We start from the raw sequence: 57,671 nt of genomic DNA, 5'->3' as shown, positions 1-57,671 counted from the left end.
GCGCAAAACCACTCTCGCCAATCCACCGCAGGACGGGATGAATTGCACTTATCGGCTGATTGAAATACTAAGCGATACACAACCGGACACACCTGTCACGCCCGAAGAATGGCCCGAAGAAGCAAAATTCAAGCTTAAAATGGTGCAACTGACTCCGTTTATGTATTTAGATACACCGCTGGCGGCACCCTTCGACTTGTTGACATTCAGAATACTCGACCATCGGGATGAATACACTCCCTTTGGCAATCCGGAGTTCCTGCAATACTATGATTCGATTGTGATGTCGTCTCCGGTCATGCCTGACACCTATCCTATTCTTCAACGGAAAAAAGGTGATAGTGGAACGTCTGAAAGCTACACATCGCAATGGAGCTCGTATTTTTTCGAGAAAAGCGATTTCCTGATATCGCTTAAAGGATACAAGGATGGCGAGGTGAAGTATGAATATACAATTGAACAGATTATGCGTGAAAGGGATTTTCTCGGTATAGATTGGGAAAGAGGAAGTATTGCGGTTGCCAACCCACAGACTCACACCATTTATTGTGTACTTGATACCCGTTATGAGTTTCTGTTGACCAACACCCAACAGCGCAACAATACCCCTTTCGTGGAAATCAGGGTAGCGGCCGCATCCCATCTTACTGATGCCGAAAATCTTCAAAGGCAGGAAGACGGGCTGCGTTGGCTGCTGACAAAATATTTGGAAAAAACATCCGAGACAACCGCCAGTTTCAAGACATTGCCCGAAGATGCCAGCATCGTGGAAACTTACGACAATGATACTACACGTGTAGCGCTTCTTCATTTCGAGGGTGATGACTTTCATGAAGAATGTTATTATCTGATCGCCGAACCGAAATAACATCTAAAGCCCTTATGTTTTTGATGGTGATATTGCAAGAGATTGTAAGATAGGAATTACAAAATAATTTTGTATATTCGGCACGTAAAACAACTTTAGATATTTCTGCCATGATACGATTGAAAGACGGATTTGACGGTGAAAGTGCGTTGGTGCTTCCGCAGCTCATTACCCAGTTTATGGAAAAAGACCCGTTGCTCGCCGCCCTCCATATTACTGATATCGGTTATTACCCGAAGGCAAGTCATCACTTTAGGGAACGGACAACTCCTATCAATCAGTTTGTGTTCATTTATTGTATAGATGGAGCGGGTTGGTACCGTGTTAACGGATATACTTACGAGGTGCACGAAAACCAGTATTTTATACTTCCGGCAGGAATGCCACATGCCTATGGGGCAGACGAGGGTAATCCATGGACGATTTATTGGATTCATTTCAAGGGAACTTTGGCTTCTTGTTATGCTAAAAATGCTGCGCAGCCTATGGAAATTTTGCCCGAGAAACATTCGCGCATCAATAATCGCATCAACTTGTTTGAGGAGATTTTTCTTAGAAACTGTTTTGAATTTATCGTGCGATGATTTGGGATGAGTTTTTGAGGCATTTCCGCTTGTGTGATGAGGAAGATAGCGGGCTATCTGACGAAGAACAGGAGCGAAAAGGACCAAAAAATCGCCCAAAGCACACACGAAAACGGATACATCAAGACGAGAAAAACTTTTTGAAGAAATTCAAAACAGTTTCTTACACTGAAGTCGGGCTATAGCAACGAGAATCTGTATTATGCATCTTCGCTTTTTCATCATTATTTAGGCTCGTTGCGTTATGTCCAACAATACCGTGCGGCTTATGGTGGGCGGACAGATGATGAAGGACTTGTTGATGTGACTATACATTATATGAAAGAGAATCTGGAAAAACGGCTTACACTTCAGGAGCTGACGGCGCAAAGTGGTTATTCGGCTTCACATTTCTCGATGTTGTTCAAACGGAAGACGGGACACAGTGTGTTGGAGTATTTCAACTTGATGAAGATACAGGAGGCCTGTTTCTTGCTTGACTCGACTGACATGAAGGTCAATCAGATCTGTTACAAGGTAGGCATAGATGATGCCTATTACTTTTCGCGTCTGTTCAACAAGATTATGGGCATGTCGCCTTATGCTTACCGGAAAGCCAAGAAGGGATAAGGCAGGAATCCAGCTGTGTTAAATTGAATTGTTAAATTGAATTAAAAATGAAATAATTATTCTTATATTTTGTAGTGCGTCAGATTATTTGTATCTTTGCAGGCGAGATGAAAAAGAAGGTGGAGGGGCGGTAAGGCTCCTTTTTTTATTCACTATTAATATTGCATGATAGACAAACAAGCAGTGACCCGTATAGTTGAAGAATGGCTGGACGGGAAAGATTATTTTCTGGTAGATGTCTCTGTAAGCCCAGATGACAAAATCGTAGTAGAAATAGACCATGCCGAAGGGGTGTGGATTGACGATTGTGTAGAGTTGAGCCGGTTTATCGAGTCGCGGCTGAACCGGGAAGAAGAGGATTATGAACTGGAGGTCGGTTCGGCAGGTATCGGACAGCCTTTTAAAGTGTTGAAACAATACTTGATGCATATCGGTAAAGAGGTAGAAGTGATGGATGCTGCCGGCAAGAAATGGACCGGTATCCTGAAAGCAGCCGACGAAGCTGGTTTTACGATTGCGATAAAAGTGAAGGTGAAGCCGGAAGGGGCGAAACGTCCGCGGCTGGAGGAACAGGACAAGGCTTTTGCATACGATGAGATAAAATACACCAAATACTTAATTAGCTTTAAATAGATGTTATGGCGAAGAAAGAACCTGCAGTCAGTTTGATTGACACGTTTTCGGAATTTAAGGAGTTGAAAAACATAGACCGCACCACGATGGTAAGCGTGCTGGAAGAGTCGTTCCGCAGCGTGATAGCCAAGATGTTCGGTTCGGATGAGAATTACGATGTAATTGTGAATCCCGATAAAGGGGATTTCGAGATATGGCGCAACCGTGAGGTGGTGGCAGATGAAGACTTGACCGACCCTAACCGACAGATAGCACTGAGTGAAGCACGGCAGATAGATGCTTCGTATGAAGTGGGTGAGGAAGTGACCGATGAGGTAATCTTCGAGAAGTTTGGGCGGCGTGCCATCCTGAACCTGCGGCAAACGCTCGCTTCGAAGATATTGGAGCTGGAGAAAGATAGCTTGTATAACAAGTATATCGACCGTGTAGGTACGGTGATGGCTGCCGAGGTATACCAGATATGGAAGAAGGAAATCTTGCTGTTGGACGATGAAGGGAACGAATTGTTGCTGCCGCGTACCGAACAGATACCGGGTGACTTTTACCGTAAAGGTGAAACGGTACGTGCCGTAGTAGCACGGGTGGACAACAAGAACAATAACCCGAAAATCATTTTGAGCCGTACCTCGCCGATGTTCCTGCAGCGGTTGTTCGAACAGGAAGTGCCTGAAATAGCAGACGGGTTGATTACTATCCGGCGTATAGCGCGTATTCCCGGCGAACGGGCAAAGATTGCAGTAGAGTCATACGATGATCGTATCGATCCGGTAGGTGCGTGTGTGGGGGTAAAAGGTTCGCGTATTCACGGCATAGTGCGTGAGTTGCAGGGCGAGAACATTGATGTTATCAATTACACGGCCAACTTGCAGCTGTTTATCCAGCGTGCACTGAGCCCAGCCAAGGTGTCGAGCATCGTGATGCACGAAGAAGAGAAGAAGGCAGAAGTGTACCTGAAACCGGAAGAAGTGTCACTGGCTATCGGTAAGGGAGGTATGAACATCAAGCTGGCAAGTATGCTGACCGAATACACGATAGACGTATACCGCGAGGTGGAAGAAGGTACAGTAGATGAGGATATCTATCTTGACGAATTCAAGGATGAGATAGACGAATGGGTGATAAATGCTATTAAAGGCATTGGCATCGATACAGCCAAGGGTGTGCTGAACGCTCCGCGTGAGATGTTGATTGAGAAAGCCGACTTGGAAGAGAATACGGTAGACGATGTCTTGAGAATACTGAAGGCGGAGTTTGAAGGCAACCAGTAACGTTTGCCATTTACCATTTACAATTTACAATTTGTCTTTATTACAGTGCGCAGAATTGTACATCTGTAAATGGTCCCGAAATGGTAGACTGCAAACGGTGAATGCCCGAATGGTAAATTGTAAATGGTAAATTGTAAAGGGAATGATGATAAGACTGAATAAAGTAACAAGAGATTTGAATGTGGGGATAGCTACAGCGGTCGACTTCTTGCAACGGAAGGGATATGCTGTGGAAGCGAATCCGAATGCGAAAATAACCGATGAACAATATGCTGCACTCGTAAAAGAATTCAGCAAAGACAAGGATTTGAAGATAGAGTCGGAAAAAATATTTCAGGAACGCCAGAATAAAGAGCGTAGTAAGGCTTCTGTTTCGATAGAAGACCTGCACGGGGGAAAGGCACAGCCTGAAATGATAGAAATAGAAGTGCCAGAGGAAAGCCGTCCACGCTTCAAGCCCGTAGGAAAGATTGATTTGGACAGTCTGCGTACTGGAAAGAAGTCTGCAGGCGGACAGGCAAGCGCAAAAGAAAAGGATGCAAAGGTTTCTTCTGCTTCAGGAAAAGAACAGCAGGCAGATACGGAAGTGAAACCTGTACAACCGCAGGCGGAGCCTGAAGTAACGGAAACGGGGACGGCTCCCCGACCGGCAGCACAGCCGGATGAAAAGCCGGAACAACCAGAACAAGAAAAAGCTGAGGAACAGAAACCGGAGCCGATGGAAGAAAAGAAAGAAACAATAGAGGCACAGAATGTGCAGGGTAAGACAGAAGACGGGATATTCAAGATACGTCCTACCGAGTTCAAGTCGAAAATCAATGTAGTGGGACAGATTGATCTTGCTACGCTGAATCAGTCGACTCGCCCGAAGAAAAAAACAAAAGAAGAAAAACGTAAGGAACGGGAGGAAAAAGACCGCCAGCGGCAAGAGCAACGCCGGCAGATGAAAGATGCCATTATTAAGGAAATACGGAAAACCGATGAAAAAACTGAAAAAGCAGGAGATGGTGATAACACGGCAAACAGTAAGAAGAAACGTAACCGTATAGGAAAAGAACGTGTGGACATCAATACAGCTGCAAGTCAGGTTTCGCGGGGTGGAGAAAGTAGTGGAAAATCGGGAAAGAATGCCCAAGGGGGCGGCAAGCATGCCAAAGACCGTTTTAAGAAAGCCGTAGCAAAACCTGAAGTGAGTGACGAGGATGTAGCAAAACAGGTGAAAGAAACCTTGGCACGCCTGACCAGCAAGGGAAAGAATAAGGCTGCCAAGTACCGGAAAGAAAAACGTGAAATCATACAGAACCGCCAGCTGGAGCAGGAAGAACAGCAGGAAGAGGAAAGCAAAGTGTTGAAGCTGACCGAGTTTGTGACAGCTAATGAACTGGCGAACATGATGAACGTGCCGGTAACACAAGTCATTTCTACGTGTATGAGCGTGGGTATCATGGTATCTATCAACCAGCGTCTGGATGCAGAAACCATAAATCTGGTAGCGGAAGAATTTGGCTTTAAGACAGAATATGTAAGTGCAGAAGTGGCACAGGCGGTTGAGGAAGAAGCTGATGCAGAAGAAGACCTACAGCCTCGGGCACCGATTGTAACGGTAATGGGTCACGTAGACCACGGAAAAACTTCGTTGCTCGACTATATCCGTAAAGCGAATGTGATAGCTGGTGAGGCTGGAGGTATCACACAGCACATTGGTGCTTATAACGTGAAGCTGGAGGACGGGCGCCACATTACTTTTCTGGATACTCCGGGACACGAAGCATTTACGGCTATGCGTGCCCGCGGTGCAAAAGTAACAGATGTGGTGATTGTCATTGTTGCAGCAGATGATAACGTGATGCCGCAGACCAAGGAAGCCATCAATCATGCGATGGCGGCAGGCGTGCCCATTGTGTTTGCCATCAACAAGATAGACAAGCCCAATGCCAACCCTGATAAGATAAAGGAAGAGCTGGCACAGATGAACTTCCTGATAGAAGAATGGGGAGGCAAGTACCAGTCGCAGGATATTTCGGCCAAGAAAGGTACGGGTGTGAAAGAACTTTTGGAAAAGGTATTGCTGGAAGCCGAGATGCTTGACTTGAAAGCGAACCCGAACCGTAAAGCTACAGGCTCTATCATTGAATCTTCGCTGGATAAAGGACGTGGTTATGTAGCTACGGTACTGGTATCGAACGGTACGCTTCACGTAGGTGATATCGTGCTGGCTGGAAAATATTATGGCAAGGTGAAGGCTATGTTCAACGAGCGTGGCCAACGCATGAAAGAGGCCGGTCCGTCGGAGCCTGTATTGATTTTAGGATTGAATGGTGCTCCGGCAGCGGGTGATACATTCCATGTATTTGATAGTGAACAGGAAGCACGTGAGATTGCCAATAAGCGTGAACAGTTGCAACGCGAACAGGGATTGCGTACCCAGAAGATGCTGACACTGGATGAGGTAGGGCGCCGTCTGGCATTAGGTGATTTCCATGAACTGAACATCATTGTGAAAGGTGACGTGGACGGTTCGGTAGAGGCATTGAGCGATTCACTTATCAAACTTTCTACTCCACAGATACAGGTAAATGTCATTCATAAGGGCGTAGGACAGATTTCGGAGTCGGATGTATCGCTTGCTGCAGCTTCGAACGCCATTATCGTGGGATTCCAGGTGCGTCCTTCGGGCAGTGCGGCAAAGCTTGCCGAGCAGGAAGGTGTAGATATCCGTAAATATTCCATCATCTACGATGCTATCGAAGAGGTGAAGGCTGCAATGGAAGGTATGCTTGCTCCTACGGTGAAAGAACAGGTTACTGCCACTATCGAAGTGCGTGAGGTATTCAATATCAGCAAAGTGGGTATGGTAGCCGGTGCAATGGTAAAGACCGGCAAAGTGAAACGTACCGACAAGGCACGTCTGATCCGTGACGGTATCGTGATTTATACAGGAAACATCAATGCCTTGAAACGCTTTAAGGATGATGTGAAGGAGGTGGGTACCAACTTCGAGTGTGGTATCAGTCTTACGAACTGCAACGATATCAAGGTGGGTGATGTGATAGAAACCTACGAAGAAGTGGAAGTAAAACAAACGTTGTAATCAATGAATAACTAACAGTGGACTATGAATAACGGAACTATGTTTGTCTCACCGTTATTCATAGTTCACTGTTAGTTATTCATTGTTAAGTATTAATTAATTATTAATTAGGAAGTGTCTTCGCTGGATTGGTTAATAACGGCAATAGTGGCAATGGGGGCGGCGGTAGGTTTTTGGAAAGGTGCCATCCGTCAATTGGCTTCCATCGTAGGGCTTTTGGCTGGCTTGTTGCTGGCGCGTGCTCTGTTTGTGGCCGTAGGTGACCGGCTAGGCGAAGCGTTAGGTACCTCGGTGGCACTGGCACGTGGCTTGGCTTTCGTGCTTATCGGTGTAGGGGTGCCTTTGTGTTTTCTGATACTTGGCTCGTTGCTCACCCGGCTTGCCGAAGGGCTTCGGTTGGGATTCGTAAACCGGTGTCTGGGAGCAGGGTTGGGAGGCTTGAAATTTGTATTGCTGCTAAGTATTGTGCTTCGTATCCTTGCATTTGCCGATGGTGAAGATTATTTAATCGGCCGAACCACAAAGGAACAATCGTTGTTCTATATTCCGGTGAAGGATGTGTCGGGCTATTTCTACCCGGCAATGAAAGATATGACTAATCATTTAACCGACTGAACTATGCAGTTAGAACCCAATAAATATGTAAAAGAACTGACCCGTGAGAAGTATAAATATGGCTTCACTACGGACATTCATACCGATATTATCGATCGTGGGCTGGACGAAAATGTGGTAAGGCTTATCTCGGCAAAAAAGGACGAGCCTGAATGGTTGCTCAATTTCCGCCTGAAAGCTTACCGCCACTGGCTGACAATGGATATGCCCACCTGGGCACATCTTACGATTCCTGATATCGACTACCAGGCTATATCGTATTATGCCGACCCTACACGTAAGAAAGAGGGTCCGAAGAGTCTTGATGATGTAGACCCCGAACTGTTGAAAACATTCAATAAGCTGGGGATTCCGTTGGAAGAACAGCTTGCATTAAGTGGTATGGCGGTAGATGCGGTGATGGATTCGGTGTCGGTAAAGACTACCTTTAAGGAAACATTGATGGAGAAAGGCATTATCTTTTGCTCTATCAGTGAAGCGGTACGCGAACATCCTGACTTGGTAAAGAAATACTTAGGTTCGGTAGTAGGGTATCGTGACAATTTCTTTGCAGCTCTCAATTCGGCAGTGTTTAGTGACGGTTCGTTTGTTTATATTCCTAAAGGTGTCCGGTGTCCGATGGAACTTTCTACTTATTTCCGTATTAATGCTGCTGGTACCGGACAGTTCGAACGGACACTTATTGTGGCAGATGATGACAGTTATGTGTCGTATTTGGAAGGATGTACGGCTCCGATGCGTGACGAGAATCAGCTTCATGCAGCTATTGTGGAAATTGTGGTGCTTGACCGTGCTGAAGTGAAATACTCTACAGTGCAGAACTGGTATCCCGGCGATGCCGAGGGTAAGGGAGGGGTATATAACTTTGTTACCAAGCGAGGCATTTGTAAAGGTGAAGGCAGCAAGTTATCGTGGACACAGGTAGAAACCGGTTCTGCCATTACTTGGAAATATCCCAGCTGTATTCTGAGCGGTGACAACTCGACTGCCGAATTTTATTCAGTGGCGGTTACGAACAATTACCAGCAGGCAGATACGGGAACGAAAATGATTCACCTGGGACGTAACACTCGTTCTACCATCGTCAGCAAGGGCATCAGTGCCGGACGAAGTCAGAACTCTTATCGTGGACTGGTGCGTGTGGCTGAACGGGCGGATGGTGCGCGCAACTATAGCCAGTGCGATTCACTCTTGTTGGGTAGCGAGTGTGGTGCACATACATTTCCCTACATGGATATCCATAACGAGACGGCAGTGGTAGAACACGAAGCTACTACTTCGAAAATATCAGAAGATCAGCTTTTTTATTGTAACCAACGTGGTATTTCTACCGAAGACGCAGTCGGTTTGATTGTGAACGGATATGCTAAAGAAGTGTTGAACAAGCTCCCGATGGAGTTTGCCGTGGAAGCGCAAAAGCTGCTTTCGGTTTCGTTGGAGGGAAGCGTAGGATAATGAAGAATTAAGAATGAAGAATGATGAATTAAATATGCAATGAGGGATGGGGGATGAGGAATCTGTTGATTCTTCATTCTTCATTCTTCATTCTTAATTTATAAAAGTTTATGTTAGAAATAAAAGATTTACATGCCTCGATTAACGGCAAAGAGATATTAAAAGGAATCAACCTGAGTGTGAAGACTGGCGAAGTGCATGCCATTATGGGACCGAACGGTTCGGGAAAGAGTACGCTGAGTAATGTATTAGTAGGACATCCGGCATACGAGGTGACTCGCGGTTCGGTCACTTTCGACGGGAAAGACCTTTTGGCTATGAGTCCGGAAGACCGGAGCCATGAAGGATTGTTCTTATCGTTCCAGTATCCGGTAGAGATTCCGGGAGTGAGCATGGTGAACTTTATGCGCACGGCAGTAAACGAGCAACGGAAGTATAAGGGGCTTCCTGCACTGACGGCAAGCGAATTCCTGAAACTGATGCGCCAGAAGCGCGAGGTAGTGGAATTGGACAGCAAGTTGGCAAACCGTTCGGTGAACGAAGGCTTTTCGGGTGGTGAGAAGAAGCGGAACGAAATCTTCCAGATGGCTATGTTGGAACCGAAGCTGAGCATTTTGGATGAAACAGATTCGGGGCTGGATATCGATGCATTGCGCATTGTGGCAGAAGGTGTGAACAAGTTGAAGACACCGGAAACCAGTTGCATTGTCATTACCCATTACCAACGTTTGCTGGATTATATCAAGCCAGATATAGTACATGTGCTTTATAAAGGACGCATAGTGAAAACGGCTGGACCTGAATTGGCACTGGAACTGGAAGAAAAAGGATACGACTGGATCAAGAAAGAATTGGGAGAGTAAGTATATGAAAGCGGAACAACAGTATATCGACCTTTTTACGCAGTATGAGGCACTTCTCTGCCGTAACAGTGCTGAGGCGATGAATGCCCCGCGTGCCAAGGCTTTTGCCGATTTCGAACGCTTGGGCTTTCCTACGCGTAAAGAGGAGGATTATAAATATACGGAGGTGGGGAAGTATTTTGCTCCCGACTTCGGGTTGAATCTGAACAGGTTGGAATTTCCTGTCAACCCGTATGAAGTGTTCAAGTGTGATGTGCCGAATATGAGTACTTCGCTTTATTTCGTAGTCAATGACACGTTTGATAAGCATGTGCATCCTTCGGCTCAATTGCCCGAAGGAGTATTGTTCGGTAGCTTGAAGGATATGGCCAGACTCTATCCGGACCTGATAAAGTCGTATTATGGAAAGCTTGCCGATACATCGCAAGACGGGCTGACCGCGTTCAACACGATGTTTGCACAAGACGGTGTGCTGATGTATGTCCCGAGTGGCGTGGTGATGGAACGGCCTGTCCAGTTGGTAAATATCCTGCGTGCCGATGTTGATTTTATGGTGAACCGCCGTTTATTGGTTATCGTAGAAAAAGATGCGCAGGCGAAGCTGCTGGTATGCGACCATGCAATGGATAATGTGAACTTCCTTTCCACGCAAGTGACGGAAGTTTTTGTGGGGGAGAATGCTGCATTCGACCTTTATGAGTTGGAAGAAACTCACAACAGTACGGTGCGTTTCAATCAGTTGTTTGTCGATCAGCAGGCAGGAAGCAATGTCTTGCTGAATGGCATTACGTTGCATAATGGAACTACCCGGAATACTACCCGTGTGACACTATCGGGAGAGAGAGCCGAGGTGAACCTTTGTGGTATGGCAATAGCCGACAAGAACGAACAGGTAGATAACAATACTTTTATCGACCATAAAGTGCCTGGTTGTACAAGCAACGAGCTTTTTAAGTATGTGCTCGACGACCAGGCGACAGGTGCTTTTGCCGGAAAAGTATTGGTTCGTCCAGGTGCTCAGCATACGTCTTCGCAACAGACCAACCGAAATTTATGTGCTACCCGTGAAGCACGGATGTACACGCAGCCTCAGCTGGAAATTTATGCCGATGATGTGAAGTGCTCGCACGGTGCTACGGTAGGTCAGCTTGACGAGAATGCATTGTTTTACATGCAACAGCGTGGCATCCCCCTGAAGGAAGCCCGTCTATTGCTGATGTTTGCCTTTGTGGGTGAAGTTATCGACTGTATCCGGATGGAGGCATTGAAAGACCGTCTGCACCGTCTGGTAGAAAAGCGTTTCCGTGGCGAACTGAACAAGTGCCAGGGATGTGCGATATGTAAATGAGTTTTTGAGTTTTTAGGTTTATAGGTTCTTAAGTTGATGTGGTTAAAAGATTTGAGAATTAAAGAACTTAAAAACTCATTCCCAATCAGCACACGCGAACGAACGCATCAAGGCTAGAAAACTTTTTGGAGAAATTCAAAACAGTTTCTTGCTTTATTGGAACATTTAAAACAGGCTCTTAAAAACTCAAAATCTGAATATGTACGACATAACAAAAATCAGAGAAGACTTTCCGATACTTTCACGAACGGTGTACGGCAAACCGCTGGTCTATCTGGACAATGGGGCTACTACGCAAAAGCCTCGGTGTGTAGTGGAGTCGATAACCGATGAATACTATTCGGTGAATGCCAATGTACACCGTGGAGTGCATTTCCTTTCGCAGCAGGCAACTAACCTGCACGAGGCTTCACGCGAAACGGTACGTAAGTTTATCAATGCGCGCAGTATTTCTGAAATTGTTTTTACACGGGGGACGACAGAGAGCATCAATTTAGTGGCTTCCACCTTTGCCGATAGCCAGATGAAAGAAGGTGACGAAGTGATAGTCTCGGTAATGGAACATCACAGCAATATCGTATCGTGGCAATTACAGGCAGCACGTAAGGGAATCGTCTTGAAAGTGATTCCGATGAATGAACGTGGCGAACTGTCGCTGGCTGAATATGAGAAACTTTTCACGCCGCGTACCCGTATTGTGTCGGTTGCTCATGTGTCGAATGTACTGGGTACTATTAACCCGGTCAGTGAATTAGTTCGGATAGCTCATGCTCACAATGTTCCTGTGTTGATAGACGGAGCCCAAAGTATTCCCCATATCCCGGTAGATGTACAGGCACTGGATGCCGATTTTTATGTGTTCAGTGGGCATAAGGTATACGGTCCTACGGGTATTGGCGTGCTTTATGGAAAAGAGGCTTGGCTGGATAAGTTGCCGCCCTATCAGGGAGGAGGCGAAATGATTAAGAACGTAAGTTTCGAAAAAACCACATTCAATGAGCTTCCTTTTAAGTTCGAGGCGGGTACTCCCGATTATATTGGCAGTACGGCATTGGCAAAAGCTCTTGACTATGTATCAGCAATTGGGATGGAACAGATAGAGGCTTACGAACACGGACTGACGCAGTATGCCATGCAGCGCCTGAAAGAGGTGCGGGGGATGCGTATCTTTGGCGAAGCTGCACAGAAAAGTTCGGTTATATCCTTTTTGGTTGGCAATATCCATCATTTTGATATGGGCACCTTGCTCGATCGTTTGGGTATTGCTGTTCGTACGGGACATCATTGTGCCGAACCTTTGATGCATCGTTTGGGTATTGAAGGTACTGTACGTGCATCTTTCGCGCTATATAATACAAAGGAGGAAATCGATGTGCTGGTCGCAGGCATAGAGCGGGTAGCGAAGATGTTTTAAATCGAACAGAAAAAAGTCACCAGAAACGGTACGCTGAAATCTGTTATAAAACCATGGAAGATGGATACTACGGCAAACTGCTGTCCTGCACATTGAGTAATGACAGGCAGGGTGGTGTCTGCCGTGGTGGCTCCTCCGGCTGATATGGGTGCCAGATTGCCAAACCAGCGAACCAGTAGTGGTGCGCACAGCAGTGTGAGAATTTCGCGCAAAATGTTCGATAAGAGGGCGATGGTGCCCAGTTCCGGACCTTTATATTCGGTAATGAAGATACTCGACAGCGAGTAATAACCGAATCCGGCACCTACTGCCATGCAGTCGGCTGCACTGCGGTGTGGAAGCAGCAAGCTTACCAGTGCCGTGGCAGAAAGAGTGCCAAAGATGGTCATTATGGGAAGAAATGCCAGACGAGGATTCAGACTACGGAAATTATTCAGCGTCTGTGGATCATTGCCGATGCTTAGTCCTACACTGAACATCAGGGCACACAACGTGTAAAAACTAATGTCAGTCTTAGCCAAAGAAACAGGGATGATACGGAATAATCCACATAAACATCCCAATGCGAAAAAGCCCACAATAATCAAACTTCCTTTCATGCCGCTCTTCTTTTTCGTTTGTATACAGATTTCCACAACGCCCAGGCTGCCAGGCAGCTTCCGATAACGGCAGTTATGGTGATAGCTAATGCTTCCAGGCCTAATGTGGCAAGCCCCTCGATAATTTGCCGGTTTTCCCCGACTTCGATGCCCAATAAAAACAACAAGATCCAGATAAGTACCGTGATAATCTGGTGTATTCCAGTAAGTTGCCGCCTGCGTAGCAAAAAGCCGATACACATTCCTCCCAACATAAGTCCGATTACTGTAAACATATCTTTCGATTTTTATCGGCAAAGGTAAAGAAAACTTTGTCAATGACAATGGATAATGGACGATTGACAGGGTAAATGCATCTAATTTGTGCAGATTATCCGATATTGAAAAACATTTGTGGGAATACGGATTACCATTCTGACCGCTATCGGGATTACATTAGGCGTGCCCATTAGGCGTGCCCTTGTGTTTCTAAACGATTTTTCATTTAAAAAAGTATGTTATAAGGAAGAGATTTTGTAATTTTGCGTGTTGTAAAACAGGATATATCAACTTTTAAACAAAATAAGATTATGGCTAAGAAAGCTCTTTTAATGATTTTGGACGGTTGGGGTTGTGGAGACCACAAGAAAGACGATGTGATTTTCAATACCCCTACTCCGTATTGGGACAGCCTGTTGGCTACGTATCCACACTCCCAGCTTCAGGCAAGTGGTGAAAACGTGGGTTTACCAGATGGGCAGATGGGCAACTCGGAAGTAGGTCATCTGAATATCGGTGCGGGTCGTATTGTGTATCAGGACCTGGTGAAAATCAACCGCGCATGTGCTGACGGTAGCATTCTGAAGAATCCGGAAATCGTGTCTGCATTCTCTTATGCTAAAGAGCAGGGCAAGAATATCCATTTTATGGGATTGACTTCGAACGGCGGGGTACATTCTTCGCTGGAGCATCTCTTTAAATTGTGTGATATCGCCAAAGAATATGGTTTGGAAAATACGTTCATCCATTGCTTCATGGATGGCCGTGATACCGACCCCAAGAGCGGTAAAGGATTTATCGAACAACTGACTGCACATTGTGCCCAGTCGGCTGGTAAAATTGCTTCTATCGTAGGACGTTTTTATGCTATGGACCGTGATAAACGCTGGAACCGTGTGAAGGAAGCCTACGATTTGCTGGTAGAAGGCAAAGGTAAGCAGGCTACGGATATGGTGCAGGCAATGCAGGAATCGTATGACGAAGGTGTGACTGACGAATTCATCAAACCGATTAACAATGCCAATTTCGATGGTACCATCAAAGAGGGGGATGTGGTGATATTCTTCAATTACCGTAACGACCGCGCGAAAGAGTTGACCGTAGTACTGACCCAGCAGGATATGCCGGAAGAAGGCATGAAAACTATTCCAGGTTTGCAGTATTACTGCATGACGCCGTATGATGCTTCGTTCAAAGGGGTTCATATCATCTTCCCGAAAGAAAACGTGGCAGATACGCTGGGTGAATATCTGTCGAAGAATGGTAAAAAGCAGCTCCACATAGCTGAGACTGAAAAATATGCGCATGTTACTTTCTTCTTTAATGGTGGACGCGAGGCTCCGTTTGATGGGGAAGACCGTATCTTGGTTCCGTCACCGAAGGTGGCTACTTACGACCTGAAACCGGAAATGAGCGCTTACGAGGTGAAAGACAAGCTGGTGGAAGCAATTAATACACAGCAATACGATTTTATCGTAGTGAACTATGCCAACGGTGATATGGTAGGACATACGGGAGTTTACGAAGCTATCGAGAAGGCTGTAGTGGCTATTGATAACTGTGTACGCGATACAGTGGAAGCTGCTAAGGCAAATGATTACGAGGTTATCATCATTGCTGACCATGGTAATGCCGACCATGCCTTGAACGAAGACGGTACGCCGAACACAGCCCATTCGCTGAATCCGGTTCCGTTTGTATATGTGACGGCAAACAAGGATGCTCAGGTGGCAAACGGTGTACTGGCAGATGTGGCTCCGTCTATTTTACATATCATGGGGATGCCACAACCTGCAGACATGACAGGAAAAGATTTGATTAAATAATCTGAGAAAGACAATTGACAAGGGTATCAGTTGATAAGATGGCAAAGCTTTTGAGGAGTTAGAATTCTTGAAGCCTTGTTGTCGTATCAATTGATACCTTCTTATTTAAAAAGGAACTTTGTTTATAAATCACCAAAAGATATGATGATTGAAGTTGGAGATGTCGTGGTTTCATCTGACATCTTTACCGGGAAGTTTTTTTGTGACTTAGATGCCTGCAAAGGTGTATGCTGTATTGAGGGCGATGCTGGAGCTCCGGTAGAATTGGAGGAAGTGGAGAAACTGGAAGAAGTGTTGCCGGCGGTATGGGAAGATTTGTCACCCGAGGCGCGGGAGATAATCGACAGGCAAGGAGTGGTATATACTGATCAGGAAGGTGACTTGGTGACTTCTATCGTGAACGGGAAAGATTGTGTATTCACTTGTCACGATGAGAAGGGATATTGCTATTGTGCTATAGAAAAAGCTTTTCGTGAAGGACGTTGCGCTTTTTACAAACCGATATCGTGTCACCTCTATCCGGTCCGTCTTGGCAAGTGCGGACCTTACACGGCATTAAATTATCATCGTTGGGATATTTGCAAGGCTGCTGTAGTGTTGGGCGAAAAGAAAGACGTGGCGGTTTATCAGTTCTTGAAAGAACCTCTTATCCGCCGGTTTGGTGAAGACTGGTATGCTGAACTGGAACTGGTGGCAGAAGAATTGCGGAAATATGCCAGTAAATGAGTAGACAAGATATCAGTTGCCTGCTGTTTAAAAACATTTCAACTGATATCTTGTCTTGTTATTTTGACTTGTTACCTGACTGTCAGGTGTACAGTTTTTACGGGACGGAGGTAATAGGTACGTTTGGAGCCGACTTTTGATATGCTTGAACTCCAGAAAGCAAAACTTGACTGGCAATCATTACATAGGTATCGGTCTTCATCATCTTCATTGCCATAGAAGGGCGCCAGCCCGTTATCTTGCAGCAATTGGTTTAAATCGAGGTCTCTATATTGAGCGATAAAGCTTTTGGCTTCTTCCTTAGTGAATACCCGCCAGCCATCGATACCGCTTATTTCGTAATCCGCCAGGATTTCTTCTCCTTTGTCTGCCTGTGTTTCCCATTGTTCAGGGGCAATAAGAAAGGCTTCGCATTCAGTGTCGGAAATTTCGGTTATTTTCCATACAAAGAAATTTTCCCAAATACTTTCTTCTTCTTCGGGTAATGTTGATACATAATAAGTATCTGCATTTCCTGTAATTGTGCCAGGATTTTCTTCTGTATCATCGGGATTATCGGGGATGGTTTCGCTTATGCCGAACTCTACGCCTACCAATGGGTGCCAGCCTTCGGCTTGAAATTCTCCGTTCAGCGTGATTCCGTCTTTATAATTGCCGGTAAACTGGTATGGATATCCGGCTAGCAGTGCTGATTGGTAAGTGTAGCCGTAGGTTTTATTTCCTTCAGGTTGGTCTATCTGTACAGACAGGTGGGTAGACGAGCTTTCATGAGGAAGGATATAAACGGTTTCGCTCATCCATTGGTTACCTTCTTTTGCGCAAGGTATGGTACATGATTGCTGGTCGTTTTTGTATGCATTATTGAAGGCGATGCCTGAACTGACTGGAGATATGTCTATACTGACGTTGGTGGCTTCTTCGGGTACGTCATTGATAACAAAACTGACAGAAGCTACAGCGTATGACAGGGTCATTTGTACTGTTGTTGATTTTGTCAGGTTTATTTGGGCTTGTGCTATCTGGATGGGAGCTTTGGCAAAATTAGATTCCTTGATGCTGATGTAACTTTCGGGAGTGATGTCGAGTGGCATGAAGTATTCGTCTTCCGTGATGCCGGATAGCAGAATAATGGTGTATTTCCCTTCTGCAATGCTTTTGCTATATGATGCGGATTCATCGGCGATGATGTCTTGCTGGATGCATTTACCTTCTTCATTAAACAGGTAAACAGTGAGGGGGTAATGAATAGGGGCGTTGTTGTCGCTTCGGGTGACCACTTGTACGGTGTGGGGGACGTTTTCGATGGTTTCACCCGTCTCTTCTTCAAGCTGATACTCTCCACAGGCGCAAGTTAGCCACGTCAGGAGAAGAGGTAGATAGAAATGTTTAGTGTAACTCATATTAATTAAGGTATATGTTTTTCTATCTATAACGCAAGTTTCTCGGTTTGTGTATGTTTGATCTGCAAAGAAAATTTCCGTAAATCTGTATAAGGAATATAGCTATTTGAAATTAAATGAGTTAGAAGAATTACCTTGTTTTGGGGTAACGATTTGGCAACCGTCCCAATTGCTGTGGTCTGCGTTATATTACTTTTCAAGTAACTCTTTTCCTTTTGCAAATTTAGAAAAAAATAGAGATATGAGAAACTTATTTTAGCGCATTATTTCAGTTTGCTTATATAGTAAAAGACCATGAAAGGCAATTTAAAGCTCCTCCCCCTCTTTTAACTATAGATTGCATCTGCACCTGATAAATTCTACCATCATACTCTGGAAACAGTTTTTTTATATGTTTCAAAGCTTCTTCATCTGTAGAACGTCCTACACCTGGGACAATTATTACATTTTGAGTATGAATCATATTTATATAAGCCCAACTCATATTATGATAATCACTTAGCTCTAAATCGATGACTTTAAAGTATGATTCTAATCGACTTCTCATCTTAGCGGCAATATCATCAGGGTAAACTTTCAGATTCACCAGTACTTTATTACTGCCAACAGCATGTAAAATTCCATCTGTATGACCACAAACGTCACTTCTATCCCAAGGCAAAAATAAGAACTTATGATTTGGAAATAACTTTTCCATTAGAGAAACAAGATATTTTCTATCCATATCAGGGTTCTCAATAAATATTTTCTCCGTCATTATAACAACAGCGGTGTATCCTCTACCTTTTTTTATGCTTCCAAAGGTAAAGTTACCACCGTCTGCTACAATGGGAGAAACACATATTGAAGAACTTGGTAATATCGTTTTAGCCAGCTTAATGGAAGTTTCTGTTGATGTTTCATAATCGCGAAGTCCTTCCAGATAGTCAGGATGATATTTAAACTGAACAAAAGAATTACCATCTACTTGTACTGGCATATAATCTCTACACCAATAATCGGCTGTTCCTTTCAATACGCCGTAATGCACATCATGCTTTGACAATATTTCAGTCAATTCATTGTACACTTTCGGATAATATCTTTTCAGATTCTCCGAAAAAAACACATAGTCCATAGTTGATTTTAAGATTTTCATTGCTGATCTGCGTCAAGATTAGTAAAACGCCACATACGGTCAGTTGCTTCCCCTTTTATTTTTTTTACATTTATTCTGGCGGAAGACATAATACGAACTTTATTAAAATCTTCATTATCCATCCAGACAATAGACAACCCTTTCTCGAAAATTGAGGCATTACCAAACAAATCTTCCCATAAATATTGTGGCTTGAATTTATCTATTTCTCCTTCTTTCAATTTTTGAGAAGCCTTATTTGTAAAAGTCTTTTCATCATTATTAACCAAGGATTTATAAGTATACCCTCGAATAAGAAATGATGCACGATATTTTCCTTCACGCTCAAAAGTCATGTCAACACCAGACCTATTGGGACAAATCGCTCCTACCGGGAAATAGGGAACATCTCCTACATGGTACATTTGAGGTTCAATTATACTTTTATTCTCTTCATCATGAAAATAGAACTCAATATCAATTGGATATATCTCGTATTCTCCATTTACGACATAACGTCCATTAAATACAATTTGGGCAATGTCCTCAAATTGCTTTGTCAGTCCACTAACAGTATTAGCTGGAGCAAACCGTTCAAGAGCATTTTGTAATCTTTTTAAGTGATTCATTTAATTATTCCTTAAGTGTTCAACAATAATCCTATAATTTTCAATGCCGATGTTCTTCTCCGTAAGGGATTGATTAGCATAATTTTTACTAACCAGCAGTCTATTGTTATCATATAAATAATTCCATAGACCTTCTCCCATTAATGTTTTCCATTGGGCTTCGTGCCTCATCACAAGAAACTTTACTTCTTTTGCAGAGGTAGCCAAATAGAGCAACACCATTTTTGTAAATTTCTGAGATGGAAATAAATTCTTAATAGCTGGAGATACCAGCGAAGTGTAAGCAAAATACTGACATAAGGAAACATGATTAAAAATATTTTCCTTTTCCTGTTCTCCATATACGGCTGTTCCTAAAGGAAGTATTTTCTTTCTCCAATAATAGTCACCCAATATTCTTGTTGGCTCGTAATAGTCAAATTTAGTTCCTTCCATTGACAAAACCTTTCTTTTGTCCTCCATGATTTCTTCAGCCATCTGAGGTTTGAACATATTTGCAAGATTCTTATTCAGGTGCTCTACATATCCAGGATTCAAAGAAAGGATTACAAGTTTGGAATTAAGGATATTTCCACTCCATGGCTCAGGAGGAACACATAAAACCAACTGTCTAGTGGGGTTATCTTTTTGTTTTTCATTATACGCATACACGTATTCTTCATCACCAGGAAACACCAAATCATCCGCAAAATAAAGGTCATACCCAGATAACTTGGGCAATAATTCTTTCCAACGATTTAGATATAGAACATAGTCCTTGTTCATAACAGCCTTGCTTATTGATTCTTGGGCTGTCAATAAATAATTATGACATGATTGTTTTTCTTCTGAGGACTTTATATTAAAACGATTTATTATTGCGGTATAATCTAATGGAATACTTCTAAAGATTATAGTATATTCGTTAGAATTTACATCCGGATATTCGTTATAACGAAGTAAAATTTCTTCAACCAATAAATCTACAAGCTGCATTAAATCAATATCTTTCTGCTCTAAAAGGGTTTCCGTTAAAAGAGTTTCCGTTTCTCTCAAATAATCTATATAAGAAAACAACGAGCTCTTTATATTATCTTCATAACTTCGATATTGAACGTCTTTTGCATGTTCACTTATATCCTTCTTAATTTCTGTATATAAATTTATACCTCTTGTTACAGCAAAACCTAAATCACATAATTTATTTTCTATAGTCAAGTGACTGAACTCATCAGAACTTGAATCTATATATGCTCGTATACGATGAGGAAGAGTAATTATACCATCACCGTAAGGATAGAAAGCACTTTCATATATTTTTTGTTTCCCAATAAGATAGTTCATGTTATTTCTTTTATGTTTAAAGTAGACAAAATATAAATATCTCTAAGTAAAATCAATCTTTCAGATACAAAAGTAATATAAAGTCATAATAATCTGCCTAATAAATATGATTATTAAGGCTTTTCCTGAATTATAGTTTTTTACTCTGTTGTTCCTGTTTCGGTAATCCCAATGCTTTCATAAACTCGTATTTCTTGCGTCTGAACCAAATTACATGTGAAACGCCATCTATTTTGAGGTCAAATTTTCCATCTGAGGTTTCTATAAGTGAACAAACTGAGCCATCAGTCTTAAAGTGCTGTCGGAACTCTGTAGAATAGAGTTCGCCTTTAATGGTGACATCCTTGAACATGCACAGCTTTTTGATTAGCCCATCGCCAAAATTCAGAGTATCACGCAAAAACTTGATAGTAGGCATCAGCTTTTCCACATAAGGGAAGTAGCGTTTGACAAAATCCGTAAATTCCGACAATTTGCGGTATTGTCGTTCGTAAGCATTCTTCATTTCCTGTATCTGCTTGCTATGTTGTTCCTCTCGTTGTATGGCTTCTTCTTCAAGTTCCTGTATGCGTTTTTGCAAATCTTCATTTCTATGTTCAAACTCTTTCAACTTACCACCACCGAAAAGAGAACCGACCTTTGCCACGAATGCGGCTTTCGCTTCTGTCTTGGCTACTTCCAGTTTCTCCGACTTGACTTCCTGCCTTACCTCGTCAAGCTGTTGCTCTGCCTGTTGTTGCTCGGTCTGTAACTGCAGCATGTTGGCTTCAAGTTCACCCGTCTTCCGTTTCAAATCACGGTAGTATTGGGCGGTTGTCGTATGGCGTGCTTCCGAGCCACGCACACCACGTTGCAAGCCATATTTCTCCATTGCTTTTGCATAACTGTCGTGATATGTTACCAGCTTCTCACGTGTCAGCACATCATCGGCACACAGACGCACGGCATTGGCTTTCTTGCGGTAGGTGTGTTTGCCCTCCGCCTGCTTCTTCCTCGCTTTCCTGCGCTCGCCCGTCACTATCGGCACGACCGTTGCATGGATGTGCGGCGTATGCTCGTCCATGTGCAGCACTGCCGATACGGTGTTCTCCTTTCCGAACGTGCGGTGCAGCCATTGCAGGTTGTCGTCGCACCACTCGTCCAGTCTGCCCTCGTCCTGTATTTTCATCATATCCTCGTGCGTACCCGAAAGCACGATTCTAATTGCCCGCACTTGGTCGGGGCTTATCTTACGTTTGATGCCTGCCGTACGGATACGGTGGCTTATCGCTTCGGTACGGTCGGACACTCCATCAGGGAACTCCACTAGTTCACGGTTGAGATGTGTACGTGTAGGGTCTGCGTTCTTGGGTATGGTCTTACGTTCTATGTGGTCGGATGCGCCCGTGTCAGCCGAGCCTTTCGCTTTGTTGATTTGAATGCTTATATATCCCATGCTTGTTTTTCGTTTTCAGGTTTGACAATTTGGTTTGTTGGTTTCCGTCTGCTGCGGTCATGCCGCATGGCAAACGGGGGTGTCCAGAGGGGTGTAACCCCGTTGGCTCATTGGGGCATTTTTAGCGGTGCCTGCACTGCGTAAAGAAAATGCCCTAATGAGCTATGGCTTTTCTGTTCTCAAAAGCCTGTGAGAGTACCAGCGGATAGGCAGACCTTTTCTTTTCATTGATATGATACACCTTTCCTTGTCGGCTGGTCGGACAGCAGGCAGGTCGGATGTCCGACCGACCTGTCTGCAGATAGTGGCATTTCCTTCCATCCGTTTGTCCCGCAGACTTGTTGGCGGATGAAAATCCGATGAATTGATGAGTTGACAGGATAATAAACTGATAACCAAAATGATATATGTTCATCATCGTTTCATCAAACCACTCGCCCCAAAAAAGTGATGTAGAGTGCGGTGTGTCCTTTCTTTTTTCATCAGCCCGATTCTCTTGTTGAAAGGTTGATGAAGACGTAAGTTGCTGTTTCTCTTTATGTTTATATATACTTTCATCATCTCATCAAAATATCAGAATTTTTCCAGCTGTATTTTGTTTACCGTGTAGTAACGTCCTATTCCTCTCAATCGGCGAATAATGACAATCCCGATTCACAATCTTGTAGAGAATTGTACCTACGCAAATGATTTCTTTTTTTCTTCATGTTTTTGATACAGGTTTTAGTGCTGCCTACATTCTGTCGGCAACGGATTAAACATGGTTGCAAATCTACGGAAGTGTCGGTAAAATCTTGATACGCAAATCTATGCAGAACGGCGCAAAATAGGTCATGCCAAAAGAAAAAGCAGTATAAACGGGTGGCTCTTTCAGATAAAAGGAGATAAAAAAGCCCGAAGTCGTGGAATATGCACTTCTTCGGGGACTGGTTGTTGCAGATAATTACAGATTGACTGATGTACCGATTTACGGATTCAATGACTTCTTGTCGTCACTACGTCAGATTAAACCGTTAATCATCAAATGACTGAACATAAAAAGTTCATTCTAACATTTATTCGGCATTCTGTTATTCACTGACACCAGCAGGACTTGTTTTTCTTTTCGTCGGCACAATCTTTCCAGCAGTGCATTGCGAACCGTTGCGGCACCTGACGTGTCAATGCGAAAAGCGAGTGCCACCACCATCGGCAAGGCATACATGTCCGCATAATAGCCGTTGGGCAGCTTGATACGTTTTTCAGCTTCAAGAGGATTCAAAACTCCACACTTGTACACGGCACGAATGGCGGCACGGAGCGTCGGGGCGATTACCCCAAACAGCTCTACCAGCTCCATTTCATTCATCCATATATTACCTGTATCAGATGGTATGGTAATTCTACCATAGCTGTCCGTTGTGATTATTTCCCGTTTCATATCCCTGCCATTTTCACGTTCCCGAATGATTTGCTCAGCTTGTCGCCCAGCATCGTGAGATCATTATCCAATTTCTGTACGGTTATCTTCGCATAGATTTGCGTGGTCTCAATGTTCGTATGCCCCAAAATACGGCTGACGCTCTCGATTGGCATCCCTTTGCTGAGAGCCAGGGTCGCAAACCCGTGCCTGGAGCAGTGAAAGCTGATTTTCTTGGTAATACCGCATTCCTTTATCATCTTTCCCATACGCTTGCATATTGACCAATAGTTGAGATTGGGAAATACAAGATTGTTTTCCTGAAAAGCCTTGTAACGCTCGATTATCTGCAAGGGAATATCCAGCAGCTTCACCTGAAACGGTACACCCGTCTTGTGTCGTTTGGAAATAATCCATTTCTCACCGTTCACTTCCACAATTTGGTCGTTGCTTAATTCCTTTATATCCACGAATGAGAGGGCGGTAAAACTGGCGAAAACAAAAATATCACGGAGATAGGAGTTCTTGGGGTCTTTGAACTGAAATTCCATCAATGTTTTCAACTCATTCTCCGTCAGATATTCACGCTCTTTTGTGTTCGGGCTTATATGGAACTGGGCAAACGGATTTCTCGGTATATGTCCGTTGAAATGCGCCCGCATCACCACACCTTTCAGCCACATGCAGTTTTCCCATATCGAACCGTTGTGCAGTCCGGCTTCGTTGGAAAGGAACACGGCGAACTCCTTGATGAAGTCGGGCGTAAGTTCAGGCATGGAGATGTCGTTCCGCTTGTAATGTGACCTGATGAATGCCGCCACATGGTTTCTTGCCCGTACCCTTGCCATATAGGTAGCCCTGACCCTGTCTTTTCCGACACGCTTCTTGAACACTTCATTTTCCTTGTCGAAAGCACCGAGCAACGTTTCATACTCACCGCCCAATCCCTGATAGGCATTGCGTACCATTTCTGCCGTTACATACGCTTCACGGTCGGATATACGCTGGTAATGCTTGATGATTTGAGCCTTGATGTTGTCAAGCGCAAGATTGGTTTCCCTCGCTTCCATACTCTTACCCTTTGCCTTGTTCCCTTTGGCATCCCAAAGCTCTTTCGGGATAGCTCGCTTGCAGCTAAACTGTGCTACCGTTCCGTTGATTGTAACTCGTCCCATGATGGGGACAATTCCGTTCTTTTCCTTACTGCCGTTCACGTAGAACAGCACCTTGAATGTGCTTCTTGCCATACTCGTTTCTTTTTGGTTGCAAAACTATAAATCAACGAGTTACCTATTGATAAGCAAAGCTGCGCAGAACGCCGCAAAATGAAATAGGGACTGTTAAATCTGCACTTTCATCGGGTAATGATTAGGAAACCGTTCTTTTGCTTTAATCTGCTTTAAGACGGTTTTCAACTGTCTGCCCAACTTCTGCGTTTTTCCTCTAACTCCCTAATTATCAAATCCTGTTGCGTTAATCTGCTGCAATTCGGCGGATATTCCAGAGATTTCCGATAAATTTGTTTAGCGGATATGAATCAATGTATGATTGAAAGGTTCAGTATCTGTTTCAAGCTGTCTTCCTTTTACGTTCTCCATATCAAAACCGTACGGTTTCCATATCGAGAACGTACGGTTTTCAATTGGAGAACGTACGGTTTTGATATGGAAACCATAAAAGGATGATGGCTGGATTGATAATATAATCCAATCAGATATTTCAATTATATGGCTTTGGGAATTTGATTATAAATGCCCATAACATTTTTCTTTGATTAATTTAAGAAGCTGTTTTGAATTTATCGTGCGATGATTTGGGATGAGTTTTTGAGGCATTTTCGCTTCTGTGATGAGGAAGATAGCGGGCTATCTGACGAAGAACAGGAGCGAAAAAGACCAAAAAATCGCCCAAAGCACACACGAAAACGGATACATCAAGCCAAGAAAAACTTTTTGGAGAAATTCAAAACAGCTTCTTAAAACAGAACGATGTAAATCATATCAGTATAAGACACTAAATTTTTTGTGCTTGTTGCATTACCCGCAGGAAATTGCCTCCCCAAATCAGTTGGATGTCTTCTTCGCTGTATCGTTCATATAACAATTTGCGGGTAAAGTTTATCAACTCAGACGAGTCGTTGCAACCGATGATACCCCCATCTCCATCAAAATCGGTACCGATGCCTACATGGTCTACTCCTATGAGGTTGACGATGTGATGTAAATGTTCGATTGCATCATCAAGGGTAGCCGGACGGTCTGTACGGAGAAAACCACCATATAGGCAGAGTTGTACCACGCCGTCTTTGCGGGCAATGGCTTTCAGTTGCTCATCGGTCAGATTACGTGGATGGTCACATAGAGCCCGGCTGGAAGAGTGTGAGCAGACTACGGGTTGGCAGCTGATATCCAGTGCATCGTAGAAACTCTGTTCGCCTGCGTGCGATAAGTCGACCAACATACCTACACGGTTCATTTCGTGGATGACCTGTTCGCCGAAATCGCTTACGCCCAGGTTTCCTTCGTTGTATCGTGCTGAACCGCAGATGTCGTTGTTCCCATTGTGACACAAGGTCATGTATACTACTCCTCGTTTGCGGAAACGTTCAATGTTGCTTAGGTCTTTTCCGATAGCATATCCGTTTTCGATACCCAGCATAATGGCTTTCTTGCCGGCTTGTTTCAGCCGGTACAGGTCTTTGGGGGTATAGGCAATGTCGATGGCGGTACAATTCATGGCTACCATGTGTTCTATCTCGTTCAATAACTGGTCGGCTTTAGCGGTAGCTGCCAGTAAGGCTTCATCGGTACGTTCTTTCTGCGGGAGGTAGGCTACCATGATGGTGGCATCTTGCCGTCCTTCCGTCATTTTGTGTAAGTCAACCTTTATCTTCGGGTCTCGTGTGGCAAAGTTGATGCCTTGTTCGAAGAACATTGGAGTGTCGCAATGAGAGTCTAGTGTCAATATTCGTTGATGCAGTGCTTTGGCTTGCCGGAAAGAGTCTGCTTCTTGTAAGAGCCAGTTGAAGAGGGGCATCATGCATTCGTCGCCATTCAGGATGAAACATTCTGGGTGCCATTGCACGCCGAGCATTGATTTGCCTTCAGTACTTTCAATGGCTTCGATAATGCCATCGGCGGACGTTGCAGATATGCGGAAGCCAGGAGCTGGTTCTTTTACTGCCTGATGATGGAATGAATTGACAGGCAAAGTGTTCTGCCCCATAATTTTAGCAAGCTGGCTGTCAGTTGCTATCCGGACGGTATGTGAGGCATATGCACGGTCCAGGTCCTGGTTGTGTTTGATGAGTTCGCTTCCGGTCTGTGAATAAATATCTTGGTATAGGCTTCCTCCCAATGCGGCGTTCATTATCTGTATGCCCCTGCAAATACCTAGCATGGGTATTTGGCGATTGGCTGCCAGACGGGCTATCAGTAATTCCTGCTGGTCACGATAAGGATTTATATTGTGTAATTCTTTTACTGGTTCTTCTTTCAGGAATAAAGGATTGATATCTCCTCCTCCACTTAATAAGAGTCCGTCTATATAGTCAAGGAGGTTTATCAAAATGTTATCGTTTTCGAATGGTGGTATAATAAGCGGAACACCTCCGGCTTTCAGAATGGAAGCATAATATCCTGGTGCAAGGCTTAGATTTCCTTCGCTGAAGTTTCCGGTGATGCCAATAACGGGGGCACTATTATGATTGGGGAACCGGCTGTGAAGTGCACGGTATGTGGATTCGATGTCAAATGTTTGAAACGTTTTCATAAGTTAAATCTTTGGTGGAATCAAGGCAAAGATAGGGATAAATTCAGATTTATTTCTCATCTTTGCCAAAAATCTGATGGTATGGAACTGCTTCGAACCCTCTCACAAGTGGTAAACCGTCTGCGTTCGTCGTGCATCCGGCGGCGAGTGGCGGTGGTTTGTCCGAATGACCCTCATACGGAATACGTCATTATTCGTAGCTTGCGCGAAGAAATCGCCGAGTTTCTGTTGGTAATCGATTCGGCCCATAAGGATATGGCTTACCAGCTGCGTGGGGCATCTCCCGATTTTGTCAGGATATACGAAGCTTCCACGCCTGATGAAGCTGCGGCTTTGGCAGTGGAATTGGTACGTACAGGCGAGGCTGATATCTTGATGAAAGGTTTGATAAATACTGATAATCTGTTGCGGGCTGTGCTGAAGAAAGAGGTGGGACTGCTTCCTCCGGGCGGTGTGCTGAGCCATGTGGCGGTGGCACAAGTGCCTTTGTATCACAAGTTGCTGTTGTTCTCGGATGCGGCGGTTATCCCTCGTCCCACGCTCGAACAGTTTCGTGCAATGATATCATGTGACGTGGCATTGTGTCGTGAACTGGGTAATGAGCAGCCGCGTATCGCCTTGATTCATTGTTCGGAGAAGGTGAATGAGAAGTTTCCTCATACGCTGAGTTATGTTCACTTGAAGGAAGAGGCTCTGCAAGGTCGTTTCGGAAAAGTGTTCATTGACGGTCCGATGGATGCCAAGACGGCTTGTGACAGGCATAGCGGCGAAATCAAGGGATTGTCTTCGCCCGTAGTAGGTAATGCCGATGTGCTGATATTTCCCAATATTGAGGCAGGCAATACTTTTTATAAAACCCTTTCCTTGTTCGGCGATGCCAATATGGCAGGGATGCTTACCGGCACCATAGCTCCGGTAGTAGTGCCTTCGCGCAGCGATTCGGGCAACTCCAAGTTTTATAGCTTGGTGTTGGCATGTCTGGCAGGAAACTTAAATCAAGATACGTTATGAAAATACTGGTTATCAACCCTGGTTCTACTTCTACCAAGCTGGCGGTTTACGAGGATTTGGAACAGGTCTGGCGCGAAAGTGTCTTTCATTCTGCTAAAGAATTGGCAAGGTTTCATCATATCAACGAGCAATATGAGTACCGGCGCATGCATGTGCTTGATGCTCTGCAACGGGCAGGTATACCGATGGCGTTTGATGCCATTATCGGGCGGGGAGGCTTATTGCGTCCTACGCCGGGAGGGGTGTATCAAATTAATGAGCAAATCAAGTACGATTTGTGGCATGCTTCGGTAGAACATGCTTCCAATCTTGCTGCACCGATGGCAGACGAATTTGCCAGTCAGATAGGTTGCCCTTCGTTCATTGCCGATCCGGTAGTGACCGACGAGTTGCGCGATGTGGCACGTTTTTCGGGTATTCCTGAAATTCCCCGCCAGTCTGTTTTTCATGCTTTAAACAGTCGTGCCGTATCTCGCCGGTATGCAGCTTCTATTCAGAAGCATTATGAGGAACTCGATTTGGTGGTAGCTCATTTGGGAGGGGGCATTTCGGTCAGTGCGCATCGTCACGGCAAGGTAGTCGATGTTAACAATGCTTTGGATGGTGAAGGTCCGTTCAGTCCCGAGCGTGCCGGAACTATTCCCGCGCGTCAGTTGGTCGATTTGTGCTTCAGTGGCAAGTACACGCAGAAAGAAATCCATAAGATGCTGAATGGCAGGGGAGGGCTGCTCGCCTATTTAGGTACAACCGATGTACAGACTATTGTGCGTTGGGTGCATGCCGGTAATGTCCGTCATAAGCAGGTACTCGAAGCGATGGTTTATACCGTTGCCAAACAGATCGGGGCAATGCACGTGGCACTTCATGGACATACCGATGCCATTATTTTGACAGGAGGAATAGCCCATAATGCGTATGTGGTTTCTTTGTTGCGCGAATGGATAGAAGGGTTGGCGCGTATCGTAGTAATTCCTGGTGAGGATGAAATGGGAGCTTTGGCGATGAATGCTTTGGGAGTTTTGAAAGGCGAATTGCCTTTACAAAAATATGAAGCGATAGATAACGGCTGATTATAAGTCGCAGTTTACAATTTACGATGTCTGCATTCCATCAATAATATATCTGCATTGGCAAAGTAAGTATCTTTAATCTGGCATATAATTATTGAGGCTAATTGCAGACATTCATATTTGTAAATTGTAAGTTCTAAATGGCAAATACTTATCGGTATTCTTGTTCCCGTTTAGGATTCATTGGAAACCAGCCTTTTAATACACGCTCGCGCTGTTCGAATATCTCTTTAATGCTCCAGAATGAGGAAAAAGCAAATACTCCCAACAGGCTTGCTATCAAGAGGTCGTTTACCAGCACAGAGCCAATGATTCCTGCAATTCCCAACACAAGGAACCACCACCAGCACCTTGTGCCGAAGTAGTATTCGGCTTTGATGACTATAGGATGAAACATCCCAATAATCAGAAACGTACAGATGCCGATGGCGATTCCTCCGATATGATTGGTTATAAGCCAGTCCATCATTTCGAGCCTTTACGGATGGGGATTTCTTTTTTGATGCTTTGCTCCAGCGAAATCAGTGTTTCCGTAGCTGTAACTCCGGGGATTTCCTGAATTTTCGAATTCAATAATTCCATGAGGTGCTCGTTGTCGGTAGAATAAAGTTTGGTCAGCATCGTATAAGGCCCCGTGGTGAAGTGGCATTCTACAATTTCGGGAATCTTCTCCAGTTCAGCGACAACACTTTTATACATCGAGCCTTTTTCCAGCTTGATACCTACGTAAGTGCAGGTGCTGTAGCCCAAGCTTTTAGGATTTACGTGGTAACCCGAACCGATGATTACGCCGAGGTCAATAAGTCGTTGTACACGTTGGTGGATAGCGGCGCGTGATACGCCACATTCTGCTGCTACATCTTTAAACGGGATGCGTGCGTTCTGTGAAATGATTTCCAGAATCTGTTTGTCGAGATTATCAATCTTTTCCATAAGAATTAATCAGTCTTGTTTTATCATATTGTAAGCAAATATAGAAAAACTTTTTTAGGAGATTGGTATTTTAAGAGGAAAAAACATATTTTTTTGCTGAAAAAGAATATTTTTAGACTTTCATGGGTTAAGTAAAGCCTTTATATCCTCCATCTTTCGTCTTCTGTCGAATGAAAAAGTGTCGCTATGTGTATCTAAAAAGGTAAGCAGGTCAAGCACTTTTTCCCACAGCATTCTTTGTTGTTCTTTTGACGTTTTGATAGTTGAATCAAAGTAGAGCAGTTCAGCCAACAGTTCGATTCGTTGCATATATTCTTTTTCTGAAAACCGTGCTTGCATATACCCGATGATGATATCGGAACCGGCTTTATAGAAGAAAGCTTCGGGCTGGTGGAAATAGGAGATGTACATATTGTTTGTTTCCACTTGAATGCTTGTTCCGTCATTTGTGTCTCGTTTTTCTTTCAGCTTTTCGAGTGCTTCGAAAAACTGGCGTATCAGTCGCATGATATAGTCTCTTTCCAACATCTTGATAGGTAATTAAGTCTAAAAAACGGTTTTTGGGCGCAAAGATATAAGGTTTTCTTTAATTCTTGTCAGATTTTGTAGAAGAATGTTGCAAGAAATAGCTGGAAAGTACCTCTGCCGGGGAGACCACTGCTCGTTTTTTATGAACTCAATGATGCGCCATTGCAGCACATCATCCAGCCCCCTGTTGCCGGGCGTATGACACCGGCGGGATTCTGCCATGTCATGCGCCTTGTTCCATACATACTTGCCGCTCGGCGTGGAGTTACGCTTTATCTCACGGCTTACCGTCGATTTGTGGACTCCTATGGAACGAGCAATCATTTCCAGAGTCTCACCCTTTTGTCGTCCCAGGTAAATTGCGTACCTTTGCTCACGGGTTAAGTGCTTATACTTCATAGACAATACAAAAGTAATTAATCCGTGGGAGACAGAGGTCTCCCTTTTTTATTTTGTATTGCCGGATGACCCTGATTCCGGGCTTCCACCGCCTTCCTCCGCCCTTTCCGCTACGCTCCAAGGACGGAGGAAGGCGGTGGAGGAGTTGCACTTCTAACTTGACGGTGGGCATGCTTTGTCATACTCAGTCTTCTATTAAGGAATTTGTCAATGAGCTGAAATTTCCTAATCTTTCTTTTTTCGGGAAATATTTCAAGGCGCACAAAGGCATGTCTCCCAAATATTACCGGACGGCATATCTCAACACTCAACTTTCGAGTTTATGAATATTATCACAGCCCCTCCCCATGAGGAAAAGTCGGGAGGGGCTGTGAAAAACTCATCCTAAACCAGCATACGATAAATTCAAAACAGGTTCTAGATCTCAACCTTTTTTAATCTTATTCTAGATAAGTAAGTGTGCAAAATTAAATGATATCACCAGAAACGCAGATTTTCTGCGTTTCTGAGCCGACACATTAATAAACTAATTCTCAACATCTACTTATATCGTCTGAAAACGTGTGCAGCCAACAGGCAGATTCGCTTTTTACTTTTTCTCACCGATGTGTGCCAATATGCTGCCCGCCAAGGTGAGGAAGTTGATGACACTTTCTTTATCAGGAACTGGAATGCGTAAAGTGGTCTTCCCGGTTTCCTTGTTTTCTTCTATCAGGCTTTCGGCGAGCCGGCGTGTGGCTTCGGGGGACTTGAGCGTTTGTACCAGTCCGTTGAAGAACGATACGCCTTGGCTGATCAGACGGTCGGCTTCTGGTGTTTCTGATGCACGTGTATATTCCGTTTGAGATAAAGATTCTTCATCAAACGTGTCTGCCTGTATGTTTTCTGCCGGTTTCTCGTCTTTTTCGGGTAGTGAAGCTGGCTTTTCCCGATCTTCTGGGTCAATGATGTCTCCGCTTTCCTTTTTCTCTTCGTTAGGCGATTCGGTTACAACAGACGCGATGTTTTCCATGATCTTATCCAGCTTGCTATCATCCAGGAAGATGCTGTCTTCGCCATTGTCCAGTATGCCTTCAAAGAGTGAAGTCTTAAAATTGAGGGTAGAAAGCATGCGTTCTTCGATGGAAGAGGGAGCTACCAAGTTGATGACCTGTATGTTTCGTTGCTGCCCGATACGGTAAATGCGGGCGATACGTTGCTCCAATACGGCAGGATTCCACGGTAAGTCGAGGTTGATGAGGATAGATGCGGCTTGGAGGTTCAGTCCTGTGCTTCCGGCATCGGTAGAGATGAACACACGGCTTTCGGGCAACGAGGTAAAGTTTTCCATCAGGTCTTTCCGTTTTTCCGAAGGTACACCTCCATGGAGGTATTCGTACCGGATGTTTATCTTGTCCAGTTCGGCAGCTACGAGCCGTGTCATGCGTTCCCATTGACTGAATATCACAACTTTTTCGTCACCGCTTTCGAACACGTTGTTGAGAATGTTCATTACTTCGTCTATCTTTGTGTCGTAGCGGCTCTTTTGGTCTAAGATATAGGTGCTGTCGCATACCATGCGCATTTGGCTCATCAGCAAAAGCAGGCGTTTACGGTCTTTTTCGCTCAGGAAACGTTGGCGGTTCCATTTGTAGACCAGTTGGGCAACTATGCTTTGGAACTCATCATGCATGTTCTGTTGCTCCTGGGTCATGGGTACGAACAACACTTTGTCCATACGTTGGGGCAACTGCAAGGCTACGTCTTTCTTTCTACGGCGTATCAAGATGTCGTGTAGTTTTTCACCTACAGTATTCAGCCCTTTATATCCCTTTACTTTTCCGGAATCCGATTTGATGACGGTTTCGTTGATAAACTTATAGTATGGTCCCAGACAATATTGGTCGACGAATTGCACTACCGAGTAGAGTTCTTCCAGTTTGTTTTCCAGTGGAGTCCCCGAAAGTACTACGGCATATTCAGCTTCGATGTGTCGGGCTGCTTTGGAAATTTTTGTGTTCCAGTTTTTAAGGCGTTGCACTTCGTCCATAATCAAGAAATCGGTTTGTAGCCCGTGCAAGATTTCGATGTCGTTGGATACACTGTTGTAAGATACTATCTTATAGAAAGGAGCTGCTTTATAGAGTGTTTTCCGTTTCAAATGGTTCCCTTCCACTACGATGGCTTGCGCATCGGTGAACCTTTCGATTTCTTTTTTCCATTGATACTTTAACGAAGTAGGGCAGAGCACTAGTGCCGAGGATATGATGCCTTGTTTGCGCATCAGTTCGGCGGTGCCGATAGCCTGGATGGTTTTGCCCAGTCCCATTTCATCGGCTATGATGGATTTCCCGGCACGGTAGGCAAAGCGGATTCCCTCTTTCTGGTAAGGGAACAGGCGGACTTTGAGCAGGGAGTCTATTAAGGTGTCTGCCTGGGGTTCGGAAAGGAACTTTTCCCGTTTGCGCTTGTCACGTTGTTCTAAAATAAAGTCCATCGCGTCATCATACCATCGGAACGTATTATTGAGTTGCAGGGCTTTACTGAAAAAATCATTGATTGTATCGATGGCTTCGGGGCGCATGATACCTTCAGGTGTGAAATAAGGTTCGGCAAGCTTTTGGAACTCTTCGGAATTGTCTGTCCCTATGCGCAGGCGTACTTTCCGTCCCTTCCGGTAGGATAGGTAGACCGAAGTATAGGCTGGTGTATCGGTGCATGTCCGTTTGTGGGATTTTTCCAGCCAAAGCTTGACCGCTTCTATGTGTTTGCATGTGCCTAACTGGCTGGTTTTGAAATCCATGCACGAACAGTAGTTCCATGCGCTGAATGCTCCGCGATAAATCACTTTGTACGTATTGTGTGAAACCGGATTGTTTACGATATAATAGCCGGGATATTCTTGGGCGTTCAATTCTTGAATGCCGAAGTTTTCTTTTTCGGCGGCTTGCCTGCGCAGGGCGATTTGCCATTGTTCCAATGTCATATTGTCCGGCTTGTAGTGGTAGGATACCTTCTTGCTTTTGTCGGTTTTCTTTTTTGCCATTTTCTGATGGTTTTATAATTTTTCTATTTCTTCCTTAGAAGCTGTTTTGAATTTATCGCGTTGGTACAAAAATACACATTTCTAGAAACAAAATGCATAAATGCTTCAATTTCTGATAGATTGGTTGTGAAAAAATATTCAGGCGATACGTTTGGTCGTTTTCTGGATTGCTTTTGTATAACGACATTATAGGGAAGAATCTTATGGCTATACATTAGCGGCATCAATATGTGCATTCAAGGCGCAGCCGGTTGTGTAAGCCCACGGATATAGGTGCATCGGCAAACGCATATAAGTCCATCTGGTGTAAGATTATTAATCTTCAGGCTGCAAGATTATTAATCTTACAAGCGGAAGATTAATAATCTTACACCAGACGAAGTTATCTGCGTTGAGAGAAGAAGAAAATAACAACGACCTTTTAAATCATCTGAATATGGTAAAATACAGTTTATACTATAGTATGTTTTTTTAAGCGCTTTTTTTGATATTTGACTCTTCCAGCCCGTAATGTTTATGGCTGTCTTCACTTTTCAGCATCCACGAGATGATGATGGCACACAAGCCAAAAAGTGCGAAGATGACCATGGGAATGGTATAATTGTAGCCGATAATGGCACCTGCTGCATTGTATTGGGTGGCAAAACGGTCGATGACATAGCCGATGAGCGTAGGAACCATGGCCAGACCGATGTTCTGTATGTAGAAGATGATAGCATATGCAGAACCCAACTGCTTCATTGGAATGATTTTAGGAACGGAAGGCCACATTGCACTTGGTACCAGTGAAAAGGAAATACCTAATATAATCATTACAACTACGGCAAACCACCAGTAGTTCATTACAGGAAGGGCGAAAAGTACGTGTACGGCAGTTAGCATCACCGAACCGATAATCATTAAAGTGGCGCCTCGTCCGATACGGTCGTATAATGTACCGAAGACAGGAGTCAGCAGGATGGTACCGAAAGGCAACAGTGCCGGAATAAGGCCGGCAAATGATTCGGGCACTTCGTATTTATAAATCATCAGTTTGGTGGCAAATTTCAGGAAAGGGAATACGCCGGCATAGAACATCAGGCAAAGCAGCGTGATGAGCCAGAAACCTTTGTTACAGAAGATAAGTTTCAGATCGGACAATTTGAAGCCTTCTTCAGGATTTTCTCCTGATTCGGCACGGGCGGCGGATACCGAAGCATCTTCCTTGCGGTCCATCACGCAATAGACCAGATAAGATGCGAAACCTACGCAGAGGGCAATGGCTCCGATAAGGACAGAGCCGGATATGTCGCCCATCATACGTGCAATGGGCAGGCTGGCTGCCAGAGCGATGGCGGTTCCGATGCGTGCCATGGCTACTTGAAGTCCCATGGCAAGTGCCAGTTCTTTGCCGGCAAACCATTTCACGATGACTTTTGATACGGTGATTCCTGTAATTTCTGCTCCCATGCCGAAAATGGAGAAGCCTAACGCTGCAATTACTACTTGCAGGTTCATGCCCCATAACATGGCATCGCCGAAATCGTTCTTCAGGGCATACCATTTAATCAGGGCGCCTGCAAACATCAGTCCCGACGACATCATGCCGGTGAAACGGACTCCCATCTTGTCTAAAATGATTCCTCCGAAAAACAGCATCAGCAAGAACACATTGATGTATCCGTAGGCCCCTGAGAAGAAACCGTATTCCGTGCTGCTCCATCCTTTACCTGTCGATACCGTGCTGATGGTCTTGCTGATGGTTTCCTGATTTCCGTTTATGTTTTCGATGTATTGGTATTTGGCTCCTTCTTCCAGTTTCTGTACCGTCAGGTCGGGAGCCGATAATGCATTGGCTTCGGCAAAGAGTTCCACTTTTGCCACCAGGCTGTCGGCAGGCATGGAAGTGTTGTCGGTGAAATAAACAACTTTGCCTTTCGTGGTGAGTAAGTTTTCAAGAGGAGCCATGACATCGGTAAGGAAATAGCCGCACATCATGGTAAACGACACGATGAACAGTGCCGTCCAGCGAGCGGCTTTCGAGTCGCTCAGGCGTTTCTGGATTTGTTCTTTCATTTGTTTTTTTATTTAATAGTTTTACATATTTGCTAAAATGTGCGACAAAGATACTTCTTTTTGGTGGTTTTTGTTTCTTTCCTTGAAATAAGTTCTATCTTTGTGGGTGTTATAATTAATTGCTAAAACTTGAATCGATGAAAAAGATGAAAGCGACAGCTGTGTGTGCTGTGTTAGGAGGATGTTTGTTATGTTCTTCATGTATTGGCTCATTCAGCGCATGGAATAGTCTGAAAAATTGGAATATGGGAATCGGACATAAAGCAGTCAATGAGCTTGTGTTTTTAGCTTTTCATATCATACCGGTATATGAAGTAGCTTATTTGGCAGATGTGCTTGTACTAAATTCAATTGAGTTTTGGTCGGGTTCCAATCCAATGGCTGATGTAGGTACGGAAAAAGTTATTCATGGAGAAGACGGAGAATATCTAGTCCGTACAAACGAAGACGGGTATACCATTACGAAATTGGGCGAAGTAGACCATCCGTTAAATTTAGTATACGATGCGGAGAAACGTACGTGGAATGTAGTAGCCGAAGGAAAGACTTATGAATTGATGACTATGAACGAGGATGGTACGGTAACTTACAAGCAACAGGATGGAACCTCAACGACGGTGATGCCTGAGTGGTTGAAGGAAACCGTAGCTGTATGATAGGCGGATTTTCAGTATATCTTAATATAGATGCGGATGCCGGTTGGTGCGGTGAGGCAGAATGAAAAAACAGCCTTGCCGTTCCAACCGGCTTTTTAATTGGAGAAATTCAAAACAGTTTCTTAGTCTTTGTCAATTTTCAGGATGCTTCCTGTCTCAGGATTGAAAACGACACGGGTGTTTACTTTCTTGAACAGGTCTTCTACCAGAACTTCGGTCGTTCCGAACTGTGTGATAGGGAGTTCGTCTTCGAATAAGGTCTTTCCTTTGTACGTGACGGTTACTTTCCCTTTCCCAGGTATGTTGTAGATGGCTCCTTCCAGTTTTTTCTTTTTCTTTTCGTTTTCTGTGGTAGTTGGAGGCAGTGGAACCGTGTTGGCTAAGCTGATATAGATGGGGGTACCCGCAAGGTCATCGGCAGGAAGTATGCCTAGCAGGCTAGAAAAACGCAAGGCTGTTTTATCGCTGAATGGCTCATTGGCAGGGATGCGGATGGTGAACACTTTGTCCTCGCGGTCGGTGGTTCCACTGAAGAGGCGGGTCAGTGCTTTCTCCTGCTTATCGAGGTTGTCGATGACCAGTTGTAGGGATGCACCGTCTTTGGGCATGGTGTCTGCTTGTCCTCGCAAGATGAGGTTCTTGCTTTCCCGTATGTTGTAGATTTCCTTAGCGGTAAGTTCTGCCATCTTTGCCGAAGACCCGGCCAGCAGTATTTCTTCGGTCATGTATTGGCGTGGGTTTTCGTGGTGTTGAGGCTTTTCCAGTACATATTCAGCTTTTTGTATGTCGGGTGCCGTTGTATTGATGGCTTTGATAAGTCCGTTGTTGGTCAGTTCCACGTTGCTCATGGCACTTTTGTCTTTCAGCTTGATGATGTAGGCTTTGGTAGAGTCGGGTACTCCTGCCGAGCGTACTTCTATCCGCTTGATTTCCCAGTGCGTTTCCGGTTGGGAACTTATGTTGTTCATCCGCAGGTATTGGTTGGCATATTGGCACAGTTCTCCAGGCTGGTATGTAATGTGTGTGGCAATGATATTTACCTCCAGTGCCGTTTTCGGAAGGAAGTAGACAATTCCTTCATCGCTTCCGGGAGTGTAGTAGCTGATGTCTTGTGCAGCGATATGCGTCGCACATGCCAGCATGCTTAGTGCAAAAACGATTCTTTTCATGCGCGTATCTATTATTTAGTTTCACAGAGTTCTTTCCAGGCTTCGGGCAGTGCAGCGATGATGTCGCTGGCGGTCAGGCTGATTTCTCCGGTACGGCGGCAGGCTATGTCGCCGGCCAGTCCGTGTACGAATGTACCCAGCCGTGCTGCATTTTCTTGTGAGTATCCTTGAGCCAGCAGAGCAAGTATGATACCAGTCAGCACATCTCCGCTTCCACCGGTTGCCATGCCTGGATTACCTGTGGGATTGAAGTAGAATTTGCCTTCCGGTGTGATAACAGTGGAGTAGGCACCCTTCAGTACGATATAGCATTGCAGGTAGGCGGCAAGTTCTTTAGCCTTGGTCAGCCGGTCGAAACTATCGTTGCAACGTCCGATAAGGCGTTCCAGTTCGCCAATGTGTGGCGTGAGGATGCTTCGGCGAGGCAAGCGGTTCAGATAGTTCCGGTGCGAACTTAAGATATTGATGGCATCTGCATCGAGCACGGCGGGAATGTAGCAATCGGCAAGCTGGTCGAAGGTGGCAAGTGCCGTTTCTTCTTCCTGCCCGATGCCTGGACCGATGGCTATCGCCTGATAGTTGTCAAGGTCGACTGGTTCGGCGAAGTAAAGTTCGTGCACGTCATTTTGTACCATAGCTTCGGGTACGGCTGTTTGCAGGATGTCGTGGTTGCATACAGGGGTATGTATGGTAAGCAATCCTACGCCTGAACGCAAACAGGCACGTGCTGCTAGGATGGAAGCACCAGCCATCCCACTCGAGCCGGCGATAAGCAGTGCATGTCCGAAGTTGTTCTTGAAAGCAAAGCGTTTGCGCGGTTTGATGAGTTGGCTCATTTCACTAGCCTCCGTAATAATATAAGGAGTATCTGCTTGTGCGATGAACTCTTGGCTAATGCCGATGTCGAGTGTTTTCCATTCGCCCACGATGTCTTCGTTTTCAGGGAAAAGGAAAGCCAGTTTTGGTAACTGGATGCTCAGGGTCAGGTCAGCACGGATAATGTTTGTACGCAGGTTGTTGCTGTTGTCTTCTCCCATCAGTCCGGAAGGAAGATCAATGGAGACTACCTGTGCGTTGGAAGCATTGATGTATTTTACGACGGAGGCGAATCCGCCACTCAGCGGCTTGTTCAGTCCTGAGCCGAAAAGTCCGTCTACTACTACATCTTCAGCCGTCAGTTTGGGTGGTTCGAATGCGTTGCTGATTTCGTGATAGTCAGTGAATCCGCATTGCTGCAATCGCTGGATATTGGTCATGCAGTCTTCCGAAATGGTTCCTTTGATATTGAACAGGTAAATTTCTACCGGATAACTCTTGGAGAACAGAAGGCGTGCGACTGCAAGGGCATCACCTCCGTTGTTGCCCGCTCCGGCAAATACAACGATGCGGTGTGAACGATCCCACCTTTTGCTGATTTCATCGGCAATCAGCGAGGCTGCTTTTTCCATCAAGTTGATGGAGAGAATATTGTTATTGGCGATGGTATAGGCATCGGCTTCCTTTTGTTGGGTGCAAGTAAGTATTTTCATCTTTGTGTCATAATAGCTATTTGCGGGTAAAAGTACAAAAAAAGTATAGAAGTTTAAGGGAAAAATCGTATTTTTGTCCCAATTTTATAAAGAAGCGCCATTATGAACACAATCCAGATTAAAGATAAGCAGTTTAAGACTTTTATATCCGAAGCGTCCATTCTGAAGGAAGTGACACGGGTAGCCGGTGAGATTAATGCAGATTTGGCAGGTGACAACCCACTTTTTATCAGTGTCTTAAACGGCTCTTTTATGTTTACGGCAGATTTGATGAAACGTCTCACGATTCCGTGTGAAATCTCGTTTGTCAAGCTGGCTTCGTACGAGGGAACCTCTTCTACCGGAAAAGTGAAGGAACTGGTGGGACTGAACGAAAACATAACCGGACGTACGGTGGTGATTGTGGAAGACATCGTGGATACAGGCTTGACGATGCAGAGGCTGATTGAGACGCTGCGGGCGCAGCACCCGAAGGAAATACGGATTGCCACGTTGCTGCTAAAGCCCGACAAGCTGAAGGTGGACTTGGATATCCGTTATGTGGCAATGCGCATCCCCAACGACTTTATCGTGGGATACGGTCTGGACTATGAGGGGCTGGGACGTAATTATCGTGATATTTATTCGGTTGTAGAATAATCACTAATCAATAATATAAGGTAAAAAAGATGTTGAACATTGTAATTTTTGGTGCTCCAGGTTCGGGGAAAGGAACTCAGAGCGCACGTATCGTGGAGAAATACGGTTTGAACCATATTTCGACGGGAGATGTATTGCGTGCCGAAATCAAGAACGGTACGGAGTTAGGTAAAACGGCTAATGAATATATAAGCAACGGCCAACTTATACCGGATGCTTTGATGATTGATATACTTGCAAGTGTGTTCGATAGTTTCAAAGACAGCAAGGGAGTGATTTTCGATGGTTTTCCCCGTACCATTGCACAGGCCGAAGCTTTAAAGCAGATGTTGGCCGAACGCGGACAAGAGGTGTCGGTGATGTTGGACCTGGAAGTGCCGGAAGATGAGCTGATGGCTCGTCTTATCAAGCGTGGGCAGGAATCCGGACGTGCGGATGATAATGAGGAAACTATCAAAAAACGTCTGGTGGTATATCATTCGCAGACCTCTCCGTTGATTGACTGGTATAAGAACGATGGCAAATACCATCATATCAACGGTCTTGGCTCGATGGATGGCATTTTCGCTGACATTTGTAAGGCTGTGGATAGTCTGTAAGTTTTTGAGATTTTAAGTTTATAAGTTTTTTGAGTTTTTAAGTTTATAAGTTCTTGGACCATTTAGGCTTATGGGCTTAAAAACAAGAAACTTAAGAACTCAAAAACTTATAAACTCAAAAACTAAAAAATATTTTTATGGCAGAATCGAATTTTGTAGATTATGTGAAAATTTATTGTCGCTCTGGCAAGGGAGGACGCGGATCGGCTCATTTACGGCGGGAGAAATATATGCCCAACGGTGGTCCCGATGGAGGAGACGGCGGTAGAGGAGGACATGTCATTTTGCGCGGAAACCGTAATTATTGGACTCTGTTGCATCTGAAGTACGAACGTCATGTGTTTGCCGAGAATGGCGGGAACGGTTCAAAGAGCCGGAGCTTTGGTAAAGACGGTGCAGATAAGGTGATTGAAGTGCCGTGCGGAACCGTGGCATACAATGCTGAGACGGGCGAATATGTATGCGACATAACCGAACACGGGCAGGAGGTCATCTTGTTGAAAGGAGGTAGAGGAGGACTGGGTAACTGGCATTTCCGTACAGCCACACGTCAGGCTCCACGTTTTGCACAGCCGGGCGAGCCGATGCAGGAAATGATGGTGATACTGGAACTGAAACTGCTGGCGGATGTCGGACTGGTAGGCTTTCCCAATGCTGGAAAGTCGACACTGTTGTCAAGAGTGTCGGCGGCACGTCCGAAGATAGCTGATTATCCGTTTACTACCCTCGAACCGAACTTGGGTATCGTGTCTTATCACGATGGAAAGTCTTTCGTGATGGCAGATATACCGGGCATTATCGAAGGAGCAAGCGAAGGAAAAGGTTTGGGTTTGCGATTCCTGCGACATATCGAACGCAATTCTTTGTTGTTGTTTATGGTGCCCGGCGATGCAGATGACATCCGTCATGAATATGATGTGCTGTTGAACGAACTGGCAAAGTTCAATCCCGAAATGCTTGATAAGCAGCGGGTGCTTGCCGTCACCAAATGTGACATGCTGGATGAAGAATTGATGGAAATGTTGAAGCCGACACTTCCAGACAATCTTCCTTGTGTATTTATTTCATCTGTGACCGGTATGGGTATTCAAGAGTTGAAAGACATCTTGTGGACAGAACTGAATAAAGAAGGTAATCAGTTGGAAGGATTGCGTCAGTCATCTATCGTACATCGGTCAAAGGACATCCATCTGTTGCAGGAAGAATTGAAAGATATGGACGAGGATTTCAGTTACGTAGAAGACGTGGATGATGAAGATGACTTCGAGTACGAGTATGAAGAAGACTGGGACGATGAACCGGAAAAATGATGGACAACAGGCTGACTGAAGATAGAAGGATGTTGAAATACGGTTTGACGGAGCTGTATTCCAACATTTTTTGTTTTTCGACGACCCGTCATGGCGGATATAGTCAAGGGAGTTACGCATCTTTCAATTGCAACGGCTATTGTGGGGATATGCCGGAAGCTGTTCTCAAAAACCGGGAATTGCTTAGTTCGCTATTGCCAGTGCGTGGTGAACTGGTTATTCCGCATCAGGTACATCAGACGGAAATACGAATCGTGGATGATGTATTCTTGCAGAAGGGTAAACCGGACAGGGAGGCGTTGCTCGAAGGAGTGGATGCTTTGGTTACAAATGTGCCGAAAGTTTGTCTTTGCGTATCTACCGCCGATTGTATTCCGGTCTTGTGCTATGATGTGCGTCATCGGGCAATAGCGGCTATCCATGCAGGATGGAGAGGTACGGTGGCACGTATTGTATGTAAGACTTTGAGTGTGATGAAAAAAGTGTATGGTACGCGAGGAGAAGATATATATGCTTGTATAGGTCCGGGTATTTCACAAGATGCATTCGAAGTCGGGGATGAGGTTTATGATATTTTTGATAAGGCTGGTTTTGATATGCCGCGTATTGCTGTCCGGAAAGAGAAGTGGCATATTGATCTTTGGGAAACCAACCGGATGCAGCTTCTGGAGTTTGGAGTGAACACTTCGCGTATTGAGGTCAGTGGCATTTGTACGTGGAAGAATAAAGATGATTTCTTTTCCGCACGGAGGCTGGGTATTGCTTCCGGACGGATTTTGTCAGGGATAATGATGTGTTGAAAAATTTAAAGACTTATGAAAATAGAAGTATCCGAAGAATTACATCGTGCTTGGCCGCAGTTTCGGGGAGCGGCTGTTTTTGCTACGGTAAAGAATACGGTTTATAGTGCTGAGTTATGGAAGCGGATTGACGAGTTTACCGCCTTGTATCGCGCGAAATATACCGTCGATTCTATCAAGGAAATGCCTGCTATTCAGGCTACCCGACAGGCTTATAAGAAATGTGGGAAAGACCCCAGCCGCTATCGTCCTTCGTCCGAAGCGTTGTGCCGGCGCATCTTGCGGGGCATTCCGTTGTATCAGATTGATACGTTGGTAGACTTGATTAACCTGGCTTCTATTTATAGTGGGAATTCGATAGGAGGTTTCGACCGTGACAAAATTCAAGGCGATCGCCTGGTGTTGGGTATCGGACGAGCCGGAGAACCTTACGAAGGTATCGGCAGGGGCACACTGAATATTGAGGGTATGCCAGTCTATCGGGATGCCATTGGAGGTATCGGAACGCCTACCAGTGACCACGAACGGACAAAGATGAGCATAGACACTACGCACGTGTTGGCGATAATGAATGCGTATGGAGGAAGTGAGGGATTGGTTGAATCCGTCAATTATATGGTAGGGCTGATGAAAGAGTTTGCAGAGGCTCAGGATATAGAAATCGTTTATTTCGAATAAAACCAAAACGTATGGATATAGAGAAAATTTTAGCGGAAGGTATTATCTTTAAAGGTGCCGGCTTGAAAAAGGAAAAAGAAGAAAAGGTAAAAACGAAAGCAAAGAAGAAAGCATATATAACCGGAACACATGGATCTGGTTCAGCAAAAATGAAGGCAGAATATCGCCGCCGCCGTGCCAATCGGCATAAAAACGGGTAACCGGATGCATACATATATCCGCATCGGGGAAGAAACTTTGTCGAAACGTAGCGATTTCTGTGCAATATCACCGATTTTTGTTTTGCATACCGATTAAAAACCTTATATTTGTTCTATGCAAAACAATCTAAAATGATAAGCGTATGAAAAAGTTATTTCTGTTAGCGGTATGTATGTTGTCGATGCTTACGGTGTCGGCGCAGATGAGGCCGACGATGATGTTCGAAGTGGGCATCGGCATGAGTGGCTGGACGGGAGATGCGGCAAAAGGTTCGAATGCCATTTTTAATCCGCGTGTAGGTGTTACAGCGGATGTCCCCTTGAACGAATGGTTCTCTTTCCAGCCCGGGCTGAGCTGGGTCTCGAAAGGTGCGAAGATGGAAAATGATGTGAAAGTCAATCAGAACTATTTTCAGGTTCCTTTGATGGCTGCGTTCCACATGCGTGCTACCGATAGCTTCGACCTTGTGTTTACGGCAGGTCCGTATGTTGCAGTAGGCGTGAACGGTAAAACGGAATATGAGCAAAATGATGTTACTACTTCTTGGAAAACTTTCAAGGATGCCGATGGAGTGGGTTGGGACGGCTTCCGCCGCTTCGATGCCGGCATCGGAGTCGGTGTTGCGCTCGATTTCCCACACTGGATAGTAGGCGTGGATGCCGATTTCGGTTTGTGTAAGGTTTGTAAGGATGGTCCACGTAACTATGACCTCTTCTTCAGCGCAGGCTTCAAGTTTTGATAATTTTATATGGAAACGAGGATGAATAATAAGGAACAACATCCTCGTTTTTCTTTCTGTATGTTGTCGTTCCCAATTAAATTCGTATTTTTGTGAAAATTAAAAACGATAGGATATGAAGAATAATCTCATTCGTTTCGATTGGGCGATGAAACGTCTGCTCAGAGACAAGAGTAATTATGTCGTGCTGGAAGGATTTCTGTCAACTCTATTGGGAGAAGACTTGCACATCGTACGTTTCCTGGAAAGTGAAGCAAACCAGACAGAAGTGAATGACAAGTTTAACCGTGCTGATATGCTGGTGGAAGACGAGCAAGGGCGGCTTCTTATTATTGAAGTGCAGAACAACCACGAGTTAGATTACTTTCACCGGATGTTGTATGGTGTGTCGAAAACTATTTCTGAGTATATTAACCTCGGCGATGATTATGATAAAGTAAAGAAAATCTACTCCATTAATATCGTGTACTTCGAATTGGGACAAGGGAAAGATTATGTCTATCATGGGAAAACCATATTCCGGGGGTTGCATGACCCAAATGACGTATTGCAACTTTCCATACGGCAGAGGGAAAGGTTTATTGGAAAAGACGCCGGAGATATTTTCCCAGAATATTACGTGCTACGTGTAAATGACTTCGATAAAATAGCTAAGACACCTCTTGATGAATGGATAGAGTTCCTCAAGACGGGCAATATAGATAGTTCGGCTACCGCTAAGGGTTTGCCTGAAGCACGGGAGCGGCTCCGGGTGGATTCGCTTTCCGACCAAGACAGGCGTGCATATATCCATGATATGGAGGCTTTGCGCTACCAACGGAGTGTTATTAAAACAGGCTGGTATGAAGGTCGTGCCGAAGGTTTGAAAGAAGGACGTGCTGAAGGTCGTGCTGAAGGTCGTGCTGAAGGTCGTGCAGAGGGTAGAGCAGAAGGTAGAGCAGAAGGTCGTGCCGAAGGGCTTGCGGAAGGAGAGGCTAAAGGCAGGGCAGAAGCGAAGGCGGAAAGTGAAAAGGAAATGGTTTTACGCATGAGAGAAATGGCAAAGAAGATGAAAGAAGCAGGTATGCCTGTTGAAACCATTGCCCATTTTACGCAATTGGCATTGGAAGAGATTGAGGAATTATAAAGGAGGAAATAAGCCAAGGAAAGCTGCTAATGTAACTTCTAAAAGGTGAAAAAACTTGATTCTAAAGAAAAAAGACTGGAAGAAATTCGATGAAGAAGAAACTGTTTTGGATTTGTCGTGTGATGATTTGGAATGACTCAAAAATCTCCCAAAGCACACACAAAAATAATGCATCAAGGCGAGAAAACTTTTGGGAGAAATTCAAAACAGGTTCTAAAAATCGAAAAACGGTTCGGGCTTCTTGAAGCCTTTTTTGCTGATGGGCATGTAGTGGAGCTGCTTGTCTCCCGTGTCCACTACGATGTAAAGCGAATCGTTCCATTCCTGCAAGTTGGCGAGTCCGGAGATGTCGCACGAAAAAGTGCCGGCTTCATAGCGATACTTTTCCCAACCTTCCGGCACGTGGGGGCGATAGCAAAGCTCCAAGCGTAGCGTGTCCGGACTTTGGCGGGCAGGGTCGTATACCAAGTCTATGGGAATGGATGCATATTCGTAATGCGTGTAAAGGTCGTGAGTAATTGTTGCGAGCGTGGAGAAATCGAAATAACCGCAGTACGCTCCGTAAGAGTTGGAAAAATAAAAGTTCTCGTCTACGCTGCAACTGTCCGGATGCGTGATGCCCCGTTTGTCCGCTTCTGCTTTACTGATGGGGTGGATGACCTTGTAGGTTTCCACAATTCCTACCCTTGCGTTGTCAATGATAGTGAAGCCGGGAGTGCGGTCGCTAAAGAACCGGTTTTCTTCTTTGAACGACAGGCTGTAGTAAGCCCGTTCGTATTTGTCCAGTCCTTTGCCGTAGCAGATGGCGACTTCGTTTCTTCCGTCCGAAAAGAGGTAATAGCCGTCTTCGTCGTTGCCTACGATAGTGCCTCTATTCATCATACTGAGATACCCTCCGTTGTCGATAGTCAGGTCGTGGCAGGATACCAATCCGAATGCGCAGACGAAAAGCGTCCACGCATAGATGCTGCAAGAAAATCTCTTTGTTTTCATCTTTGTCCTGAATAAACGTTTCTTTTCAGCAAATATAGGCAAAAAAAGGAAGCGTAACGCATTATTTGACCGAAAACGGCATAAGCCGTGTAAAAGCCGTTGGGGCTTTCGGACTATTTTTACTATTTTTGCCGTATGAAATACAATCGGGAAAAATGATATGAACAGGAGAATCTTATCTGTTGGAGTCTTTATGGTGTTGATGCTCTCGTCTTTGTTGGCAGGGCGTCAGGGGTATTGTGGTGCCAAAGAAGCGATAACCGCCGACTTGAACCAGGCTTTGTTGCGTATGTTTGGAGAAAGGCAGGAGGATATCGTCACGCAAGACTCCATCCGGGCATACAAGCGGCTTAGGCAAGTGTCGGACGGAGAAGTATGGCTTGCCATTGCCGACCGGAAGCTATGCCGTAATTTGAAGAACCGGAAGCTGAAAGACAATGCCTTCCTTTCGTTTCATATTGTTGATGAGGCTTATCCCGGCAAGTTTCCGGAAGTGGACGTTATCAGCAGCGATACGTTGATAGTGAACAATGAAGCGACCGGAACGACGCTTGCCGTGAAAAGTTACGCACGCCTTTCTGCAATCGGTATATTCCGTATGTCCGACCAGCGTTGGTCGTCCTTGCTGGCTTTTGCTGCGTTGCTTTGGGCGGCGGGAACTGCATTTCTTTTTCGGAAGAAGGAGACGCCTGCTGGTACCGTCAGCTATGGAGGGCTTTCTTATTCGCCCGAGGACAAGTGTTTCTATGACGCAAGCCATGCGTTTGTCCACTTTACTCCGATGCAATACCGATTGATGTTGATGCTATGGCAGGCTCCTTCCCATTCGGTATCGAAAGAAGAGATATGCGCCCTGCTTTGGCCCAAGAAAGCGGATGCCAACGATACGCTCTATACCTTGGTGAAACGGTTGAAACCGATTCTTGAGGCATGTAGCGAATTGCAGCTTGTCGCTCATAAAGGAAGAAGCTATGCGCTGGAAATCAAACCGAAAACCAGTTGTCAGCCAAATGTCAGGAAGATGTCAGCTACATGTTAGGTGAGTGTGTAGCCTTCGAACGTATTTTTGTGTCCGGACTAAAAACATGGACACAATGAAACGTATCAACATCTTGCTGGTCTTATTCGTATATGCCCTCGTTGGCTCGGCACAGAATGAGACGAAGACTATCGAACTTGGAGAAGTAGAAATAAAGGCGGCTAAAGTAATTCATAAACCCGACGGGCAAATTATTTATCCCACCGAAACGCAGAAAAATGCATCGCATTCGGGGTATAGCATTCTGCAGAAGTTATCCTTGCCCAATATCCGTGTGGATGAGGTTTCGCAAAGCCTCTCTGCCATCGACGGACGGGGAAGCATCCAGTTGCGCATCAATGGCATTATTGTAGGACGGGAAGAAATGCTGGCGCTTTCTCCCGGAAGCATCAGCCGGATAGACTTTATCGACAATCCCGGGGTGAGATACGGAGAAGGAATCGCATACGTTATTAACATTCTGACCCGCCGGGCGGATAGCGGATATACGGTCGGCATTGATCTGACCCAGGCACTGACTGCTAAGTCGGGCAATGATTTAATTTACGGAAAATGGAACGCCGGGAACAGCGAGCTTTCGTTGAGTTATAATTTCGGATACAAGGACTTTAAGGGAAACCGGACGAATGAAACAGCTCATTACCGGCTTACGGACGGGTCGGTCCGTACCATTGGGCGGAACGACATCGCTTCGCGCAGCCGGAGTTTTAGCAACGGCTTGCAATTGAAATACAACCTTGCCGATTCTGCCGATTATGTGTTTCAGGCTTCACTGAATGCCGGTTTCTCGCATGTCCCCGACAATTATAACCGGAAGCAGATTCTGGAAGGAAACGAGGAATACCTTGCCACGCAATGCGAACGAAACCGTAGCTCCAGTCCGGTCTTGGATTTGTATTTCTTTAAGCAATTGACTTCCCGTCAGTCGCTGACACTGAATGCCGTAGGGACGTATATCGCCACTTCGCTCCGCAGCAGTTACGATGAGGGTGCGCCGTATGCATATCAGGTGGAAGGGAAGACTTATTCCCTGATGAGTGAAGCCGTTTACGAGAACCGGCTCAAGCCTTTTACGTTTACTGCTGGGGCAAACTACATGCAGAAATACACGAAGAATAAGTACACGGGTGATGTAAATTCCGTCAATCCGATGCATAACCGCAGCGTCTACGCTTTTGCCGAGATAAAGGGGAAACTTGGTCCGATAAGGTATGTGGCGGGAGTAGGCGGCAGTTATTTGGATTACCGCCAGCAAGCGCACGATTATCAGTACTGGCTGTTCCGCCCGAAGGCTTCCGTTGCCTACAATCCAGTGCAAGCCGTCCAGCTGAAATATGATTTCCAGATAAGCGAGCATGTTTCGCGGGTGGCGATGATTAGCAATACTTCTATCCGCAACAACAGCATGGAATGGACGCTGGGCAATCCCGATATCCGCCCCAACCGCGAGCAAGCGCATACTTTTCAGATTTCGTACACGCATCCCCGCTTCCAGTCTTTTGTCCAGGCATACGGAAAACGTTGCCACCAGCCGAATATGGCTACGTATATCCGGACCGAAGACAACCGGTTTGTGTACACCCAACTCAATCAAAAAGAAATCGATGTGCTTAACCTGATGCTGTATGCGAATGGTTGGATAGTCCCCGATAAGCTTTCGATAGCGTTATCTGGTACGCTTTTCCGCTGTTTTAACTTCGGCGAAGACTATACGCATTGCAAGACGTTTTATTCGGGTACAGCCAATGTGCAGGCTTACTTAGGCAAACTTACCCTTTCGGCATTCATGGACAGCGGTTTCCGTTTCCTCGAAGGTGAGACCGAAGGATTCAACAGCTCGTTTGTTTCTCTGAACGCATCCTACCGGTACAAGAACCTGAACTTGTCGCTTGTCTGGCAACAACCGTTTAGAAACCGTTACAAGCAATTCCAGTCGGATGTGTACAACCGTTATGTCCGGAAAACGACTGCTCTGCATTGCCGTGACTTGGGCAATTTCGTGAGCCTGAACATTGCATGGAAATTCTCACAGGGAAGGGCATATAAAGATGTCCGGCGGAACATTGAACAGAAAGCGGATAAAGATACCGGCATCTTGAGGTAAAGCAAAATAGAACACAAAGGCACAGAGCATATATTTTTGTAGAATATAAAACTCTGTGCCTCCGTGTCTCTGTGTTCGAAATTAATATTAATGATGGAACAGACGGATACCTGTAAACGCCATCGTGATGCCGTATTTATCGCATGTTTCGATGACATGGTCGTCGCGCACCGAACCTCCTGCCTGGGCGATGTATTCCACGCCGCTCTTGTGTGCACGTTCGATGTTGTCGCCGAAGGGGAAGAAGGCATCCGAGCCTAACGATACGCCTTTCAGCGTGTCCAGCCAGGCACGTTTCTCTTCGCGGGTCAATACTTCGGGCTTTTCGGTAAAGAACTGTTGCCAAACGCCGTCAGCCAATACATCATCGTGATCATCGCTGATGTATACGTCGATGGTGTTGTCGCGGTCGGCACGGCGGATTTTCTCTACCCAAGGCAAGTTCAATACTTTCGGGTGCTGGCGCAGGTACCAGATATCGGCTTTGTTTCCGGCAAGGCGGGTGCAGTGGATGCGGCTCTGCTGGCCGGCGCCGATACCGATGGCTTGTCCGTCCTTCACATAGCACACCGAATTCGATTGGGTATATTTCAGGGTGATAAGCGCAATCATCAGGTCACGCTTTGCCGCGTCGGGCAGGTTCTTGTTCTGTGTCGGGATGTTGGCGAAGAGTTCCTCTCCGTTCAGCTTGATTTCGTTGCGTCCCTGTTCGAAGGTGATGCCGAACACGTCTTTGTGCTCGATGGGAGCCGGACGATATTCCGGGTCAATCTGAATGACGTTGTATGTACCTTTACGTTTCGCTTTCAGGATAGCCAACGCCTCTTCGGTATAGCCCGGAGCGATAACGCCGTCCGAAACTTCACGGTTGATGAAGCGGGCGGTCTCTTCGTCGCACACATCGCTCAGCGCGATAAAGTCGCCGTACGATGACATGCGGTCGGCACCGCGGGCACGCACGTATGCGTTAGCGAGGGGAGACAACGGCAGATCGCCTACGAAGTAAATCTGTTTCATCGTTTCGTCCAGTTCCAGCCCGATGGCGGCACCGGCAGGGCTAACGTGCTTGAATGAGGTAGCGGCAGGCATGCCGGTCGCTTCTTTCAGTTCTTTCACCAACTGCCAGCCGTTCAGCGCATCAAGGAAATTGATGTATCCCGGACGTCCGTTCAGCACTTCCAGCGGCAGTTCTCCTTCTTTCATATAAATACGTGCTGGCTTCTGGTTGGGGTTGCAGCCGTATTTCAGTTCGAGTTCTTTTGCCATAAGCATTTGTTGTTTAAAATGTTTATTTTCGGCAAATATACGAAAAAAAACGTATCCCTGTACCCCGATGTAACATACAGAATAATCTTTGTAACATTAATATAGGAGAAAAGTCATTTGTTTTGTTTACGTTTGCCGGCAGTAAATGATTTTTGAACCTTAACAAGTATATTTCAATTATGAAAGAACAAATGAAAAACAGAATTTTCGGAATGCTTTTCTTGGTGTTATTAGGATTGCCGTTCTTTTCCGTATTGGCTTCAGTTCCGGAAACGCAGGATTTGCTGCAAAGTCCTTGGACGGAGGGGGCTTTCGACACAGGGAAATATCGTAATATTTTTGCTGAAATGGGCTACAGTTCTCAAGAAATTGATGCTCGGGTGCAGTCGGTTTTCGATGAAATCTTTTCACCGGAGAACAAGGTTTATGTTGAACCCGATGACTCTACAGCATATATCTGTGATATAATACATGATGATGTGCGTAGTGAAGGTATGTCATACGGTATGATGATAGCTGTGCAGTTTGAGAAAAAAGACATTTTTGACCGGCTTTGGCGTTGGACCAAGACTTATATGCAGCATAAGGAAGGAGCTTCGGAAGGTTATTTTGCCTGGTGTTGCCGGAAAGACGGGAGTCATATCGATGGAGGGTCGGCTTCGGACGGCGAGCTTTATTTCATTACCTCATTAATTTTTGCTTCGAACCTGTGGGGAAATGATACGGGTATTGATTATCTGGCCGAAGCTCAGCATATACTGGATTGTGCCATGGAAAAAGATGGAACAGATAGTGTTATGCCGCTTATTCATAAAGAACACAAGCTTATTACGTTTGTCCCGAATAAGTTCGGTTATGGTTTTACCGATCCTTCTTACCATTTGCCTGCCTTTTACGAAGTTTGGGCACGTTGGGCTGACGATGGACGTGCTGCATATTGGAAAGAATGTGCCGAACGCAGCCGCCATTTTTTGCATAAGGCAGTTCATCCTGTTACAGGGTTGACTCCTGATTATAGTAACTACGACGGAAGTTTGATGCATAAAGGTTGGATGATAGGCGATGCTTTCCGTTTTGATTCTTGGCGTGTGCCGATGAACATTGCGCTTGATTATTCGTGGTCATGTGCCGACCGGGAATGGCAGCATGCATACGGCAATAAGATTCAGGATTTTCTGTATGGACAGGGGATTGATACGTTTGTCAATCAATATAATGTGGATGGCACAATGTTGCCAGACAGTTTGCAAATGGGAAAACCTTCTCATGCGCCAGGACTTGTGGCTACGGCGGCCGCTGTATCGCTGGTCTGCACACATGCCAAAAGTCGTGAGTTTGTGCAGCGTTTGTGGGATAGTCGTCCTACTCCAGGTTTCAATTATTACTACGATGGATTACTCCGTTTATTCGCTTTTATGCATTTGAGCGGAAAGTATCGGGTGATATTTCCAGTACAGCGGTGATTTATACTATGCGCGGTATGCATTTGTGCATTTGTTGATGTCACAGTTAAAGTGTGCTGTCTCCGTTCCGTTCACCACGCATTACTAAGCTGTACTTTATCATATTCAGATGATTTAAAAGGTTGTTGTTATTATCTTCTTCTCTCAACGCAGATAGCCTCGTCTGGTGTAAGATTAATAATCTTCCGCTTGTAAGATTAATAATCTTGCAGCCTGAAGATTATTAATCTTACAGCGGATGGACTTATATAGCGGCTTTATTCAGAAGAGGTTTGTGTGCATGTCCGACGGGTTATCGGAAAGGAAAAGCTGATGGGTTTGTCCAAAAGGGAGATCTTGGACTCAAAAATCTTTTGGGAGTCAATCTCTTCTATATCGGATTGTTGTTGGGTATTTGTATGAAAATATGTTCCATAATGTAGTTCGGCTTTGTAGAAACTGACCAAAGCCCAGCCTCCTACAAAGGAAGCGGTGGCGATAAGAAGTACTGAAACGATGATAAATTCCATATTGTCGGTTGTTGGTTATGTTTCTTTGTCAATAAACAAGAAGATGCCCTTAATCCTGCTTATACTTCTATTAATGTTTGTTAACGTCGGTTCATGTAATGAAAAACTTTCTATCTTTGCCCATGCAACGGTTCGGGCAAACCACGTCCGATTAAAAGGGAATCAGGTGCAAGTCCTGAACAGTCCCGCTGCTGTAAGTTCCATAGACTGAAGTGTCGCAAACCATTCTTAGCCACTGGGAGGGTATCTTGGGAAGGCGGTTTGTCGATAGGAACAAGTCAGAAGACCTGCCGTGTGCCTTTGCATTTTCACTGCTTTCGAGGAAAAAGCGTGGGAATACGGCAGGATGTGGCTTTTCGGGCTGCCCTCTCTTTATTATTCCCTTTTTCTAATTGCAATCGGTGTTATGCGAAGATGCGCAGGGATAACTTCCTTGTGTGAATAGGTTTATATTTTAACCAAAAGATAACATGAATCAATTAAAGCAATTAGGACAGATGAAAAAATTAGTATGGTTTTGGGCGGCACTGTTGTGTGTGTCGCTTTGGAATTGTAGCGATGACGAGAATCCGGCAAGTGAAGGACAGAAAGAAGAAGTGGTGATTAGTTTCGAGGGTGAATTGAGTGCTTCTGACACTTTCTATCTCGCGTCCAAAGGGGAAGCGGACGGCTATTATCAAAAGACTACGTTCTCCGACCCTCAGGCATTGGTCTCTTTTTCCCATTATTTTAGTGATTGGGGCTTTGGCGGAGGATTCACTTACACCAATGGCACAGATGTAACAACGCCGGGATACACGAATCTGAGTGCCATCATCGGTGCCGGCAAGAATGGAAGTGTTTATCTGACCGGCAATACGAACGAGTACACACCGGCACGCATAACCAATCTGCAACCCGGAAAATACCGCTTCAAAGGAGCGTGGGTGACCAATACAACGTATGATTATTTGGCTATCAAGGATGGGAATGACGGTGGCTCAGGCTTGGTTACAAAGTTCGAAACTGGCGATTCCGAAAAAACTGGCGATTGGTTCAAGCTAACCGCTATCGGTCATACAAGTAATGAAACCGATACGATACATTTCTATTTGGCGGATTTTCGTGATGGGAACAGCAGGATTCTCGATACGTGGCAATGGTTCGACTGGAGCGAACTGGCGGATGCCGACTATATTACGTTTGAAATGTCTTCTTCCGATACCGGTGATTTCGGTATGAATACCCCTTCCTATTTCTGCATGGATGGAATAACGTTGCAGGAAAATTGATTTCCTCCCGAAAATAATCAGCAAGGCTCACTTAGAAGAAGTTTATCTTCGGAAGAGTGGGCCTTTTTGCGTATCTTTGTGCGGTTTGAAACATAAAATTAAGTGTGTATGATAGACGAATTATTGGAGTTCAATCGTTCCTTTGTAGAAAACAAAGGCTATGAACAGTACGTAACCACAAAATATCCTGATAAGAAGATTGCGATAGTGACCTGTATGGATACGCGTTTGGTTGAGTTGATACCTGCTGCCTTAGGCTTGCGCAACGGGGATGTAAAGATGATTAAGAATGCCGGAGGAACGGTGACACATCCCTTTGGAAGTGTGATGCGTAGCTTGTTGGTAGGTATTTACGAACTGGGTGTAGAAGAAATTATGATTATCGGTCATACGGATTGTGGGGCGCAACACATGGATAGTCAGGTCATGTTGCGACATATTAAAGAGCACGGAGTATCCGACCGTGACATTGAGATGATGGAGTATTGCAATGTTGATTTGCACGCTTGGTTGAGCGGGTTTGACGATGTGGAGCAATCGGTACGAGGTAGTGTGCATTTGGTAAAACATCATCCATTAGTGCCTAAAGATGTAGTCGTGCGTGGATTTATTATTGACTCTGTAACTGGTAAATTGACTGAGTTTGAAAATATAGATTAATGCATAACTGAAGGAGAAGATGACAAGTGCAAGATAAATGCATTTAATGCTGCATATATTATTTCGTTGAAGGCTACTTCATTTATTAGAACCTGATACAGCATTACTTAATTCATTCAAGGTACGCACTTATATGTACGGGGGCATGGAAGATATATCCGTTGCCCCGTACATATAGGTGCTTTTTTGTATCCTTGCCTTCGGTTTTCTGTTGTTATATATAATAAGGAGTATTGTTATTCTTACTAAGTTTTCTCTAGGTGTAAATATTTTCCTGTATATCTGTGAATATCAGCATTTTGCATATTTCACATGAAAAAAGTTTCAAAAAAAGTTCTCCAGTTTCTTGCAGTTTCGGTAAAAAGGCGTACCTTTGCACTCGCTTTCCGAAAGGGACGCCACCTGAAAAGGTTGTGTAAGTCCCTGGTGAGCAAGATCTTTGATATGATTTGGATACAGGAAACGCAGTACGAAAAGTGAATGACGTGAAGGTTAGAAAGATGTAACCGGACCTGGACAGGAAAAAAAGCGCCTTGCCTTTCTTTTTTTGGGGAGGCAGGCGATGAAAAGATATTTTACAATGAAGAGTTTGATCCTGGCTCAGGATGAACGCTAGCTACAGGCCTAACACATGCAAGTCGAGGGGCAGCATGGGCTTAGCTTGCTAAGCCTGATGGCGACCGGCGCACGGGTGAGTAACGCGTATCCGACCTTCCGGCGGCCCGGGTCCAGCCTTTCGAAAGAAAGATTAATCCCCGATGGTGTCAGGCAGTTCCATGACAGCCTGACTAAAGAGTTATCGGCCGCCGATGGGGATGCGTTCCATTAGCTTGTTGGCGGGGTAACGGCCCACCAAGGCGACGATGGATAGGGGTTCTGAGAGGAAGGCCCCCCACATTGGGACTGAGACACGGCCCAAACTCCTACGGGAGGCAGCAGTGAGGAATATTGGTCAATGGGCGCGAGCCTGAACCAGCCAAGTAGCGTGGAGGATGACTGCCCTACGGGTTGTAAACTCCTTTTGCAGGGGGATAAAGTGTGCCACGTGTGGCATATTGCAGGTACCCTGCGAATAAGCATCGGCTAACTCCGTGCCAGCAGCCGCGGTAATACGGAGGATGCGAGCGTTATCCGGATTTATTGGGTTTAAAGGGAGCGCAGACGGCCCCTTAAGTCAGCTGTGAAAGTTTGCGGCTCAACCGTAAAATTGCAGTTGAAACTGTGGGGCTTGAGTACGGTCGCGGCATGCGGAATTCGTGGTGTAGCGGTGAAATGCATAGATATCACGAAGAACCCCGATTGCGAAGGCAGCATGCCAGCCCGCCACTGACGTTGAGGCTCGAAGGTGCGGGTATCAAACAGGATTAGATACCCTGGTAGTCCGCACGGTAAACGATGGACACCCGCTGTCGGCGATATACAGTCGGCGGCCAAGCGAAAGCGTTAAGTGTCCCACCTGGGGAGTACGCCGGCAACGGTGAAACTCAAAGGAATTGACGGGGGCCCGCACAAGCGGAGGAACATGTGGTTTAATTCGATGATACGCGAGGAACCTTACCCGGGCTTGAACTGCGCCTGAATGTGCCGGAAACGGTGCAGCCGCAAGGCAGGCGCGGAGGTGCTGCATGGTTGTCGTCAGCTCGTGCCGTGAGGTGTCGGCTTAAGTGCCATAACGAGCGCAACCCCTTCCGGCAGTTGCCATCAGGTGATGCTGGGTACTCTGCCGGTACTGCCATCGTAAGATGCGAGGAAGGTGGGGATGACGTCAAATCAGCACGGCCCTTACGTCCGGGGCTACACACGTGTTACAATGGGGGGTACAGAGGGCTGCCAGCCGGCGACGGCGCGCGAATCCCGAAATCCCCTCCCAGTTCGGACTGGAGCCTGCAACCCGGCTCCACGAAGCTGGATTCGCTAGTAATCGCGCATCAGCCATGGCGCGGTGAATACGTTCCCGGGCCTTGTACACACCGCCCGTCAAGCCATGAAAGCCGGGGGTACCTGAAGTGCGTAACCGCAAGGGGCGCCCTAGGGTAAAACCGGTGATTGGGGCTAAGTCGTAACAAGGTAGCCGTACCGGAAGGTGCGGCTGGAACACCTCCTTTCTGGAGCGTCCGGTCTCATGTTTCTTGCGTGGTTCCTTTCGTTTCCGTTTCCTGTACCTGACATATCCGACTCTATGGGCGTTGAATCGCACAGGGCTTGAAGATGCCAGTCCTATAGCTCAGTTGGTCAGAGCGCCACACTGATAATGTGGAGGTCGGCAGTTCAACTCTGCCTGGGACTACGGTCTTGGGGGATTAGCTCAGCTGGCTAGAGCACCTGCTTTGCAAGCAGGGGGTCAACGGTTCGAATCCGTTATTCTCCACACGAAGGAGATCTGTGACATGATGTGACAAGCAACCAATGAAACAAAGCATAAGCCTCCCGCGGCGTGTTGCCGCGGGAGTGCGCGAAAGTAGAGAAGGGCGCATGGTGGATGCCTAGGCTCCCGGAGGCGATGAAGGACGTGACAAGCTGCGAAAATCCGCGGGGAGGCGCAAGTGGCCTTTGATCCGCGGGTGTCCGAATGGGACAACCCGTCACCTTGAAGGGGTGACATCCGCCGGTGGCGGAGGCCAACGCGGGGAACTGAAACATCTTAGTACCCGCAGGAAAAGAAAATAAC

The 57,671-nt window shown here is 45.4% G+C and carries 50 protein-coding genes, 2 tRNA genes, 2 rRNA genes, 3 pseudogenes and 1 riboswitch (2 of these 58 only partly in view); of the genes and pseudogenes, 35 read left to right on the top strand and 22 right to left on the bottom strand.

Features of this window, described 5'->3' with window-relative positions; translation table 11 throughout:
• The 11 genes and pseudogenes from B5G04_RS10165 to B5G04_RS10115 form a co-directional block, all read left to right on the top strand.
• Positions 1–868, top strand: the 3' portion of a protein-coding gene (locus tag B5G04_RS10165; protein ID WP_158100081.1) for a DUF4377 domain-containing protein. The gene continues 269 nt to the left of window position 1, outside the view; 868 of the gene's 1,137 nt are visible here — the last part of the coding sequence; the start codon falls outside the window, past its left edge; the stop codon is at positions 866–868.
• Positions 869–978: 110 nt separating this feature from the next.
• Positions 979–1,434, top strand: a pseudogene (locus tag B5G04_RS10160) (AraC family ligand binding domain-containing protein); the annotation flags it as partial.
• 112 nt (positions 1,435–1,546) lie between these two features.
• Positions 1,547–2,061, top strand: a pseudogene (locus B5G04_RS10155) (AraC family transcriptional regulator); the annotation flags it as partial.
• 165 nt (positions 2,062–2,226) lie between these two features.
• Positions 2,227–2,694, top strand: coding sequence for a ribosome assembly cofactor RimP (gene rimP, locus B5G04_RS10150; protein ID WP_022039701.1), 468 nt, complete (start codon positions 2,227–2,229; stop codon positions 2,692–2,694).
• Between the two features lie 5 nt (positions 2,695–2,699).
• Positions 2,700–3,962 (top strand): transcription termination factor NusA, encoded by a 1,263-nt coding sequence (gene nusA, locus B5G04_RS10145; RefSeq protein ID WP_087211028.1) that lies wholly within the window; start codon positions 2,700–2,702, stop codon positions 3,960–3,962.
• A gap of 142 nt (positions 3,963–4,104) precedes the next feature.
• The gene (gene infB / locus B5G04_RS10140) at positions 4,105–7,053 is read left to right on the top strand and encodes a translation initiation factor IF-2 (protein ID WP_022039703.1); all 2,949 of its coding nucleotides are present in this window, start codon (positions 4,105–4,107) and stop codon (positions 7,051–7,053) included.
• 114 nt (positions 7,054–7,167) lie between these two features.
• Positions 7,168–7,668, top strand: coding sequence for a CvpA family protein (locus B5G04_RS10135; protein ID WP_087211026.1), 501 nt, complete (start codon positions 7,168–7,170; stop codon positions 7,666–7,668).
• Positions 7,669–7,671: 3 nt separating this feature from the next.
• A complete protein-coding gene (gene sufB / locus B5G04_RS10130) occupies positions 7,672–9,123 on the top strand; it encodes a Fe-S cluster assembly protein SufB (protein WP_022039705.1) in 1,452 nt (483 codons plus the stop codon).
• Positions 9,124–9,233: 110 nt separating this feature from the next.
• Positions 9,234–9,986, top strand: a complete 753-nt coding sequence (sufC, locus tag B5G04_RS10125; protein WP_087211019.1) for a Fe-S cluster assembly ATPase SufC — start codon at positions 9,234–9,236, stop codon at positions 9,984–9,986.
• Positions 9,987–9,990: 4 nt separating this feature from the next.
• Positions 9,991–11,334, top strand: coding sequence for a Fe-S cluster assembly protein SufD (gene sufD, locus B5G04_RS10120; RefSeq protein ID WP_087211016.1), 1,344 nt, complete (start codon positions 9,991–9,993; stop codon positions 11,332–11,334).
• 199 nt (positions 11,335–11,533) lie between these two features.
• Positions 11,534–12,748, top strand: coding sequence for a cysteine desulfurase (locus B5G04_RS10115; protein ID WP_087211014.1), 1,215 nt, complete (start codon positions 11,534–11,536; stop codon positions 12,746–12,748).
• Here B5G04_RS10115 and B5G04_RS10110 read toward each other — a convergent pair.
• Both B5G04_RS10110 and B5G04_RS10105 read right to left on the bottom strand, forming a co-directional pair.
• Complete coding sequence (locus B5G04_RS10110) at positions 12,745–13,347, bottom strand: lysine exporter LysO family protein (RefSeq protein ID WP_087397017.1); 603 nt, start codon at positions 13,345–13,347, stop codon at positions 12,745–12,747. The two genes, B5G04_RS10115 and B5G04_RS10110, sit on opposite strands and share 4 nt — an antisense overlap.
• The gene (locus tag B5G04_RS10105; RefSeq protein ID WP_087397015.1) at positions 13,344–13,622 is read right to left on the bottom strand and encodes a LysO family transporter; all 279 of its coding nucleotides are present in this window, start codon (positions 13,620–13,622) and stop codon (positions 13,344–13,346) included. The genes B5G04_RS10110 and B5G04_RS10105 overlap by 4 nt, the downstream gene beginning before the upstream one ends.
• 294 nt (positions 13,623–13,916) lie before the next feature.
• Here B5G04_RS10105 and gpmI point away from each other — a divergent pair, with 294 nt between their 5' ends.
• Entirely contained in the window at positions 13,917–15,431 is a 1,515-nt protein-coding gene (gpmI, locus tag B5G04_RS10100; protein ID WP_022039711.1) for a 2,3-bisphosphoglycerate-independent phosphoglycerate mutase, read from the top strand.
• Between the two features lie 144 nt (positions 15,432–15,575).
• Entirely contained in the window at positions 15,576–16,157 is a 582-nt protein-coding gene (locus B5G04_RS10095; RefSeq protein ID WP_087397110.1) for a DUF3109 family protein, read from the top strand.
• Positions 16,158–16,228: 71 nt separating this feature from the next.
• Here the strand turns inward: B5G04_RS10095 and B5G04_RS10090 are convergent, their stop codons facing one another.
• The 8 genes from B5G04_RS10090 to B5G04_RS10055 all read right to left on the bottom strand — a co-directional run bounded on the left by B5G04_RS10090 (position 16,229) and on the right by B5G04_RS10055 (position 24,707).
• Positions 16,229–17,557 (bottom strand): FimB/Mfa2 family fimbrial subunit, encoded by a 1,329-nt coding sequence (locus B5G04_RS10090; RefSeq protein WP_087211009.1) that lies wholly within the window; start codon positions 17,555–17,557, stop codon positions 16,229–16,231.
• 277 nt (positions 17,558–17,834) lie between these two features.
• A complete protein-coding gene (locus tag B5G04_RS10085) occupies positions 17,835–18,674 on the bottom strand; it encodes an agmatine deiminase family protein (RefSeq protein ID WP_087397108.1) in 840 nt (279 codons plus the stop codon).
• 17 nt (positions 18,675–18,691) lie between these two features.
• On the bottom strand, positions 18,692–19,303 hold the full coding sequence (locus B5G04_RS10080; RefSeq protein WP_087208188.1) for a hypothetical protein: 612 nt from the start codon (positions 19,301–19,303) through the stop codon (positions 18,692–18,694).
• Complete coding sequence (locus B5G04_RS10075; RefSeq protein ID WP_087397013.1) at positions 19,304–20,626, bottom strand: hypothetical protein; 1,323 nt, start codon at positions 20,624–20,626, stop codon at positions 19,304–19,306.
• Positions 20,627–20,756: 130 nt separating this feature from the next.
• Positions 20,757–22,061, bottom strand: a complete 1,305-nt coding sequence (mobV, locus tag B5G04_RS10070) for a MobV family relaxase (RefSeq protein WP_087397011.1) — start codon at positions 22,059–22,061, stop codon at positions 20,757–20,759.
• A 154-nt stretch (positions 22,062–22,215) separates the two neighbouring features.
• Positions 22,216–22,479 (bottom strand): hypothetical protein, encoded by a 264-nt coding sequence (locus B5G04_RS20510; protein WP_087397009.1) that lies wholly within the window; start codon positions 22,477–22,479, stop codon positions 22,216–22,218.
• 630 nt (positions 22,480–23,109) lie between these two features.
• Positions 23,110–23,481: a hypothetical protein gene (locus B5G04_RS10060; RefSeq protein WP_087208182.1), complete on the bottom strand. Its 372-nt coding sequence runs from the start codon at positions 23,479–23,481 to the stop codon at positions 23,110–23,112.
• Positions 23,478–24,707 (bottom strand): site-specific integrase, encoded by a 1,230-nt coding sequence (locus B5G04_RS10055; RefSeq protein WP_087397007.1) that lies wholly within the window; start codon positions 24,705–24,707, stop codon positions 23,478–23,480. The genes B5G04_RS10060 and B5G04_RS10055 overlap by 4 nt, the downstream gene beginning before the upstream one ends.
• 561 nt (positions 24,708–25,268) lie before the next feature.
• Between B5G04_RS10055 and B5G04_RS19810 the strand changes: the two genes are divergently transcribed.
• Positions 25,269–25,439, top strand: coding sequence for a hypothetical protein (locus B5G04_RS19810; RefSeq protein WP_158098125.1), 171 nt, complete (start codon positions 25,269–25,271; stop codon positions 25,437–25,439).
• Between the two features lie 34 nt (positions 25,440–25,473).
• Here B5G04_RS19810 and B5G04_RS10045 read toward each other — a convergent pair whose 3' ends face one another.
• Positions 25,474–27,231 (bottom strand): gamma-glutamyl-gamma-aminobutyrate hydrolase family protein, encoded by a 1,758-nt coding sequence (locus B5G04_RS10045; RefSeq protein WP_087397003.1) that lies wholly within the window; start codon positions 27,229–27,231, stop codon positions 25,474–25,476.
• Between the two features lie 81 nt (positions 27,232–27,312).
• On the opposite strand from B5G04_RS10045, the gene B5G04_RS10040 reads away from it, so the two are divergent.
• Together B5G04_RS10040 and buk are read left to right on the top strand one after the other, a co-directional pair.
• On the top strand, positions 27,313–28,242 hold the full coding sequence (locus tag B5G04_RS10040; protein WP_087251697.1) for a phosphate acyltransferase: 930 nt from the start codon (positions 27,313–27,315) through the stop codon (positions 28,240–28,242).
• Positions 28,239–29,312, top strand: coding sequence for a butyrate kinase (gene buk, locus B5G04_RS10035; protein WP_087213275.1), 1,074 nt, complete (start codon positions 28,239–28,241; stop codon positions 29,310–29,312). The genes B5G04_RS10040 and buk overlap by 4 nt, the downstream gene beginning before the upstream one ends.
• Before the next feature lie 151 nt (positions 29,313–29,463).
• Here the strand turns inward: buk and B5G04_RS10030 are convergent, their stop codons facing one another.
• The 4 genes from B5G04_RS10030 to B5G04_RS10015 form a co-directional block, all read right to left on the bottom strand.
• The gene (locus tag B5G04_RS10030) at positions 29,464–29,778 is read right to left on the bottom strand and encodes a DUF4491 family protein (RefSeq protein ID WP_022040985.1); all 315 of its coding nucleotides are present in this window, start codon (positions 29,776–29,778) and stop codon (positions 29,464–29,466) included.
• Positions 29,778–30,245: an Lrp/AsnC ligand binding domain-containing protein gene (locus B5G04_RS10025; RefSeq protein WP_022040984.1), complete on the bottom strand. Its 468-nt coding sequence runs from the start codon at positions 30,243–30,245 to the stop codon at positions 29,778–29,780. Before B5G04_RS10025 ends, B5G04_RS10030 begins: the two co-directional genes overlap by 1 nt.
• Before the next feature lie 120 nt (positions 30,246–30,365).
• On the bottom strand, positions 30,366–30,773 hold the full coding sequence (locus B5G04_RS10020; protein ID WP_087397001.1) for a hypothetical protein: 408 nt from the start codon (positions 30,771–30,773) through the stop codon (positions 30,366–30,368).
• A gap of 18 nt (positions 30,774–30,791) precedes the next feature.
• Positions 30,792–31,172: a helix-turn-helix domain-containing protein gene (locus tag B5G04_RS10015; RefSeq protein WP_087396999.1), complete on the bottom strand. Its 381-nt coding sequence runs from the start codon at positions 31,170–31,172 to the stop codon at positions 30,792–30,794.
• A 170-nt stretch (positions 31,173–31,342) separates the two neighbouring features.
• Here B5G04_RS10015 and B5G04_RS20500 point away from each other — a divergent pair.
• Positions 31,343–31,498, top strand: a pseudogene (locus B5G04_RS20500) (AraC family transcriptional regulator); the annotation flags it as partial.
• 263 nt (positions 31,499–31,761) lie between these two features.
• On the opposite strand, the gene B5G04_RS10010 reads toward B5G04_RS20500, so the two are convergent.
• Together B5G04_RS10010 and B5G04_RS10005 are read right to left on the bottom strand one after the other, a co-directional pair.
• Complete coding sequence (locus B5G04_RS10010) at positions 31,762–34,197, bottom strand: DEAD/DEAH box helicase (protein ID WP_022040977.1); 2,436 nt, start codon at positions 34,195–34,197, stop codon at positions 31,762–31,764.
• A gap of 471 nt (positions 34,198–34,668) precedes the next feature.
• Complete coding sequence (locus B5G04_RS10005) at positions 34,669–36,252, bottom strand: MFS transporter (RefSeq protein WP_087396997.1); 1,584 nt, start codon at positions 36,250–36,252, stop codon at positions 34,669–34,671.
• Between the two features lie 137 nt (positions 36,253–36,389).
• On the opposite strand from B5G04_RS10005, the gene B5G04_RS10000 reads away from it, so the two are divergent.
• Positions 36,390–36,908, top strand: a complete 519-nt coding sequence (locus B5G04_RS10000; RefSeq protein WP_087210656.1) for a DUF3332 domain-containing protein — start codon at positions 36,390–36,392, stop codon at positions 36,906–36,908.
• Between the two features lie 122 nt (positions 36,909–37,030).
• On the opposite strand, the gene B5G04_RS09995 is transcribed toward B5G04_RS10000, so the two are convergent.
• Both B5G04_RS09995 and B5G04_RS09990 read right to left on the bottom strand, forming a co-directional pair.
• A complete protein-coding gene (locus tag B5G04_RS09995; protein WP_087396995.1) occupies positions 37,031–38,077 on the bottom strand; it encodes a DUF4831 family protein in 1,047 nt (348 codons plus the stop codon).
• Between the two features lie 11 nt (positions 38,078–38,088).
• Complete coding sequence (locus B5G04_RS09990) at positions 38,089–39,606, bottom strand: NAD(P)H-hydrate dehydratase (RefSeq protein ID WP_087210662.1); 1,518 nt, start codon at positions 39,604–39,606, stop codon at positions 38,089–38,091.
• A gap of 102 nt (positions 39,607–39,708) precedes the next feature.
• Between B5G04_RS09990 and hpt the strand changes: the two genes are divergently transcribed.
• From hpt to B5G04_RS09950, 8 genes are all read left to right on the top strand, one after another.
• On the top strand, positions 39,709–40,245 hold the full coding sequence (hpt, locus tag B5G04_RS09985) for a hypoxanthine phosphoribosyltransferase (protein WP_022040972.1): 537 nt from the start codon (positions 39,709–39,711) through the stop codon (positions 40,243–40,245).
• A gap of 29 nt (positions 40,246–40,274) precedes the next feature.
• Positions 40,275–40,844 carry an adenylate kinase gene (locus B5G04_RS09980; protein ID WP_022040971.1) on the top strand — a complete coding sequence of 190 codons (570 nt, stop codon included), beginning with the start codon at positions 40,275–40,277 and terminating at the stop codon, positions 40,842–40,844.
• Between the two features lie 137 nt (positions 40,845–40,981).
• Positions 40,982–42,154: a GTPase ObgE gene (obgE, locus tag B5G04_RS09975; protein ID WP_022040970.1), complete on the top strand. Its 1,173-nt coding sequence runs from the start codon at positions 40,982–40,984 to the stop codon at positions 42,152–42,154.
• Complete coding sequence (gene pgeF, locus B5G04_RS09970) at positions 42,151–42,954, top strand: peptidoglycan editing factor PgeF (RefSeq protein ID WP_225226466.1); 804 nt, start codon at positions 42,151–42,153, stop codon at positions 42,952–42,954. The genes obgE and pgeF overlap by 4 nt, the downstream gene beginning before the upstream one ends.
• 15 nt (positions 42,955–42,969) lie before the next feature.
• Positions 42,970–43,632 (top strand): phenylalanine--tRNA ligase beta subunit-related protein, encoded by a 663-nt coding sequence (locus B5G04_RS09965; protein ID WP_087251210.1) that lies wholly within the window; start codon positions 42,970–42,972, stop codon positions 43,630–43,632.
• A gap of 11 nt (positions 43,633–43,643) precedes the next feature.
• Positions 43,644–43,832 (top strand): hypothetical protein, encoded by a 189-nt coding sequence (locus tag B5G04_RS09960; RefSeq protein WP_022040967.1) that lies wholly within the window; start codon positions 43,644–43,646, stop codon positions 43,830–43,832.
• A 143-nt stretch (positions 43,833–43,975) separates the two neighbouring features.
• On the top strand, positions 43,976–44,572 hold the full coding sequence (locus B5G04_RS09955; RefSeq protein WP_087210671.1) for a porin family protein: 597 nt from the start codon (positions 43,976–43,978) through the stop codon (positions 44,570–44,572).
• 115 nt (positions 44,573–44,687) lie between these two features.
• Positions 44,688–45,698: an Rpn family recombination-promoting nuclease/putative transposase gene (locus B5G04_RS09950; RefSeq protein ID WP_087396993.1), complete on the top strand. Its 1,011-nt coding sequence runs from the start codon at positions 44,688–44,690 to the stop codon at positions 45,696–45,698.
• Between the two features lie 213 nt (positions 45,699–45,911).
• Here B5G04_RS09950 and B5G04_RS09945 read toward each other — a convergent pair whose 3' ends face one another.
• Positions 45,912–46,691, bottom strand: a complete 780-nt coding sequence (locus tag B5G04_RS09945; protein ID WP_087396991.1) for a hypothetical protein — start codon at positions 46,689–46,691, stop codon at positions 45,912–45,914.
• Positions 46,692–46,851: 160 nt separating this feature from the next.
• On the opposite strand from B5G04_RS09945, the gene B5G04_RS09940 reads away from it, so the two are divergent.
• Both B5G04_RS09940 and B5G04_RS09935 read left to right on the top strand, forming a co-directional pair.
• Complete coding sequence (locus B5G04_RS09940) at positions 46,852–47,730, top strand: helix-turn-helix domain-containing protein (protein WP_087396989.1); 879 nt, start codon at positions 46,852–46,854, stop codon at positions 47,728–47,730.
• A gap of 46 nt (positions 47,731–47,776) precedes the next feature.
• The gene (locus B5G04_RS09935) at positions 47,777–49,834 is read left to right on the top strand and encodes a TonB-dependent receptor (protein WP_225226465.1); all 2,058 of its coding nucleotides are present in this window, start codon (positions 47,777–47,779) and stop codon (positions 49,832–49,834) included.
• Between the two features lie 87 nt (positions 49,835–49,921).
• Here the strand turns inward: B5G04_RS09935 and B5G04_RS09930 are convergent, their stop codons facing one another.
• Positions 49,922–51,139: a phosphoribosylaminoimidazolecarboxamide formyltransferase gene (locus B5G04_RS09930; RefSeq protein WP_255376625.1), complete on the bottom strand. Its 1,218-nt coding sequence runs from the start codon at positions 51,137–51,139 to the stop codon at positions 49,922–49,924.
• Positions 51,140–51,291: 152 nt separating this feature from the next.
• On the opposite strand from B5G04_RS09930, the gene B5G04_RS09925 reads away from it, so the two are divergent.
• Positions 51,292–52,563 (top strand): glycosyl hydrolase family 8, encoded by a 1,272-nt coding sequence (locus tag B5G04_RS09925; protein ID WP_225226463.1) that lies wholly within the window; start codon positions 51,292–51,294, stop codon positions 52,561–52,563.
• Between the two features lie 257 nt (positions 52,564–52,820).
• Here the strand turns inward: B5G04_RS09925 and B5G04_RS09920 are convergent, their stop codons facing one another.
• Positions 52,821–53,072 carry a hypothetical protein gene (locus B5G04_RS09920; protein WP_087396985.1) on the bottom strand — a complete coding sequence of 84 codons (252 nt, stop codon included), beginning with the start codon at positions 53,070–53,072 and terminating at the stop codon, positions 52,821–52,823.
• Between the two features lie 111 nt (positions 53,073–53,183).
• Positions 53,184–53,382: riboswitch (cobalamin riboswitch) on the top strand.
• 187 nt (positions 53,383–53,569) lie between these two features.
• Here B5G04_RS09920 and B5G04_RS09915 point away from each other — a divergent pair.
• From B5G04_RS09915 to B5G04_RS09890, 6 genes are all read left to right on the top strand, one after another.
• Complete coding sequence (locus tag B5G04_RS09915) at positions 53,570–54,343, top strand: DUF4465 domain-containing protein (RefSeq protein ID WP_239414076.1); 774 nt, start codon at positions 53,570–53,572, stop codon at positions 54,341–54,343.
• Positions 54,344–54,451: 108 nt separating this feature from the next.
• The gene (locus B5G04_RS09910; RefSeq protein WP_022040990.1) at positions 54,452–55,003 is read left to right on the top strand and encodes a carbonic anhydrase; all 552 of its coding nucleotides are present in this window, start codon (positions 54,452–54,454) and stop codon (positions 55,001–55,003) included.
• A gap of 577 nt (positions 55,004–55,580) precedes the next feature.
• Positions 55,581–57,108: ribosomal RNA gene (locus B5G04_RS09905) — 16S ribosomal RNA — on the top strand.
• Positions 57,109–57,216: 108 nt separating this feature from the next.
• Positions 57,217–57,290, top strand: a tRNA-Ile gene (locus B5G04_RS09900).
• 7 nt (positions 57,291–57,297) lie between these two features.
• Positions 57,298–57,371, top strand: a tRNA-Ala gene (locus tag B5G04_RS09895).
• A gap of 83 nt (positions 57,372–57,454) precedes the next feature.
• Positions 57,455–57,671, top strand: a 23S ribosomal RNA gene (locus B5G04_RS09890) (it continues 2,668 nt past the right edge of the window).
• Together the 16S and 23S rRNA genes with 2 tRNA genes alongside form the textbook arrangement of a ribosomal RNA operon.

The sequence above is a fragment of the Bacteroides sp. An51A genome, assembly GCF_002161565.1.
GTDB classification, from domain to species: Bacteria; Bacteroidota; Bacteroidia; order Bacteroidales; family Bacteroidaceae; genus Phocaeicola; species Phocaeicola intestinalis.
This window is presented reverse-complemented; position numbering and strand designations above follow the sequence as displayed.

What these genes read in the sequence shown, in the direction of transcription:
- B5G04_RS10095 (WP_087397110.1), top strand. Translation starts at nt 15,576, where the DNA reads ATGATTGAAGTTGGAGATGTCGTGGTTTCATCTGACATCTTTACCGGG.
- B5G04_RS10105 (WP_087397015.1), bottom strand. Translation starts at nt 13,622, where the DNA reads ATGTTTACAGTAATCGGACTTATGTTGGGAGGAATGTGTATCGGCTTT.
- B5G04_RS09990 (WP_087210662.1), bottom strand. Translation starts at nt 39,606, where the DNA reads ATGAAAATACTTACTTGCACCCAACAAAAGGAAGCCGATGCCTATACC.
- B5G04_RS10025 (WP_022040984.1), bottom strand. Translation starts at nt 30,245, where the DNA reads ATGGAAAAGATTGATAATCTCGACAAACAGATTCTGGAAATCATTTCA.
- B5G04_RS10110 (WP_087397017.1), bottom strand. Translation starts at nt 13,347, where the DNA reads ATGAAAGGAAGTTTGATTATTGTGGGCTTTTTCGCATTGGGATGTTTA.
- infB (WP_022039703.1), top strand. Translation starts at nt 4,105, where the DNA reads ATGATGATAAGACTGAATAAAGTAACAAGAGATTTGAATGTGGGGATA.
- B5G04_RS10060 (WP_087208182.1), bottom strand. Translation starts at nt 23,481, where the DNA reads ATGAAACGGGAAATAATCACAACGGACAGCTATGGTAGAATTACCATA.
- B5G04_RS10045 (WP_087397003.1), bottom strand. Translation starts at nt 27,231, where the DNA reads ATGAAAACGTTTCAAACATTTGACATCGAATCCACATACCGTGCACTT.
- B5G04_RS10030 (WP_022040985.1), bottom strand. Translation starts at nt 29,778, where the DNA reads ATGGACTGGCTTATAACCAATCATATCGGAGGAATCGCCATCGGCATC.
- sufC (WP_087211019.1), top strand. Translation starts at nt 9,234, where the DNA reads ATGTTAGAAATAAAAGATTTACATGCCTCGATTAACGGCAAAGAGATA.
- B5G04_RS10115 (WP_087211014.1), top strand. Translation starts at nt 11,534, where the DNA reads ATGTACGACATAACAAAAATCAGAGAAGACTTTCCGATACTTTCACGA.
- hpt (WP_022040972.1), top strand. Translation starts at nt 39,709, where the DNA reads ATGAACACAATCCAGATTAAAGATAAGCAGTTTAAGACTTTTATATCC.
- sufB (WP_022039705.1), top strand. Translation starts at nt 7,672, where the DNA reads ATGCAGTTAGAACCCAATAAATATGTAAAAGAACTGACCCGTGAGAAG.
- sufD (WP_087211016.1), top strand. Translation starts at nt 9,991, where the DNA reads ATGAAAGCGGAACAACAGTATATCGACCTTTTTACGCAGTATGAGGCA.
- B5G04_RS09980 (WP_022040971.1), top strand. Translation starts at nt 40,275, where the DNA reads ATGTTGAACATTGTAATTTTTGGTGCTCCAGGTTCGGGGAAAGGAACT.
- B5G04_RS20510 (WP_087397009.1), bottom strand. Translation starts at nt 22,479, where the DNA reads ATGATGAACATATATCATTTTGGTTATCAGTTTATTATCCTGTCAACT.
- B5G04_RS09995 (WP_087396995.1), bottom strand. Translation starts at nt 38,077, where the DNA reads ATGAAAAGAATCGTTTTTGCACTAAGCATGCTGGCATGTGCGACGCAT.
- B5G04_RS10090 (WP_087211009.1), bottom strand. Translation starts at nt 17,557, where the DNA reads ATGAGTTACACTAAACATTTCTATCTACCTCTTCTCCTGACGTGGCTA.
- B5G04_RS10075 (WP_087397013.1), bottom strand. Translation starts at nt 20,626, where the DNA reads ATGAACTATCTTATTGGGAAACAAAAAATATATGAAAGTGCTTTCTAT.
- B5G04_RS09910 (WP_022040990.1), top strand. Translation starts at nt 54,452, where the DNA reads ATGATAGACGAATTATTGGAGTTCAATCGTTCCTTTGTAGAAAACAAA.
- B5G04_RS10055 (WP_087397007.1), bottom strand. Translation starts at nt 24,707, where the DNA reads ATGGCAAGAAGCACATTCAAGGTGCTGTTCTACGTGAACGGCAGTAAG.
- B5G04_RS10010 (WP_022040977.1), bottom strand. Translation starts at nt 34,197, where the DNA reads ATGGCAAAAAAGAAAACCGACAAAAGCAAGAAGGTATCCTACCACTAC.
- B5G04_RS10000 (WP_087210656.1), top strand. Translation starts at nt 36,390, where the DNA reads ATGAAAAAGATGAAAGCGACAGCTGTGTGTGCTGTGTTAGGAGGATGT.
- B5G04_RS10015 (WP_087396999.1), bottom strand. Translation starts at nt 31,172, where the DNA reads ATGAAGTATAAGCACTTAACCCGTGAGCAAAGGTACGCAATTTACCTG.
- B5G04_RS10040 (WP_087251697.1), top strand. Translation starts at nt 27,313, where the DNA reads ATGGAACTGCTTCGAACCCTCTCACAAGTGGTAAACCGTCTGCGTTCG.
- rimP (WP_022039701.1), top strand. Translation starts at nt 2,227, where the DNA reads ATGATAGACAAACAAGCAGTGACCCGTATAGTTGAAGAATGGCTGGAC.
- pgeF (WP_225226466.1), top strand. Translation starts at nt 42,151, where the DNA reads ATGATGGACAACAGGCTGACTGAAGATAGAAGGATGTTGAAATACGGT.
- B5G04_RS09925 (WP_225226463.1), top strand. Translation starts at nt 51,292, where the DNA reads ATGAAAAACAGAATTTTCGGAATGCTTTTCTTGGTGTTATTAGGATTG.
- B5G04_RS10005 (WP_087396997.1), bottom strand. Translation starts at nt 36,252, where the DNA reads ATGAAAGAACAAATCCAGAAACGCCTGAGCGACTCGAAAGCCGCTCGC.
- B5G04_RS10080 (WP_087208188.1), bottom strand. Translation starts at nt 19,303, where the DNA reads ATGAATCACTTAAAAAGATTACAAAATGCTCTTGAACGGTTTGCTCCA.
- B5G04_RS09920 (WP_087396985.1), bottom strand. Translation starts at nt 53,072, where the DNA reads ATGGAATTTATCATCGTTTCAGTACTTCTTATCGCCACCGCTTCCTTT.
- B5G04_RS10085 (WP_087397108.1), bottom strand. Translation starts at nt 18,674, where the DNA reads ATGGACTATGTGTTTTTTTCGGAGAATCTGAAAAGATATTATCCGAAA.
- B5G04_RS09960 (WP_022040967.1), top strand. Translation starts at nt 43,644, where the DNA reads ATGGATATAGAGAAAATTTTAGCGGAAGGTATTATCTTTAAAGGTGCC.
- B5G04_RS10020 (WP_087397001.1), bottom strand. Translation starts at nt 30,773, where the DNA reads ATGTTGGAAAGAGACTATATCATGCGACTGATACGCCAGTTTTTCGAA.
- obgE (WP_022040970.1), top strand. Translation starts at nt 40,982, where the DNA reads ATGGCAGAATCGAATTTTGTAGATTATGTGAAAATTTATTGTCGCTCT.
- B5G04_RS09915 (WP_239414076.1), top strand. Translation starts at nt 53,570, where the DNA reads ATGAAAAAATTAGTATGGTTTTGGGCGGCACTGTTGTGTGTGTCGCTT.
- B5G04_RS09965 (WP_087251210.1), top strand. Translation starts at nt 42,970, where the DNA reads ATGAAAATAGAAGTATCCGAAGAATTACATCGTGCTTGGCCGCAGTTT.
- B5G04_RS09935 (WP_225226465.1), top strand. Translation starts at nt 47,777, where the DNA reads ATGGACACAATGAAACGTATCAACATCTTGCTGGTCTTATTCGTATAT.
- gpmI (WP_022039711.1), top strand. Translation starts at nt 13,917, where the DNA reads ATGGCTAAGAAAGCTCTTTTAATGATTTTGGACGGTTGGGGTTGTGGA.
- buk (WP_087213275.1), top strand. Translation starts at nt 28,239, where the DNA reads ATGAAAATACTGGTTATCAACCCTGGTTCTACTTCTACCAAGCTGGCG.
- mobV (WP_087397011.1), bottom strand. Translation starts at nt 22,061, where the DNA reads ATGGGATATATAAGCATTCAAATCAACAAAGCGAAAGGCTCGGCTGAC.
- B5G04_RS09955 (WP_087210671.1), top strand. Translation starts at nt 43,976, where the DNA reads ATGAAAAAGTTATTTCTGTTAGCGGTATGTATGTTGTCGATGCTTACG.
- B5G04_RS09940 (WP_087396989.1), top strand. Translation starts at nt 46,852, where the DNA reads ATGAACAGGAGAATCTTATCTGTTGGAGTCTTTATGGTGTTGATGCTC.
- B5G04_RS09945 (WP_087396991.1), bottom strand. Translation starts at nt 46,691, where the DNA reads ATGAAAACAAAGAGATTTTCTTGCAGCATCTATGCGTGGACGCTTTTC.
- B5G04_RS19810 (WP_158098125.1), top strand. Translation starts at nt 25,269, where the DNA reads ATGATTTGGGATGAGTTTTTGAGGCATTTTCGCTTCTGTGATGAGGAA.
- nusA (WP_087211028.1), top strand. Translation starts at nt 2,700, where the DNA reads ATGGCGAAGAAAGAACCTGCAGTCAGTTTGATTGACACGTTTTCGGAA.
- B5G04_RS09950 (WP_087396993.1), top strand. Translation starts at nt 44,688, where the DNA reads ATGAAGAATAATCTCATTCGTTTCGATTGGGCGATGAAACGTCTGCTC.